We start from the raw sequence: 57448 nt of genomic DNA, 5'->3' as shown, positions 1-57448 counted from the left end.
GGAGTCGGCGCGGTTTCCACCCGTTCGCCGGAGGAGTAGTCGACCACGCAGTTCGGCAGCAGCTCGATCAGCCCGGTGACCGGGCGGTGACCGTCCGCGCTCTTCGGGCCGTAGACCGGAAGATGCAGGGGGAGAACGTTTTCCGATGCGCCGCCGCTGAGGATGGTGCGGCAGGTCTCGGTCATCTCCTCGAAGTCGGCCCGCGCGGTGTCCAGGTGCGAGAGCACGATCGCCCGCGGCATCCCGACCGCCGCGCATTCTTCCCACAGCGCGCGGGTCGCACCGCTGACGCCCTCCGCACCCTCCGCCGCCGAGATGACGAACAATGCCGCGTCTGCCGCCCGCAATCCGGCCCGCAACTCACCGACGAAATCCGCGTAGCCGGGCGTATCCAGCAGATTGATCTTCATCCCCGACCAGGCCAGCGGCACCACCGACAATTGCACCGAGCGGTGCTGCCGATGTTCGATCTCGTCGTAATCAGAGAGAGAGGTTCCGTCCTCGACCCGCCCCGCCCGATTCACCGTCCCCGTGGTCAGCGCCATCGCCTCGACCAGTGTCGTCTTCCCCGACCCGCAGTGCCCGACCAGCACCACATTTCGAATCTGCTCCGGCCGCTCGGCCGCAACCACTCTGCCGTTGCCCCCTACGGTTCCACTCGTCTTGTCCACTGTGCGTCTCGCTTCCTCGCGCCCCGACACCTGCGGTCCTTCGAGCTTCCCACCGGCGGTCACCGCGCGTCCACGGATCGGAAGATCCGGTGCCACGGACTGTCCGGTCCGTATCCGGCCCGACGCAGGGGCGGTCTCAGTCGAGCGCGACCACGGCCTCCACCTCGACCAAGAACTCCGGTCGGAACAGTCCGGCCACCTGGACGAGGGAGCTGGCGGGGTTGGGCAGGTTGCCGAGGGCAGGGCGGAGGAACTCGTCGCGGACGTCGCGGAGGTCCTGGAGTTGGCTGGTGTCGGTGACGAACCAGGTGAGCTTGACCAGGTTGGTCCAGTCGGTGCCGAGGGCGTGCAGCACGTTCTGCAGGTTGGTGAGTGCCTGCCTGGTCTGTGCGGCCAGGTCGTTCTCGCCGACCAGGGTGCCGTCGGCGTCCACCGCGATCTGGCCGGACACGTAGGCGAGACCGTTGGAGGTGGTCACCGCGTGGGCGTATCCGAAGCCGGGAGCGACGCCGGGGATGTCAGTAACTCGTTCGTTGATCCTCGCCATGGGCACAGCGTAGACGGGCTTTCGGAACGCCGGTGAGGGCCTGAATCTTGCAGTCCTGCTATGACTTACGTGCCTCCGGCGGGCGAGCGGGCTGGTCGCCGCAGGCAGGTCGAGCCGGGGTGACCCCCGGTTGGGGGCTTGACCGGCGGGGGCCTGCCGGGCGAGAGTGCGCGCATGGTTGTCATACAGGACGTGCCGCGCGCGACGCTGCGCAAGGTCACGCTTCGCCTGGTGCCGTTTCTCGGGCTGCTGTACTTCGTCAATTACCTGGATCGGGTCAACATCGGCTTCGCCGGGCCCAGCGGGATGAAGGCCGATCTCGGGCTCACCGAGACGGCCTTCGGGTTCGCGTCCGGGATCTTCTTCCTCGGCTACCTGGTGCTCGAGGTGCCGAGCAATCTGGCGCTGCACAAGTTCGGGGCGCGCCGCTGGATCGCCCGAATCCTGGCCAGCTGGGGCGTGATCGCGACCGCGATGGCGTTCGTGCCCAACGAAACCGTGCTGTACGTCCTGCGATTCGCGCTCGGTGTGGCGGAGGCGGGATTCTTCCCCGGCATCCTGCTGTACCTCACGTACTGGTTCCCGCAGAAGCAGCGGGCTAAGTTCGTCGCGCTGTTCATGGTCGCCGTGCCGATCTCCACTGCGCTCGGCTCCACCATGTCGAGCCTGATCATCCAGTACGGGCACGGCGTGTTCGGGCTCAGCGGCTGGCGGTTCATGTTCCTCGTCGAGGGGGTGCCCGCGCTGCTGCTCGCGGTGGTGACCTGGTTCTTCCTCACCGACAGTCCGGCACAGGCGAAGTGGCTGACGAGTGCCGAACGGCAGTGGCTCGGTACGGAACTCGCCGCTGAGCAAGCCGCCGCGGAGAAGGGCGAGCACTGGACGTTGCGCAAGGCGCTGACCGATACCCGGATCATCGGCCTCGCCCTCGTCTACGGCGGAATCGTGTACGGGCTCTACGCTTTGGGCTTCTTCCTGCCGACCATCATCAACGGATTCCAGCAGCAGTACGGGACGCACTATTCGGTGGTGCAGCGCGGACTGATCAACGCGGTGCCTTACGTCATCGGGGCCTTCGTAATGGTCTGGTGGAGCAGGCACGGCGACCGAACCGGTGAACGTCCCTGGCATGTAGCGCTTCCCGCACTGCTCGGCGGTCTGGCCATCCCGGTGGCCCTCTACCTCGGGAATCCGATCGCCGCCATGGCCGCCGTAACCGTCTGCGCCGTCGGTGTTCTCGCCGCCCTCCCCACCTTCTGGGCCCTCCCCAGCGCCTTCCTCACCGGCGCCGCCGCCGCGGGTGGTATCGCGTTGATCAACTCGATCGGCAACATCAGCGGCTTCGCCGCACCGTATATCACTGGTGGACTGAAGGATTGGACCGGATCGCAACGCGCGGGCCTCTGGGTGGTCGGGTTCGCCATGATCGGCTCGGCCGTCGGTGCGCTGGTGCTGTGGAAACGGACCAGCGTTGGCGCACAGGAAGATCCGGTCTCGCTGAAGAAACCGTAACGATCCAGGGGCACCGGTCGCTCAGGGAACCACTGGACCTTGCGGCGCCGCGGGTGCTTTTCTGCGCGGGCGCTTGTGGATGCCGATCAGCACCCGCTTGTGCAGATGTTCCTCGATCAATTGGACCAGTTGCTGGCCGTCGATGAGTTCCATCCGGCCGTGTTCGCGGGCCTTGCGCTCGCATCCGGTGGTGAACCACGAGGTGGTGATGAGGATGCCCCAGCCCGCCTTCTTCTCCTCCATCGCACCGGCGAGCTCGCGGACGTGGCTGACGCCGATGACGTTTCGATATTGCTTGGCCTGCACGATGGCAAGGCCGCCGATGAGTGGCGTGCGTTTGGCAATGACGGCGTCGACACCGTCGTCGTTGGATTGCTGGGTTGTCCAGCCCTCGGCCCCCTGCGCCTGGAATATCTGGCGTACCAGATGCTCGAACTGGGTCGGTGTCATGTCCATCAGGTCGGGCCGGGAGTCGAGGGTGGCCGCCGCGTCGAACTCCTTGACGAATCGGTAACGGTTCCAGTCGAAGTCGAGTGTCGAGGCGATGGGCTCGACCTCGTAGGGATGGCCCGAGATGAGTGTGTCGAAGCTGCGCAAACACACCTGTGGTGCAACGTTCATCAGGTTGGTGTCCGGTGGTAGCTGGGCACGTTCGACGGAGGTACTGACTATGGTCGGGTCGTCCATTTCTCCGGTGGCCGGATTGTGTCGGCGGACATAACCGTCGAAATGGACCGAGTGCAGGACGGGGTCGGCGACGAGAAGATCGCGGACGCACAGCAGCGTCGTCTGGGCGATGACTTCGCGGTACAGATCATCGAGCTGCGCCTTGGTTCGCGGCACCGCCCGTTGCTCGTCTTTGCTTGCGATGTACTTGAATTCGCGATCGGACGGGATCACATCGTGCCCCGGCAGTTCGAATCGCACCGCGAGCAGTTCGCGGCGCGGATCGAAGGCGAATTCCATTGCCCGCGGAAACGTGTCAGGAAGGGGAGTCCTGGCCAGTACCCGGCCGGCGAGCCACTCCACCTCCTGTGGGTTGCGGGCTTCGAGACCGGCGACGCGGGCGTCTACGATCGCGTTCCGCTCCGCCGCCCGCTGTTCGATCCGAGCGATTTCCTCGGCATGTGCCGCGGTCAGTCGCGCGACCTGTTCCTGGCGATACTGTTCCTGGCGTGCGTGCTCCACGATCGCCGCGTCGAAGCGCGCCCGCTCTTCCTCGACACGGGCCAGATACTTGTCCGCACCGCCGAACATTCGCGACAGGCGACCGGGCTCGGGTGGTGCTGTCCACTGCGGGGCAGGACGCGGATGTGCGTACTGCCCGAGATCTAGTGGTGGAAGTGCGGGCGTGGTGCGGTCGGCGTCCAGATCGATCCACGGTGAGTAGTGCACTCCCTCGACCAAGATGCTCGTGATCTGTTCGATCCACTGAGCCAGATTCCGGTTGAGCGCTTCGACACCCGCCTTGCGGGTCTGCGTGTATTCGAGTCGGAGCTGCTTCTCGTAGGCCGCCTGCGCCCGCTCGGCCTGCTTGCGGTCGCGTTCTACCGCACGTTCGCGGCGCAGTGCCTCCTGCGCGGCCAGCCGCCGCTGCCGTTGAATCTCGTAGAAAAAACCCTTCGAACCCACAGCCGCCCCCTCACGCCTGCCCCAAGTTCTTGATCGTGTTCGTCAACGGTAAATCGATTTCCGCTGCCGGCGCGCAGTCTTCGCACAAATGCTGGGTCCTCGCATATCCACCGGAAGGTAGGGGGTATGCGAGGACTCGGCGGGGTCAGGTGCAGGCGGGGGAGGATTCGCCGGCGAGTAGGAGGCTTTCGCAGACCCAGCTGGTGTCGAGACGCCAGGTGTTGTCGCGGGCGGTGAAGGGGATCACCATGCGGCGTTTGCCGTCGGCGGCGGCGACTGTCGTGGTCGCGAAGAGGGTGGTGCCGTCGAGGTCGGTGAGCTTGTCGACCTGGAAGGTCATGGGGTATTCGGCGTAGACCTTTGCCAGTTTGGTGATCAGTTCGGGATCTTTGTCGTCGGCGGCGATACGCAACGTTTTCCGGGTGGCGGGGAGCTGTGTATCGAAAGCCTGCTGTAGTTCGGTGGCGAGGCTCGCGGAGTCGGGGAGGGCCAGGGGTGGAACCGGCGGCGCCGGCTGGTCACCGGGCAGCGAGTTGGGGAACAGCTGCTCGACGATGGCTGCCCAGATGTCGGATGCGGAGATCCGCAGCAGGGTTGGCGGGATCGTGTACTGGTTGACCGCCACCGCGACGGTGGCCCCGCTGTCCGGTAGGTAGGCGACGTGGGTGGTGTAGCCGAGTACCCCACCGGTGTGACCGAGCCAGGGGCCGAAGCGTTGTAACCCGAGGCCGTAGTTGAGGGGGCCACCGCCCGCGGTTCCACTGGTGAATTGCTTTCTGGCCTGAAGTGTTTCGGGCTTCAGCAGGTCGCCGCTGGCGAGTAGAGGCGCGTATTCGGCGAGGTCGGAGATGGTCGACACCATCGAGCCCGCGGCGCCGAAGATCGCCGGGGCGTTGCGGGCGGTGACGTTCGTGGCGGTCTCGTCGAAGTAGCTGTAGCCCTGGCTGGCCGGCGTCGGCATGGTGGCGTCGGCGGGATAGGTGGTTTCGTGCAGGCCGTGGGCTTGCGCGACGTCGGAGAGGACCTCGTGGACCGGCTTGCCGAGCACCTTCTCCAGCACCAGGCCGAGCAGGAAGTACTCGGAGTTGGAGTATTCGGTGGTGGTGCGTGGCGGTTTCGCGTGCTCCGGATGCGCGGCGAGCTTGCGCAGCCGATCGCCGTCGTGCCATTCGCCCGGTGTCTTCGTCACCAACTGAGCGGCGAAATCGGTGTCGCCCACCAGATCCCAGACTCCGCCGCGCATGCCGAGCAGGTCGCGCAGGGTGATGGTGTCGCCGTTGGGTACACCGGGGACGTATTTGCTCAGCGTGTCGTCGAGGGAAAGCTTGCCTTCGTCAGCGGCTCGAAGGATCGCGGTGGCGGTGAATGTCTTGGTGACGCTGCCGATTCGGACGTGATCGTCGACGGTCATCGGGCGTCCGGTGGCCAGGTCGGCGACGCCGTATGCCTTGACGTACACGCCATGACCAGGAGCGTTCACGGCGACCAGCGCACCGGGGATCAAGCCGGCGTCGATGGTCTTGCGGACGGCTTCATCGATCTTGCTCTGCTCGTCCGCCGGAAGAATTGCCATGGGGCAGCTGTCCCGGGGCCCGCACTCTTTATCGGTCGTGCAGCCGACCAGCACGGTGGTGACCACGGCCACGGCGAGCGCGCCGGCACCGACCCGCATGAGCCGAGCGAAGATATTACGGCCGAGCATATTTCGATCCCCCTGCGTTCTGCGAGTCTGCACATCTGTATATCGGCCGAGCTACCGGTCGCGTTTACCGACGAACCGTGGACACGGTAGGTCCACCAGCCGCCACACCGGACCATCCGAAGGCGGCCGGTGTGCGCACCGTGGTCGGCCGCCGAAGCGAGTCGGCATGGGACGCGGCATCCTGAGGACGTGGCGCCCTCGGCGAGATGTGCCATGCTTTGACGGTGTCGCGCACCGGACCATCCGAGGGCGGCTTGCCGTGTGCGCCGTGGTCTGGTGCTGAAGCGAGTTTGCATGGATGCGGCTTTTGAGACGGGGTGCCCTGCTGCGACATGTGCCATCGCCTGATGGTGTTGCACACCGGACTGCCCGAGCGCGCCATGGCCAGCTGCTGAAATGAGTCGGCATGAGCGAGGCGTTCTGAGCCGTGGTGACCCCGCTCCGAGATGCGCCATGGCCCTGATGGTGTATCGCACACCGGACCGTTCGAGGCGACCCGGTGCGCGAACTGTGGTCAGCCGCCGAGGCGAGCCTGGACTGACATGGCTTTCTGGGGCGCAGCGCCTCTTGGCGAGATGCGCCATTGTCAGCGATCTCGGGGCGGTGGTGGCGATGGCCTGATGAGTAGCGCACCGGAACCGTTCGAGGGCGGCCCGGTGCGCGCGAACTATGGTCAGCCGCCGAAGCGAGCCAGGACGGACGAGGCTTCCTGGGACGCCGCGCCACCCTCGGCGAGATGCGCCATGGCGGGCGCGATCTCGCGACCGTGGTGCGCCATCGCCTGGCTGTAGAGGCGACCCGCGCGGTAGGACGAGCGGACCAGCGGCCCGGCCATCACGCCCGCGAAGCCGATCTCCTCGGCCATCTTCGAGTGGTCGACGAATTCCTGCGGCTTCACCCAGCGGTCCACCGGGTGGTGGCGGGGGGAGGGGCGCAGGTACTGGGTGATGGTGAGGATGTCGCAGCCTGCCTCGTGCAGGTCGCGCATCGCCTGGGTGACCTCTTCGGGGGTCTCGCCCATGCCGAGGATCAGGTTGGACTTGGTGACCAGCCCGGCCGCTCGCGCGGCGGTGAGGACCGACAGTGAGCGCTCGTAGCGGAAGGCGGGGCGGATGCGCTTGAAGATGCGCGGCACCGTTTCCAGGTTGTGCGCCAACACCTCCGGGCGCGCGGAGAACACCTCGGCCAGCTGGTCGGGCACGGCGTTGAAGTCGGGGATGAGCAGCTCGACGCCGGTGCTCGGGTTGAGTTGCTTGATGGCGCGCACAGTTTCGGCGTAGAGCCAGGCGCCGCCGTCTTCCAGGTCGTCGCGGGCGACGCCGGTGATGGTCGAGTAACGCAGACCCATTGCCTGCACGCTCTCGGCGACCCGGCGCGGCTCGTCCCGATCGAGTGCGGCCGGTTTGCCGGTGTCGATCTGGCAGAAGTCGCAGCGACGGGTGCACTGCTCGCCGCCGATCAGGAAGGTGGCCTCACGGTCTTCCCAGCATTCGAAGATGTTGGGACAACCCGCCTCCTCGCACACCGTGTGCAGGCCCTCGCGTTTGACCAGACCCTTGAGCTCGGAATACTCCGGGCCCATCTTGGCCTTGGTACGAATCCATTGAGGTTTGCGCTCGATCGGGGTCTCCGCGTTGCGCGCCTCGATGCGTAGCAGTTTGCGTCCTGCCGGTGCTGAAGCTGAGGTCACTAGATCGACATTACGCCTACCCGATCAGGCGTTCGCGGCCCCTCCTACCGGTGTGACGCGCGCAATATCGTGAGCGGTTACCGGCAGTTCGCCATTGAGCGCCCTGGCGATGGCCTCGGCGACGAGCGGCTTGGCCTCGGCCACCGTGAACTCGCGGCCCAACTCGCGCGACAGCGTGGTGACACCGGCATCGCGGATGCCGCAGGGGATGATCGCCTGGAAGCCGTCCATGGCGGAGTTGCAGTTGAGCGAGATGCCGTGCAGGGCAACGCCGCGCTGTACCCGCACGCCGATCGCGGCGATCTTGCGCTCGGCGAACACGTCGGTCGCGGGCAGCCAGACACCGGAGCGGCCGTCGATCCGGCCGCAGTTCAAGCCGAGGTCGGTGCAGACGGTGATGAGGGCTTCCTCGAGTCGACGCACGTAATGCACGACGTCGACCGGCTCGGCGAGCCGCACGATCGGGTAGCCCACCAGCTGGCCAGGGCCGTGCCAGGTGATCTTGCCGCCGCGATCCACCTCGACCACCGGGCTGCCGTCGATCGGCAGATCCTCGGCCTCGGTCCGGCGGCCCGCGGTGTAGACCGCTGGGTGCTCGAGCAGCAGCAGGCGATCGGATCCGATGCCGTCGGCCCGCTCCGCGGCGATGGTCCGCTGCAGCTCCCAGGCGTTGTGGTAGTCGATGAGTCCGAGATCCTCGACCACGATCGGGGTCGTATCGAATCGGGCGGACGCCGTGGTGCGCGTGTCGTTCACGTGCTCGACGGTACGCCGGACGGGCACTTCTATTCCAGCTGCGCTCTGTGGGGAGTGCCACATGTTAGCGGGGCGCGGCGGTCGAGCAAGCACGTTGCGGCACGCCTCTTGATTTCCGGCACCGAAAGTCGCATGCGATTCCCGGTGCGGGAAATGAGGAAGGGTGCGTGTGTTGGGTCAGTGCGCGTGGACCGGGAGGGTGAGCTGCATGAGGGTGAGGTTCATCCAGCGGCCGAACTTGTGGCCTACCTCGGGGAACTCACCGATGATGCGGAAGCCGAAGCGTTCGTGCAGTTGGATCGAGCCGGTGTTGCCGGATTCGATGCCTGCGATGACGGCGTGCACGTGACCCGACTGCCGTGCCCGGTCGAGCAGCTCGGTGAGCAGGGCGGTCGCGATGCCGCGGCGCTGGAACCGCTCGTCGACGTACACCGAATTCTCCACGGTGAAGCGGTAACCCGCCTTGGGCCGCCACGGACCGTAGCTGGCGTATCCGGCGACCACGCCGTCGATCTCGGCGACGAGGATCGGCAGGCTCGCCGCGGTACGCGCCTCGAACCAGGCGAGGCGCTCGTCGAGGCCGACCTGCTCGAGATCCCAGATCGCGGTCGAGGTGGCGATATTCGCGTTGTGGATCTCCAGGATCGCGGACAGGTCGTCGCGGTGCGCGTCCCGGATGAGGGTGGGGCGGGTGTCGAGCTGGTCGGTCATCGATCGTCTCCGGGTCGTCCCACGGTCGCGGCCAGTGCGGCGCCGATGGTGGGGTGCTGGAACTCGTAGCCCGCCTCCTCGAGGGCCGTGGGTATTGCGCGCGGTCCGTGCAGGATCGCCTCCTGCGCGAACTCGCCGATGAGTGCCCGCAGCGCGAACGCGGGAACCACCAGCGGGGTGGGCCGATGCACGGAACGTCCGAGCGCACGGCTGAATTCGGCGTTGGTGACCGGCGCCGGGCCGACGACGTTGAGCGGTCCGGTGAGGGAGTCGGTGCCGAGGGTGAAGACGATCGCGCCGATCTCGTCGGCCAGCGAGATCCACGGCGTGTACTGCCGTCCGCTGCCGAGACGTCCGCCGAGGCCGAGCGAATACAGCGGGTGCAGCATGCTGAGCAGACCGCCGTGCCGGGACAGGACGACGGCGCTGCGCAACAGCACGGTTCGCACGCCCGCGTCGGCGGCCGGCCGGGTCGCGGCCTCCCAGTCGCGACACAGCGTGCCGAGGAAACCCGAACCGGCGGGCGCGGTTTCGTCGACCACCCGGTCGCCGGTGTCGCCGCCGTAGAAGTGCACGCCGCTGGCGTTCAGCAGCGTCGGCACGCTCGCCTTGACGACCGCGGCGGCCAGCACGTCGGTCGGGGTGATCCGGCTGTCGCGCAATTCCTGCTTGAAGCTGCCGTTCCAGCGACGACGCCCGATGCTCGCGCCGCACAGGTTGACCACCGCGTCCGCGCCGCGCAACGCCCGCTCGTCCAGTTCGGCACGGACCGGATCCCAGGTGAACTCGTCCGGCCCCGCCGCCCGCCTGCGAACCAGGCGGGCGACCTCGTGCCCGTCGCGGCGCAGAGCCGCGACGAGCGCTGTCCCGATCAGCCCGGACGAACCGGCGATCACGACCTTCATGCGAGCACGACGGTTAGAGCCCGAGGTCGGCCTCGAACGCGGCCTCCTCGAGCCGGTGCCGGATCGTGGTGAGGAAGCGACCCGCGTCCGCGCCGTCGATCAGGCGGTGGTCGTAGGTGAGCGGCAGGTAGCACATCGAACGCACGCCGATGGACTCGCTGCCGGTGTCGTCCTTCACCACCACCGGACGCTTGACGATCGCACCCGTACCGAGCATGCCCGCCTGCGGCGGCAGCAGGATCGGGGTGTCGAACAGGGCGCCCTGGCTGCCGATGTTGGTGATGGTGAACGTGCCGCCGGCCAACTCGTCCGGCTTGAGGCCACCGTTGCGGGCGCGGTTGGCGATGTCGGCGATGGCACGAGCCAGGCCGGCCAGCGACAGGTCGCTCGCGTTGTGGATCACCGGGGAGAGCAGGCCCTGCTCGGTGTCCACGGCGATGCCGAGGTGCACCGCGGCGTGGTAGGTGACTTCCTTGGTCGAATCGTCGTAGCTGGCATTGACGTTCGGGTGCACACCGAGCGCCTCGACGACGGCCTTGGCGAAGAACGGCAGGAACGTCAGGTTGACGCCCTCGCGCTCCTTGAACGCCGCCTTGGCCTGGGCGCGCAGCGCCGCGATCTTGCTCACGTCGGCCTCGTGCACCTGGGTCAGCTGTGCGGTGGTGCGCAGCGATTCCAGGGTCTTGGTCGCGGTGATCTGACGGATGCGGTTCGCCTTCTGCACGGTGCCGCGCAGATGGGCCAGCTTCGCGCTCGCGGCCGCGGGGGCGGCGGGAGCCTTGGCCGCGGGTGCGGCGGCCGGTGCGGCGGCGGCCGGAGCCGGCGCCTTCTTGGCCTCCGCGGCGGCGAGCACATCCTGCTTGCGGATGCGTCCGCCGACACCGGAACCGGTGAGCGCGGACAGGTCGACGCCGTTCTCGTCGGCCAGCTTGCGGACCAGCGGGGTGACGTACGGGGTCGCGCCATTGCCGCTGGAATCCGGCTCGGGAGCCTTGGCGGCTGCGGGCGCCGGAGCCTTGGCGGCCGGTGCGGGGGCTGCGGGCTTGGGCTCCGGCTTCGGTGCGGGAGCCGCTTCCTGCTTGGGCTCGGGCTTGGGTTCCGGCTTCGGCTCGGGCTTCGGCGCGGGCGCCGACTCGGCCTTGGCGGGGGAACCGCTGCCGATCACGCCGAGCTGTCCACCCACAGCGACGACATCGTCTTCCTGCGCGGTGATTTCGAGCAGTTTGCCCGCCACCGGCGAAGGGATTTCGGTGTCGACCTTGTCGGTGGAGACCTCGAGCAACGGCTCGTCAACGGCCACGTCGTCGCCGACGGCCTTGAGCCACCGGGTGACGGTGCCCTCGGTGACCGACTCGCCCAGTTCGGGCATCCTGACCGAGGTGCCCTCGCCCGACGACGCGGGCGCGGCTTCGGCGGCGGGTGCTTCCTGAGCGGCAGGCTCGGGCTCGGCGGCCGGGGCTTCCTCGGCGGGAGCTTCCTGCGCGGGCGCGGCAGCGGCTTCGGGGGCGGGAGCCGAGCTCGGCTCGGGCGCCTCGCCGGCATCGCTGATCACGCCGAGCTCACCACCGACCTCGACCACATCATCTTCTTGGGCGACGATCTTCGACAGCACGCCCGCCTGCGGGGACGGGATCTCCGTGTCGACCTTGTCGGTGGAGACCTCGAGCAGCGGCTCGTCGACCTCGACCGTGTCTCCTTCCTGCTTCAGCCACCGGGTGACCGTTCCCTCGGTGACGCTCTCACCAAGAGCTGGCATCTGGACGGAGAAGGCCATGTCCTCTGACTCCTCTGACTGCTCGACGGGTTTCTACAACAGTTGATCTCTCGGCGGACCCCCGTCGCGGGTTGCGGCGCGAGTCCGAAAGCCACCGATCATTGTGCGTGGCACCGGAGATCTGTGTGGTTCTTGTACCGCGATCCATCCTTGCACTCGACTGCACGGCGCGTAGCACAAGGGCAGTGAACTTCGCGGAGCTGGCAAGATAGAGGGACCGGTGCGCACGATGCGCCGGGGTTGGAAAGGAGGTGCGCGTCGTTGGGTTTGCTGGATCGTTTCCGAGGCGGCGCGACCCGGGGTGGTAGCGCGATACGTGCGGGTTCCGGGGGTAGCGAGGACGCCCGCTATCTGGCCGAGTGGGTGCGCACCCACGTCGGCGTCGAGGGCTATGTGGAGCCGAAAACAACCGTGACCGATGTCACTGTCGTGTTGATCGCCGCCGACGGTGCATGGACGCGCCGGATCGTCGGTGAGCGCGGAGCGCAGCGGCTTGCCAAGGATTTGCGGATCCCCGTTTATGACGTCGCCAAGACCGGATATCCGCAACGGATGCGGGACTACGACGCTCGCAAACGCATCGAACGTCAGCGCGCGTTCGAGGCGGATCTCCGCGATTTATAGCCCATGGCTACCGTCGAGCGACCTGCTTTCGTGTCGCAGATGTCCTGATTCTTCGCGCGCAGAATCGCATGCGAATCGGCGCGCGGGGAGGCCGAGAAGTGCGCGGGTTCGGGGCCGAGCGGTCGTCCTGCGCGATTCCGTGCGCGGACTGTTCCCCGCCCGCCGATGTGGTTGATCGAGGGGGAACTGGTGCAGGTCGGCTCTCGGCCGTTACCGACACCAGTTCCCCGTGATCGTTCGTCCAGGTCCGGCGGGCCCCGAGGAGGCGTCCATCCCGGGACGGCGCGCCGGGGTCACTCCGCGGCGATGTCCTCGATGACGGCGATCAGGGTGCGGACCGGGACGCCGGTGCCGCCCTTGCCGATGTAGCCGAACGGGCCGCCGGTGTTGTAGGCCGGGCCTGCGACGTCGAGGTGGGCCCACTGCACGCCCTCGGGGACGAACTCCTTCAGGAACAGTCCGGCCGAGAGCATGCCGCCCCACCGGTGCGGTGCGACGTTGGCCAGGTCGGCGATCTTCGAGTTCAGATCGGCGCGCAGTTCGGCAGGCAGCGGCATGGCCCAGCCGTTCTCGCCGATCTCGCGGGAGATCGCGGCGACCCGGTCGCGGAACGCCTCGGTGCCCATCACGCCGGGCGTGCGGGTGCCGAGCGCGACCATTTGCGCGCCGGTGAGGGTGGCCACGTCGATCAGGTAGTCGGGCTCGTCCTCGCCGGCCCGCACGATCGCGTCGGCCAGGATGAGCCGGCCCTCGGCGTCGGTGTTGAGCACCTCGACGGTGGTGCCGCCGTACTGGGTGAGCACGTCGCCGGGGCGCTGCGCGGTGGACGACGGCATGTTCTCCGCCATCGGCACAGTCGCGGTGACCGTCACCGGCAGGCTCAGCCGCGCGGCGAGCAGCACGGTGGCCACGACCGCGGCGGCACCGGCCATGTCCGAGGTCATGTTCTCCATGTTCTGTGCGGGCTTGATGGAGATACCACCGGTGTCGAAGGTGATGCCCTTGCCGACCAGCGCGACCTTCTTCGGGCCGCCCGCGTAGCTGATCCGGACCAGCCGCGGCGGCCGCGACGAACCCTTGCCGACTCCGAGCACGCCGCCGTAACCGCCTGCCTCCAAAGCCTTTTCGTCGAGCACCTCGACCTCGAGCCCAGCGGCCTCCGCCAATTCCTGCGCGCGGGAGGCGAACTCGGCGGGGTAGAGGTGGCTGGGCGGGGTGTTGGTGAAATCCCTTGCCGTGGCGACGGCTTCGGCGATCAGCTGGGCCCGGAAGAGTTCCTCCTCGCCGAATTCCGGCTCGGGCACCAGCAATTCGACCTTGGCCACCGGGCGCTCGTCCGGCTTGGGCGCGGACTTGTCCGACTTGAAGGGCGTAAAGGTGTACGCGCCCAAGTAGAAACCTTCGGCGGCGGCACCGAGATCGACGCCGGACAGCGTGGTCACCACGAGCTCGGTACCGGACAGCGCACGGGCCGCGACACCGGCCGAACGACGGACCTGCTCGGCATCGATCTTCTCGGCGGCGCCGAGGCCGACCGCGAGCACGCTGGTCACGCCGTCCAGGCCGGCCGGGGCGGGCACCCTGGTCAGTTCCTCGGACTTGCCCTTCGCGCCGACCGCGCCGAGCTGATCGAGCAGTTCGGCACGGACCTCCGCGGTGAGCACGTCGCCGAACAGGTCCTCGGGCACGATGGCGGGGCCGTTCTCGGACGACGTCAATCCGAGCACGAGCACGTCGGTGTCCGTGCTGATGGTCTGCGTGCGGGCGAGTTCCGGTCCTAGTGGACGATCTGCAACAGCGGTCATGGGCTCAGGCTACTGGGCAGTCCGATCGCGATTCCGTCGAGGAGCAGTGCGAGTCCGGCGTCGAGGATTCGGTCCAAGTCCAGGTCGGGGCCCGGCGGTCCGTCCGAGAACAGCCGATGCAGGACTGGGCGCGAGGCCGGGTCGAGCAGCTCGGGGAGGTCGGCGGGCAGCTCCGGGACGCCGGTGCCGCGCAGGCGGTCGGCGCGTTCCGAATTCGTCAGCAGCGCCAGGCCCTGCACCAAACCGGAGAACGACAGATAGATCGCGAGCATCGACTCGCGAGTCAGGCCGCGGTGGTCGAGCGCGGCGAAGGAACGCTCGAGGATGTCGGCGAGCGCGGGGCCGAGCGGCGGGCGGGTGCGCGCGAGGATCGGCAGCATCCACGGATGGCGCTGGTACAGCTGCCACTCCTCGTGTGCCTCGTAGCTCAGCTTGGCCCGCCAGTCGGTGAGTTCGGTTGCGGGCGGCCGGATTTCGGCGAGTACCAGTTCGGCCATGCCTTCCAGCAGTGTCTCGCGATCGGGGAAATGGCGGTACAGGCCCGCGGTGGCCGCGCCGAGTTCGCTGGCCAGGCGGCGCATGGAAAGTCCGTCGAGGCCGTCGCGATCGGCCAGGTCGACGGCGGCGCGCAGGATGCCGATCGTGGTCAGCCTGGCCGGACGCGCGGTGCGTGGCGCCGGGGTCACTTCGTCGCGGCGGGATCGATAGGCGCGAGCCTGGCAGGCGCGTGAGCAGTACCGGCGTTTGCGGCCGCGCGACGGTTGGGCGAGCGCGCCGCCGCAGATTCCGCACGCCATATCGCCTCCATTTCGACACACGAACAGGTGTGACGAAATGGTAGCCGCACTGCCTTGACCTGCCTACATTGGCGAGAGCACACAGCGTTCACAACGAAAGGGTCAGCGATGGAGATCACGGTTCGGCAGGCGGGCGAGCAAGATCGCGACGCGGTAATCGCGGCGTTCAGCCTCGCCTGCCCCGACGAGGCGGTGACGGCCTGGGTGCTCGAGGGACATCCCTTCGAACAGTTCGGTCCGCACTACGTACCCGAAATGATCGACCGTGCGCTGCGTGACGACGAGATCTGGCTCGCTGGCACGGACGCGGACATCTGGGCGGTGTCGATCTGGCAGCACGTGGATTCGGTGGACCGTTTCGCGAGCGACCTGCTCGCGGCGCGCACGGCAGCCGACGGCGCGCCCGACGTGCGCCCGCTACAGCGAATGGCCGTGGTCACCGACCTGCTCGCGCACTCACATCCCCGCGAACTCCCACACCGATACCTCCAGGTGATCGTCACGGTGCCGCAGCATCGCGGCAAGGGAGCAGGCGCCGCGATCCTGGCAAACCAGACGAAGGCCGCCTCCTCCGCAGGCGTCCCGGCCTACCTGGAAGCAAGCACCGACCGCTCCGCCCGCCTGTACAGCCGCATGGGCTTCACCCAAACCAGCACCACATACGACCTCCCGGACGGCGGACCGACGTTGCGTCCGATGTGGTTCCGCGGCTAACCGGATCGTGCGTGCGTCGAGCGGGCATGGCGGCGGGAAAACGCGAGAGCCGCCGCCGTCATGTCCCGTTCGGTGCTGGCTGGGTCTGGACAGGGCGCGGCTTCCTCGAATCTGTGAAGACCTTCGAGCGGGACATGGTGGCGGAGAAGTGCGAGTGGCGCCGCCGCCATGTCCCGTTCGATGAAGTCTGGCTTCGGGGTCGGATGGGGTGTGAGGAGGGGATCGTCTGGAGGGTCAGACGGTGGGCTGGAGGGAGCGGGCCCGGAGTCGGGAGTCGGCGGATAAGCTCGCCGGGTGACCGACTCGAACCTGCTGCAAGGCCCTATCCATGGTGTACACGTCGAGCTGGGGGCGACTTTCGCGCCGTTCGGCGGGTGGGAAATGCCCGTCTCGTACGAGGGGACGGTGGCCGAACATCAGTCGGTCCGCACCACGGTCGGCCTGTTCGATGTGAGCCATCTCGGCAAGGCGACGGTGCGTGGTGCGGGCGCGGCGGCCTTCGTGAATTCGGCGCTCACCAACGACCTCGGCCGGATCCGGCCGGGCAAGGCGCAGTACACGCTGTGCTGCGCGCCCGACGGTGGCGTGATCGATGACCTGATCGCCTACTACGTGAGCGATGACGAGATCTTCCTGGTGCCCAATGCCGCCAACACCGCGTCGGTGGTCGCGGAGCTGCAGAAGGTGGCGCCCGAGGGCATCACGGTGACCGACGAACACCGGGAGTACGGCGTATTCGCCGTGCAGGGCCCCCGCTCGACCGAGGTGCTCGCCGCGCTCGGCCTGCCGACCGAGATGGAATACATGGCCTACGCCGACGCCGAATGGGACGGCCGCCCGGTGCGCGTCTGCCGCACCGGCTACACCGGTGAGCACGGCTACGAACTGCTGCCCCGCTGGGCCGACGCCGAGCCGCTGTTCCGCGCCCTCGTCGCGCAGGTGCGTGCCGCCGACGGTCAGGCCGCCGGCCTCGGCGCCCGCGACACTCTGCGCACCGAGATGGGCTACCCGCTGCACGGCCACGAACTGTCCCTGGAGATCTCTCCGGTCCAGGCCCGTACCGGCTGGGCCGTCGGCTGGAAGAAGCCGGAGTTCTGGGGCAAAGCCGCACTGGAGCAGGAGAAGTCGGCCGGCCCGCGCCGAATCCTGTTGGGCCTCAAGGCACTCGACCGCGGCGTCCTGCGTCAGGGCCAGAACGTCCTGCGTGACGGCGAGCCGATCGGCGAAACCACCTCCGGCACCTTCTCGCCCACCCTCAAGATCGGCATCGCCCTCGCCCTCCTCGACACCGAAGCGGGCATCGAGCCCGGCACCGAGGTCGAGGTAGACGTCCGAGGCCGCCGCCTCCGCTGCGAGGTCATCCGCCCGCCGTTCGTGGAGACGAACACGAAGTAGATACACCGCCGCCCGCACGAGACGACTCATCGCGCGGCGTGTGCCTCGTCGGCACTGATCGAGGCCCTCTGCGACCACCGCGCTAGCGGTATCGCAGGGGGCCTCCGCCGTGCGAACCGCGCCGGCACTACAGCAGCTTCTGTCAGCGCGCACGTCCTTGCACAAGACACAGTCTGTCGCGCGGCGAGTCAGTGCGCGGGATCGCAGAACGTGCGCGGCGAGCCGGATTGGTGGCCCTATCGCACGAGACGAGGTGTCGGGCGGCAGGTGGTGTTGCGCGATAAGCGATACGCGCACTCCTTCGCGCCGGTTTTCTGCGCGCGGTACCCAGATTGCGCGCGAGCGGTCGATTGGCAGTCGCCAGCAATGCGGCGTGGCGCGATACGGCGTGTCGGGTGGCAGTCGCGGCGTGGCGCGTTGCTGAGTGCGCAGAGTGCATACCACCCGGTGCGATTTCCTGGGGCGAATTGGGGCGCGGGGTGCACATTGGTGCGCGAGGGGTTGGGGTGACGGAAAGTTCTGCGGTGTGCGGGCCGATCGGCCGCAAAGCTGGAAAGTGGCTTGGTTAGGATCGACGGCATGACCGTTGCTGCACAGTTTGCCCGTGTCCCGCATCCCGCGCCCGCCCCGGCGCAGCGGGTACAAGAGGTACTGGCGGCGCCCGGGTTCGGGCGGTTCTTCACCGATCACATGGTTTCGATCGACTACACCGACGGCGAGTGGACCAACGCGCGCGTCGAACCGTACGGCCCGCTGGCCCTCGACCCCGCGACCATGGTCTTCCACTATGGGCAGGCCATCTTCGAGGGACTGAAGGCGTACCGGCACAGCGACGGCAGCGTCGCGTGTTTCCGCATCGACGCGAACGCCGCCCGGTTCCGCAGGTCCGCCCGCCGGATGGCGATGGCCGAACTGCCGGAGGAACTGTTCATCGAATCCGTGCGCCAGCTGCTCGAGGTGGATCGCGAGTGGGTGCCCGCCGCGGGCGGTGAGGACTCGCTGTACCTGCGCCCCTTCATGTTCGCCACCGAGGCCGGGCTCGGCGTGAAGCCCGCCGCCGGCTACAAGTACCTGCTGATGGCTTCCCCGGCCGGTGCCTACTTCCCGCGCGGCGTGAAGCCGGTGCGGGTGTGGTTGTCGACCGAGTACGTGCGCGCCGCGCCCGGCGGCACCGGCGAGGCCAAGGTCGCGGGCAATTACGCCGCGTCGCTGCTCGCGCAGGCGGAGGCGACCGAAAAGGGCTGCGATCAGGTGGTCTGGTTGGACGCGTGCGAGCGCCGCTACGTCGAGGAGATGGGCACCAACAACCTGTTCTTCGTCTTCGGCTCCGGCTCGGAGGCGCGTCTGGTCACCCCGGAGCTGTCCGGTTCGCTGCTGCCCGGCATCACCCGCGACTCGCTGCTCACCCTCGCCGCCGACTCCGGATACCCGGTCGAAGAGCGCAAGGTGTCGGTCGAGGAATGGCGCAAGGGTGCCGAATCAGGTGAAATCACCGAGGTTTTCGCGTGCGGTACCGCCGCGGTGATCACCCCCGTCGGCTGGGTCCGCTCCGCCGAGGGCGAGTTCACCATCGGCGGCGGCGAGCCCGGCGAGGTCACCATGGCACTGCGCGACACCCTCACCGGCATCCAGCGCGGCACCTTCGCCGACATCCACGGGTGGATGCGCGGCATGTGATCAATCGAGTGGCAGCACACCATGGCGGGGTCTCTCGCGATGTGCCGCCGTGGTGTGCCACTCGATCTCAGCTGGGCATGAAAACGTGCCACTCGTCGAGGGTTTTCGGGCGCAGCACGTAGTTTTTGTCCCGGACAGTGGAGAGCGGGGCGTAGGGCTCCTCCGAATACCAGTGGCCGGGGTAGACGACCGGATCGCCGGACAATTCGGCTAAATAGCGCAGGCTGCGGAACATTTCGTCGGAGTCGCCGCCGGGGAAGTCGGTGCGGCCACAGCCGTCGACGAACAGGGTGTCGCCTGCGATGAGGCGGTCGTCGAACAGGAAGCATTGGCTGCCGGGCGTGTGCCCCGGGGTGTGCAGCAATTCGATGTCGAAGGCGCCGACGCTGACCTTGTCGCCGTGTTCGTGGCCGGTGAGTTCGCTCGGCGCGATGCCGGTGACGTTGGCCACCCAGGAGAGCTCCTGCGCGTTGATATGCACTGGGACGCTTATCTTTTCGAGCAATTCCCGCACCCCGCCCAGGGTGAACCCGAGCATCGTTCCGCCCACATGGTCCGGATGGTGATGGGTCGCGAGCACCCCGGTCAGCCGTAGTCCGTCGCCCTCGGCGATATCGACCAGATCGCCTGCCGCGTACGCCGGATCGACCACCAAGCACTCGCCGGTTTCCTGATCGCCGATCAGATACGCGAAATTCCGCATCTGCGTCGCAATCGGATCGCCGACGGCGTAATCCCTCCCCGACAACAGCTGGCGAAAATACAGGCGCTCAGAAGACATACCGCACACCTTATTGCCCGACCCAGACGATCCGCGCGCCGCCGCCGCAAATAGTTTGCTGCGCCGAACCCGTACCTTCCCGTGAACCTGGACATCTGCCCACTCGGGGCCTGATCAAGATCAACGGGTGGATGTGTTGCCCGGGCTGTCTCCGTCGTTGGGGGCGTTGATCAAAGCCCCAGATTCGCGGTCCGATCGAACCTCATCGCGGCAGGGGTGTGCTCGGCGTAGGCCGGCAAGGTGCTCTTAGCGGTAGCAGGACAGGGTGGCGGCCGTGAGGGAGACGGTGAGTTCTATGGCGGCGCCGAGGGTGTCGCCGGAGAGGCCGTCGAATCGGCGGACGCAGTGGCGGATCAGGATGATCGATGCGGCCAGGGCTATGAGGATGGCGAGGGGGCCTTGCCAGTGGTTGGCGGTGGCGAAGATGGCGGCGGCGAAGGCGGCGACGGACCAGGCCGCGGCAGTGAGTGGGCGCTGGGTGCCTGCGACGAGGGCGCCGAAGTTGGCGTCCGGTGCGGCGCCGATTCCGGTGCGGCAGGCGAGAACTACCGCGACGCGGCCGACGGTGATCGCGAGGGCGACGGCGAACCAGCGGTCCGCCTCGGCCAAAGCGGCGAACGAAAGTGCTTGGACGCCAATGGCGAACACGATGGCGGCGACACCGAAGGGGCCCGCGCCGCCACTCTTCATGATCTGTCTGGCACGCTCGGGCGGACCGTAACTGCCGAGTCCGTCCATCGTGTCGGCGAGCCCGTCCAGATGCATACCCCGCGTGATCAACGCCAACGCCCCGACCACCAGCAGCCCGGCGAGCATCGAACTCACCCCCGCCCAGACCAGCACCCACAGCAGCCCGGCCGCCCCCGCACCGAGCAGCCCACCGACCAACGGCGCCAACGCAATTGCCCGCCTGGCCGCCGTCCGGTCAACACTCTCCGGCCCACGCACCGGAAGGACGGTCAGCCAGGACACCGCCAGCCGCAGCCCATTCATATGGGGCGTGTGGCGGGTTTTTCGACCAGCGGCCGGTCGCTCATTTCCGCAAGTCCGGCGTGGCCGGGGGAGTGTCCGCGGTGGGTTCCGGGTTGTCCGCGGGGACAGTGAGTTCCGTGTTTTCGGCGGTGCTCACGCCCGCTTCGGCGAAGGTGGACATCTCCGCGAGGGTGGCGACCGCGGCGCGCAGGATCGGCAGGGCGGTGAGGGCGCCGGACGCTTCACCGAGGCGCATGTTCAGATCGAGCAATGGCTCCAGGCGCAAGCGCTGCAGGGCCAGGTTGTGGGCGGGTTCGGTGGAGCGATGGCCCGCCAGCCACCAGGCGGAGGCGCCCGCAGCCAGGTCCTCGGCGACCAGCGCGGCGGCCGTGACGACCACACCGTCGAGAATGACCGGCGTCCGGCGTGCAGCGGCCTGGGCGAGGAACGCGGCCATTGCGGCGAAATCGGCGCCCGCGGCGACGCGCAACAATTCGACCGGGTCCTTGACGATCGGACGAGCCCGGCGCATGGTGTCGCGGATCGCGGCGACCTTGCGTGCCCAGCCCGCGTCGTCGACGCCGGTGCCGCGGCCAACGGCGGCAACGGGTTCGGTGTCGGTGAGCGTCGCGATGAGGGCCGTGGCGGGGGTGGTGTTGCCGATGCCCATGTCGCCCGCGATGAGCACGTCGGCGCCCGCGTCGATCTCCTCGTCGGCGATCGCCTTACCCGCGGCGAGGGCGGCCGCGACCTCCTCGGCGGTGAGCGCGTCCTCGCGGTCGATCGACCCGCTGGAGCGGCGCACCTTGTGCTTGGCGACGAGCGAATCGGTCTCGCCGTCGACGGAAATATCCGCGACCCGGACGGTGGCGCCCGCGACCACGGCGAGCGCGTTCACCGCCGCACCGCCACCGAGGAAGTTCGCCACCATCTGCGCGGTGACCTCGCTCGGGTACGCCGAAACCCCGTGTCGCGCAACGCCATGATCCCCGGCGAACACCACCACCCTGGCCCGCTCGAACTGCTTCGGCGGGCACACCCCCTGGCAGGCCGCCACCCAGTTGCCGAGCTCCTCCAACCGCCCGAGCGACCCACCGGGTTTGGTCAACTGTGCCTGCCGCTGCTCGGCCGCCGCCCGAACCTGTGCGTCAGGTGGCGTCACCGGTCCAAATCCGTGTGTCACTATCGAGCCTTTCCGGTCAGGACGGTCCATACCCTCATACGCCGCTCAATCTTGCCCGCCACAACCATCACCCCGCACATCACCCGCTCCAACTCGCCGGTGTCATCGCCCACATACGCTGTGGACTGTCTGAAGCGCAGCGCGGGTTTTGAGCACCACCCTGATGCCTCCAGTCACCGGGCACGTCGCCTGACAGCCCGATGGGTCGATCCGCCCGCTCGTCCGCCCGAGCGCCTGACCGTCCGTCCGAGCGCCCGAGCACCGCCCGGCAGCCCGGCAGCCCGGCGAATGGGTCGACCGCCCGACCGACAGAGCCCGACCGCAGCCCGCCCGAACGGCGGCCCGACAGTCCGACGACAATTCGACCGACCGGCTGCTCGACGACCGGCTGCACGACGACCGGCTGCTTGTCCGACCGGCTGACCGCCCGGCAGCCGTCTGTCCGCCCGGCAGCCCGAGCGCCGACTGACAGCCCGACAGCCCGACGGCGGCCCGCCTGATGGAGGTCGCCCGCCCGTGCGCCCGTGCGAGCGCCCGGCAGCCAGACAGCCCGACCGATGGGTCGACAGCCCGACCAACAGAGCCCGAGCGCAGCCCGCTGGAACGGCGGCCCGCCTGATGGAGGTCGCCCGTGCCCGTCCACCCGACCGAGCGAGCGCCCGGCAGCCCGTGCGCACCGCCCGACAGCCCGACCGACGGGTCGACCGACGGGTCGACCGACGACCGGCCAGAGCCAGAGCGCCCGACCGACAGTCCGCCCGCTGCCCGCCCGAACGGCTGCCCGACAATGCCCGACAGCCCGACGGGTCGACGGGTCGACGGGTCGACGGGTCGACAACTGTTCTGTTCCTGTGTGGAGGGCCGAGCTGCTGCGCGAAGTAATGACTACTTGGTCTCGGGGGGACTGGTACAGCGAGTAGTTGTCCGTGCCGATTCACTTGAGGCGCAGGGGGAGTCCGGCTACGACGAGGAATGCTTCGTCGCAGGCTCGAGCGAGGCGTTGGTTCAGGGTGCCGATCTCGTCGCGGAAGAGGCGGCCGGAGCGGGTGGCGGGGATGATGCCCATGCCGACCTCGGGGCTCACGATGATCAGGCGGTGCGGGTAGGCGGCGACGGCGGCGACCAAGGCGTCGGCGTCGGGAGCGACGGTGCCGCGCGGGGATTCCCAAGCGTCGTGGGCGTCGATGCGCGCGGTGAGCCAGGTGCCGATGTCATCGATCAGCGTGGCGCCCTCCGGTCCCGGAGCGCCGAGAACGGCTGCTGGATCGGCACTTTCGAGCACAGTCCAGTCGGCGGGTCTGCGTTCGCGATGCGTGGCGATGCGTTCGGCGAAGTCGAGGTCGGCGGGGTCGGGAATCGAAGTCGCGAGATAGCGGACCGGCCCGTGCGCCTCCGCGGCCAACTCTTCGGCATAGCCCGATTTACCGGACCGAGCGCCGCCGAGGACAAGGGTCCGGCGCGGCTCGACCGACGAGACACTGTGCGACACGTCAGCACGGTATCAACCACCCTCGACGTTCCCGCGTCGGCGCTGGCGGGAGTGTCACCAGGCTGCCGCGTCCCGGGTTCGGCGCGCCTCGGCGTCGCGAGACAGCACACGATTGCGGCGGTCTTACGCGCAGGACCTTCGCAGAAGCCCACCGGCGCCGCCAGGCCGCCGCACTCCGAATCCGGGTGATCACCAACGCCGTTCAAGATCATGGGGAACTGATGTAGGCAACGCCCGAGAGCGCAACTACACCAGTTCCCCATGATCTTGAACGATGTCTGGACGACAACAGCCGCACCCCTTCCCGGAGTGCGGATCCCGCCAGCGGGTGCGGTCAGGCGGGGGTTTCGACCATTTCCGCGCCGAAGCGGCGGCGGTATTCCGTGGGCGCGATGCCGACGAGGCGTTGGAAGTGGTGCCGCAGCAGCGCTCCGGAGCCGAACCCCGCGCGGGCGGCGATCTGTTCGAGGCCGAGGTCGGTTTCCTCGAGCAGCTGCTTGGTGAGCAGCACGCGCTGGTTGGTCAGCCATTTCACCGGGGTGGTTCCGGTTTCGGCGGCGAAGCGGCGGGCGAAGGTGCGAGTGGACATGGTCGAGCGCGCGGCCAGGTCTTCGATGGTGTGCGGGAGGTCGAGGTTGTCGTTCATCCACTCCAGAGTCGGGATGAGGCTGTCGGAGGTGCAGGTGGCGACCGGCCGCTCGATGAACTGACGCTGCCCGCCGTCGCGCTGGGGCGGCACGACCATGCGACGCGCGATCGCGTTGGCCACCGCGCTGCCGAGTTCGCGGCGCACCAGGTGCAGGCAGGCGTCGATGCCCGCGGCGGTGCCCGCGCTGGTGATCAGGTTGCCCGCGTCGACGAAGAGCACGTCGGGATCGACGGTCGCCTCGGGATACATCGCGGCGAGCTCGTCCACATAGCTCCAGTGGGTGGTGCATTTGCGTCCGTCGAGCAGGCCGGCCGCACCGGCGAGGAACGCGCCCGAGCAGACGGTCAGCACGATCGCTCCCGCCGCCGAGGCGTCGCGGACGGCGTCGATGATGCGCGGATCGAACCCGTTTTGCGACGAGGCGGCCGGAATGGCGACCAGATCCGCCTTGGCGAGCTCGTCGAGGCCGTACTCCGGGGTCACCGTGATGCCGGGCGTCCTGGAGTGCAGTGGCTTGCCCGGTGTGGCACTGCACACCTTGAAGTCGAACGCGGGCAGCCCGTCGGCGGTCCGGTCGAGGCCGAAAACCTCACAGACCACGCCGAATTCGAACATGGCCATGTGGTCGGACAGGACGACGGCAACCTTCGACAGCATGCATCCAGTGTACTGGCTGAATCTTTACGAACAGTGGCAGTCCAGCCACTTTCGGCGGTAACTCACCGGGCGCAAAATTACTGCCATGATTACTTTTCTGATCGCAATGGCAGTCATCGTCGCTTTCGCCGCCTTCGTGGCGCACTACTCCGGCCCCGCGGGCTCGTCCAACATCATCGATCGCGACGTCCAGCGTCTGCAGGCCGACCTGTCGGCGATGCACGGCCGAACCACCAACATCTGATCCCGATGTCCCCGCAACCGGCAGCGGCCCGGCTCGTGTCCACGAGCCGGGCCGCAATCATGTTCGGGAGATGCCGAGCCGAGCGAGGTATCGACCGTGCCGAACGCAGGTCCGGCAACAGGCTGAGTTGGTCGAGCGGCTGTCAATGGCCGTTAACGCAGGTGTCGACCGGTCGGCCCCACCTCGACCCGCGACAAACGAACTAGATCGCCTCGCCCGGACTGACCCGAGGCTTCGGCGCCCGCATCTTCCGGATCTGCGACGCCCGCACGAACGCATACCACCCGAGCTTGTAACCGGTGTCCTCAGTGTCCGGGAAACGCTCCCTGACCCGCCCGTTCACGATCCGCCCGAGCAGGAAACCCTCGGCGATCATGAAGAACATCATCACCAGCATCGCCAGCGTGACGATCGTCTGCAGCGCGGGCGCCACGAACATCGACAGGATCAGCACGAGCGCCATCGGCATGAACAGGCCGACCAGGTTGCGCCGGCCGTCCACGATGTCGCGGACGAACGCACGCACCGGCCCCTGATCGCGCGGCAACAGGTACTTGTCCTCGCCGGCGAGCATGCGCGTGCGCCGATCCTGGACGGCCGCCTTGCGCTCGGCGGAGGCTTGTTTGCGCTCCTCCTTGCTGCCGCGAGTGGCCTTGCGCCGGGCGCGGGCCTCCTTCGCGGTGAGCGGTGCCGGCGCGATCGGACCGCGTCGCTTGCCTTGGGCGTCACGGCGTTTCGGAGTGGGACGGCCCTTGCCCGCGGTGGCGGTGACCGCCGTGCGAGTGGTGCCCGCGGCCGAGCCGCCGTCCACGACCGCCGTCTGATCGGCGGCCGCGTCGGTGGTGCTGGACTCGCCGCGACGGAACAATTTCACATCGACCAGGCTATTCGATGGAATACGCGGCGGGAAATGCGGTCCGATTCGCGCAGGTGTGCCGGGTCACGTAGGTTGCGTGTTTCTGCGGGCGCGGTGGTGGCAAGATGGGGAATAGCAGCCCGCCGAGTGGTGTTGACCGACACGACCCGTGCGCTGTTCACGGGTCGACGACAGGTTCCTCGAGGAGAGTTCATGACTGTGCAGAACGAGACCGCCACCGAAACTCACGGTGCCGTGCTGACCGACGCTGCCGCCAGCAAGGCGAAGGCGCTGCTGGACCAGGAGGGTCGCGACGACCTGGCGCTGCGGATCGCCGTGCAGCCCGGCGGGTGTGCGGGCCTGCGGTACCAGCTCTTCTTCGACGATCGCTCGCTCGACGGCGACATCGTTGTCGAGTTCAGCGGCGTCAAGCTGGCCGTCGACCGGATGAGCGCCCCGTACATCCAGGGCGCCTCCATCGACTTCGTCGACACCATCGAAAAGCAGGGCTTCACCATCGACAACCCGAACGCCACCGGCTCCTGCGCCTGCGGCGATTCGTTCAACTGACCGAACCCGTCCGACTCGTCGTAAGCGGGTTCACCGCGTAACAGCCCGGCCCCACGTGAGAAGTTCGCACGTGGGGTTTGCGCATTCTCGGTCAGCGTGGAAGCGTCGGATTTCGTAAGGATTCGGACGGTTCGGGGTGCTACGAGAGGGGCGCTGCGGCCCAACGATCGCGCGCCGCCGGGCATCTCGCCGACCGTGTCCCCCGATCGAGGGGGCCGAGCCCTCGGGCAACATTGGTACGGTAATGCTGGGACTTCGTTCCCGGTCTGCACCGCCTGCCGCCTACCGTTGAAGGGCCAGCCTCGTGTCCATCGCCGTTTCCGCGTCCATCGCCACCGACCACCTCATGCGTTTTCCCGGACGGTTCCGTGACGCACTGCTGGCCGATCAGCTCGATCACGTGTCGCTCAGCTTCCTCGTCGACGATCTGCAGATCCGCCGCGGTGGCGTCGCAGGCAATATCGCCTACGCCATGGGCCTTTTGAATCGCACGCCGCTGCTCGTCGGTGCCGTGGGCGCCGATTTCGCCGAGTACCGCCAGTGGCTGGAATCGCACGGCGTCGACTGCTCCGGCGTGCTGATCTCCGAGCGCGCGCACACCGCGCGTTTCGTCTGCACCACCGACGACGACATGGCCCAGATCGCCTCGTTCTACCCGGGCGCGATGAGCGAGGCCCGCGACATCGCCATCGGTGACCTCGCCAAGGCGCACACGCTGGACCTGGTGCTGGTCGGCGCCAACGACCCCGACGCGATGCTGGTGCACACCGCTCAGTGCCGCGAGCTCGGTATCCCGTTCGCCGCCGACCCGTCCCAGCAGCTGGCCCGCCTCGACGGCGAGCAGGCCGTGCAGCTGATCGACGGCGCCGCATACCTTTTCACCAACAAGTACGAGTGGGCGCTGCTGCTGCAGAAGACCGGTCTCAGCGAGGCCGAGATTGCCCAGCGCGTCGGCATCCGGGTGACCACGCTCGGCGCCGACGGTGTGCACATCGTCGACCGCGACGGCACCGAACTCAGCGTCGGCGTCGTCCCGGAGACCACCAAGGTCGAGCCCACCGGCGTCGGCGACGCGTTCCGCGCCGGTTTCCTCACCGGCCACACCGCGGGCCTCAGCCTGGAGCGTTCGGCTCAGCTGGGTTCGCTCATCGCCGTCCTGGTCCTGGAAACCATGGGCACCCAGGAGTGGACCCTCAACAAGGAGACTGCCCTCGAGCGCCTCGCCGGTGCCTACGGCGCCGAAGCCGCCGCGGAAATCAAGCCGCTGCTCTGATCCGCTCCACCCGAGCATTCGGCTACCGCCGCGCATGAGTTGTGCCGCGGCGCGTAAGTTGTGCTGCCGCGCGTGAGTTCGCCAGCGATTTCGTGCGCGGCGTGAGAATGTCTGCGCGCGAGCAGTTCGCGGTCGCGCGAGCGTGGTTCGCCGCCGATGGGGGAGCTCGCGCCGCCCGATGTCGCCAGACGCAAAGTGCCCCTCCACCTTTCGGTGAGGGGCACTTTGTCCGGATTTACAGCGAGACGGGGTAGACCGGCTCCTGGATCTCCGGCTTGATGCGGTCCTCGACGAAAATGCCGTGCCACACCATGAAGACCAGCAGGGTCCACAACCGGCGGCTGTGGTCCGAGGTGCCCGCGCGGTGGGCGACGAGCATGTCGCTGATCGCGGCCTTGTTCAGCAGGTGGTCGGTCTGCGATTCGAGAATCTGCTGCTGGGCCCAGTCGTAGAGTTCGGTGCCGCGCAGCCAGTGCCGCAGTGGGACCGGGAAGCCGAGCTTGGCGCGGTGCAGCACGTGCGCCGGCACGATGCCCTCGAGGGCCTGGCGCAGTGCGTATTTCGTGGTTTCCTTGGTGATCTTCTGCTCGAACGGCAGCCCTTCGGCGACCTTGAACACCTCGGAATCCAGGAACGGCACCCGCAATTCGAGCGAGTTGGCCATGGTGATCTTGTCGGCCTTGACCAGGATGTCGCCGCGCAGCCAGGTGAACAGGTCCAGGTGCTGCATGCGCGCCACCGGGTCCCAGCCGCGCGACTGCGCGTAGATCGGCGCGGTCACGTCCTGATGGGTCCACTCGGGCCGGAATTCGCGTAGCACGGAACGTAATTGGGCGTCGCTGAAGCTGCGCGCGTTGCCGTAGTAACGCTCCTCCAGGCTGAGCGAGCCGCGATGCAGCAGGCTCTTGCCGCGGGTGCCGTCGGGAATGCGATCGGAGAGCTTGCCCGCCAGCTTGCGCAGCCCGCCGGGCAGGTACTCGAAGGGCTTGAGCGACAACGGTTCCCGGTAGATCGTGTAGCCACCGAACAACTCGTCGGCGCCCTCGCCGGACAGCACCACCTTGACGTGCTTGCGCGCTTCCTTCGCCACGAAGTACAGCGGCACCAGCGCCGGGTCGGCCACGGGATCGTCGAGGTACCAGACGATTTCGGGGATCGCGGCGGCGAACTCGGCGGGGGAGACGGTCTTGATGATGTGCCTGGCGCCGATCGCCGCGGCGGTCTCGGCGGCGACGTCGGCCTCGGAGTAGCCCTCGCGTTCGAAGCAGCTGGTGAAGGTGATCAGCTTCGGGTTGTGCCGCATGGCCAGCGCGGCTACCGCGGTGGAGTCGATGCCGCCGGACAGGAACGAGCCGACGGTGACGTCCGCGCGCATGTGCTTGGCGACCGAGTCCTCCATCGCCTCGGCGATCTCGCGGTAGCGAGCGGGCGCCGAACCGGGCGCGAAGGGACGGACCTTGAATTGCGGATGGAAGTAGCGAGTGGTCTTCGGCGCCTCGCCCGGACGGACCGTCGCGTAGGTGCCTGATTCCAGCCGCCTGATGTCCTTGTGTAGCGTCTCCGCCTCCGGCACGTACTGCAGCACCGTGTAGTGCTCCAGCGCCCGCGGATCGAGATCATCGCTCAACCCGAGCGGGGACAGCAGCGCCAGCAAGCTCTTCTTCTCGCTGCCGAACGCGGTGCCGCCGGGACCGGTGGCCAGGAACAGCGGCTTGATGCCGAACGGATCCCGCGCCAGGAACAGCTCGTTGGTCTCGGTGTCCCAGATCGCGAACGCGAACATGCCGCGCAGCTTGTGCACGGCTTCCGGACCCCAGTAGTGGAACGCGGCGACGATGGCCTCGCCGTCGCCCTCGGTGAAGAAGATCGAGTTGTCGGCGAATTCGGCGCCGTGCGCCTCGGCCAGTTCCTTGCGCAGCTCGAGGTAGTTGTAGATCTCGCCGTTGAAGGTCAGCGCGTAGCGCTCCCGGTTCTCCGGCGGACCCCAGCGCAGCGGCTGATGCGAGTGCTCCAGGTCGATGAGTGCGAGGCGGTTGAACCCGAAGATCAGGTGATCGTCGTGCCAGGTGCCACGGTCGTCGGGACCACGGTGCCGCAGGCAGTGCAGCGCGTCGTACACCTGCTCCACCACGCCAGGCGCTGCCTCGTCAGATGTCAGAAACCCGAGCAGTCCACACACGGCGTCGGCAACCTCGTTTCTCCGGTCGGGACACGGCCGGAAATCGGCGTGTCCGAAAGTCTTGCGGGGGCGGTGCGCAGCGTCTGCCGCGAGCGGTTGTTCCGGTGGTGCCGGGGCCTGATCTCGCGGTGAGCACAGCGGCCGAAATGTTGTGTCCGAGTATGCCGCACACGCGCGTCGCGCGCGTACTGCGCACCCTGTCCAGGGCTTTTGCGGACGGATGCGCGGGTGCGCGGGACGCGCGGAGTGTCGAATGCGACCCGACGACAATGCGGGCGCCCGTTTGGTCTACGCTGCGTAGTACTCAGGCCATTCTCAGGCGGCGTACGCGCTCGACCGGAGACCGGCCTGATCATGTGCTTAGAACGTATCGCCAGGGCGGTCGCAGCCCAGGCGGTGCAAATGTCGGAATGTGTGGCGACCAGGAAGGCGTGAGCGTGGCGCACAAGGCGAGCGAAGAGATCGGGGCACGTCCCGCCCGGGGACGGATCCTTCGGCGGGCCGGGCTGGCGGTGTCCCTCGGGATCACCGCGGTGCTCGTCTCGGGCTGCTCGATCGACAATGTTTGGCTGCGGTTCGGCTGGCCCTCGGGCATCACGCCGCAGGCCACCCGGATGCGGGAGCTGTGGACCTGGTCGGTTCTGGCCGCGCTGGTGATGGGCGTGCTGGTGTGGGGTCTGACCTTCTGGACCGTCGCCTTCCACCGCAAGAAGGCCGACTCCCCGGAGTTCCCCCGGCAGACCGGTTACAACGTGCCGCTGGAGCTGACCTACACGGCGGTGCCGTTCGTCATCATCGCGGTGCTGTTCTACTTCACCGTCGTCGTGCAGAACTACGTGCACGAGAAGGTCGACAATCCCGACGTCACCGTCGACGTGACCGCCTTCCAGTGGAACTGGAAGTTCGGCTACCGCAACGTGGACTTCAAGGACGGCGCCAAGTACGACGGCATCGACACCACTCGTGAGGCCGCGAACCAGGAGCAGCTCGAGGGGTACAAGGAAAAGACCAAGGATGGTCACCCGCAGCCGGGCCCGATGCACAACGGCCTGCCCGCGCACGACATCCTGTCCTACCTGCACTACGACAAGGTCGAGACCTACGGTTCCAGCACCGAGGTGCCGGTCCTGGTGTTGCCGACCAACAAGGTGATCGAGTTCCAGCTCGCCGCCGCCGACGTGGTGCACGCCTTCTGGGTGCCGGAGTTCCTGTTCAAGCGTGACGTGATGCCGAACCCGAAGGAAAACCACTCGGACAACATCTTCCAGATCACCAAGATCGAAAAGGAAGGTGCGTTCGTCGGCCGCTGCGCGGAAATGTGCGGCACCTTCCACTCGATGATGAACTTCGAGGTGCGCGCGGTTTCGCCGGACAAGTTCACGAAGTACCTGGACGCGCGCAAGGCGGGCAAGACCAACGCCGAAGCATTGCAGTCCATCGGTGAATCGCCGGTCGCCACGTCGACCCGGCCGTTCAATACCGATCGCACGACCAAGACCGCGGCCGAGGCAAAGTAAGGGACTGATCTGATATGAAGATCGAAGCGCGGATTTTCGAACTGCTGACGGTGTTCTTCGTCATCGTCGCGATTGTCTACGGCTACTTCACCGGCGTATCCCGCACCGGCGTGGAATGGGCCGGTACCACCGCTACGGTGCTGACCGCCGGCCTGTCCCTGATCATCGGCACCTACTTCCGCTTCGTCGCACGTCGCCTCGACCTGCGTCCGGAAGACTACGAAGATGCCGAGATCGTCGACGGCGCAGGCGACCTGGGCTTCTTCTCGCCCGGCAGCTTCTGGCCCATCAGCCTCGCCGGCGCCGGCGCCATCACCGCCCTCGGCCTGGCCTTCTTCCAGTTCTGGCTGATCGGCCTCGGCGTAGTCTGCATCCTCATCGCCGCCGCAGGCCTCGTCTTCGAGTACTACCTGGGCCCCGAGAAGCACTGACCCAATACCCGAAAGCCCCCTCCGCCATCCGCCGGAGGGGGCTTTCGTCGTTTCGAGCAGCACTTGACGTAGGTTGCGTGCTCTTGACGCGGGTTGTAGCAGACATCAAGTGTGTGCAACGTGGGTCAAGTCGGATGGTGGATGCCGACGGGGGGTCTCCCGTGCGCGTGTAGCGGCGGCCGTGGACCGACACCGAGTCCTGAGACGGGCGGAGTGCGGGGGAGTCGGTGCGGGGCGCGGAAGGTGCGGCGATCGGGTGCCGAGGGTGTACACAGCGCGGGCGGTAGCGCGGAGGCTGCTTCGCGGGGCGCCTGCGCGGATGCGGGTGGCATTGCGGTGCACGGGATTTCGGCGGCTAGGCGCCGAGGGCGTGCACGTGCGGGCGATGGCACGGCGGTTGTGCCAGCGAGGCGTACTGTGCGCGGGGTTCGGATCGCGTTGGGGCGGGCGGGGTTCGGCGGGTTAGATGCCGAAGGCGTGCATGAGGCGGGCGGTGGAGCGGGGGGCTACGCCGGCCAGGGCGTACAGGGTGCGGGTGAAGCGGGGCTCGAGGCGGGGGGATCTGGCGTAGATGGCGGTTTCGATGCGATGGGCGGTTTGGTCGGCTTCTAGCGCGTGTTCCTCGGTGTGCTGAGAGTCGAGGTCGGCGCGGAAGGCGGGGTAGTGGACGGCGGTTACCTGGATGCCGTGGGGGGCGAGTTCGGCGTCGGCGCATTGGCCGAAGGTGGTCCAGGCGGCTTGGGCGCTGGCGTAGGAGGCGAAATTCGGTGCGGCGCCGGTGTGTGCGTTCCATGGGCCGACGTTGATGACGTGGCCCGAGCCGGAGCGCAGCATCGCGGGTAGTAGGCCCAGGGTGAGGCGGAGTGGGCCGAAGTAGTTGCTGGCCATCATTTGCTGGTAGTCGCGGAAACGGTTCAGCGACTGGGTCACCGGCTTGCGCGTCGGCCGACCGGCGGTGTTGATCAGCACGTCGACTGTGCCGAATTCGCCGAGCACCCAGCTGACCAGCTGATCGACGTCACCGAGCGCCGAGATGTCGCAACGATTCCAGTCCGCGATGCCGCCGTCCGAGCGGATTTCCTCGCAGGCGCCGATGAGCTCATCGCTGCCGCGCGCCACCAACAGCAGTTGGGCACCTTGGGCGGCAAGCACATTCGCGGTCGCCCGGCCGATGTCGGAGCTGGCATCGGTGATCAGCACGCGCTGTCCGATCAAGCCTCGATCCGGCGGACGGTGACGCTTACGATCTACGAATCCAACCGGGACAGCACGAAATTCGGGCATCGGCACAGCAACCTTCACAAGCGGACGGGCTGAACACACGCACGGCACCGCACTGACAGTGCCCAACCCACATGCCGCCGCTACTTTCTGGCGACCTGCACGGCCGGTCACAGTATAGAGTTTGCCGCCCGTTTGATGGAGCCGTTCGCCAAATGCCCTGGCGCCCTGTCGCACGCCCCATCACGCCGAGCAGGCTACCAAGCCCGCCTCGCCGCCGTGTCCCACTTCGGCTACCCAAACATTGATCGCCGAGCAGGACATCAGGGCGGCGAGTCCTGCGATTTGTCTTGCAGGAGTTCAGCGGCGCGTCCTGCGATTTGCCGCCGCCACGTCCCGTTCGATGTTCGGCTTGCCCGGGATTCGTTGTCGAGCGGGACATGGTGGCGGTCTGTCTTGCGATTTCGCGCCGCCGTGTCCCGTCCGACGCTGGGGCGGTTGGTTTGCCCGCTCGGCCAGCCGGACTCGCTGGTGGCCATGCGAGATTCATTGTCGTACGGGGCTTCACCGAGCCATGTCATGCGCGGCGGCGGTCGCGTGTGGCGTTTGATCTGGTGGAGTTGCCGCTCGGCTGGGGCTTGCTGGCTTCGCCGCTCGGGCGCGCAGGTGTCGTTGTCTTGCAGGAAGTCAGCGCGCTCCGCCCTGCGATGTGGTGCAGCGGTGTTCGCACGGCGCACGGCCTGGCACCGGTTCGCCGGTCGGCCGGTGCGGGCTGGATCAGTTGTGCCGGGCGGAATCGGCCGGTGGCGCTCGAGCCCGCCGGCGAGCTGTGCAATTACCGCCCGCATGGCCGTCGCGGTGCGCGGCGATGCGGGCGGTATCGGTTTTTCGGATGCTCGAGAGGCTGGGTCAGTCCTTCTGGTCCGACTCTGCCTTCTTCTTCTCGGCCAACTGCTTGCTCGCATCGTTGTCGCACGTCTGCTCGCCGGCCGGTTCCAGTGGCAGCCCCGCTTTGCACAGGATGTCGTACTCTTTCATAAGTTTCACGTAGTCGAATTTCACGAGTTTGATATTTTCCTCGAAGCCGGGCCTGAACTTCAGATGCTTCAGGAGTTCCTTTCGCACGGCCGCATAGTCATCCTTCGCCTCTGCGTTGTCGCATATCAAACGGCGGAAGGCATTGCTGTAGTTGCCGCCGGTATCGCTTTCCATTGCCTTCCTGGCGGCTTCGCCGTACGCCGGCTTCGGATTGTAGACCCCGTCTTTGTTCTTGCTTCCGGTAGTCTTGACCCTGATTGTTGTGCGAGCTTCCAGCTCGGCATCGGCGCCACCTTCGAGCGGGCTCTGATCGCGGGCATCGGAAAACTCGTCCAGCACGGAACTGGGCAGATCCCCTTTGCTGCAAATCGCTTTGTCCAGCGTCGGGCCGTATTGTTCTTTCATGATTTTGGTCAGCTGCGTGCTATCCAGGTTTGCAGGCGGTTCGAAGGGGGCCGCATACGCGACGGCGCTCGAAGTGATGGTCCCCGTAAGAAATACGGCGGCCGCTGCCGCACGCGTGCGATTCGAAAGTTTCAAGTTTCCTCCACGGATGATCAGGATTCGTGCCGGAACAAACGAGATCATGCCCACGGTGGTGAGTCCGCGGGAACTGCATGCCGAGTGCTTCGACCTTCAGTGCCTTCCGGAGCGTCCGATCAGGGTGCGGTAACTCGCTTCGAAATCGGGCCAGTAATCCGCTGCTCCTTCGACGTGCCGTAGCCAGGTCTGCGCAGTCAGCCGAGCGAGTACGTGGTTCGAGTCCCCGAGACTTTAGCGCATCAGCGATTGGCGGACAAAACTTCGACCGGCGTCTCCAGTCGGTGTCGCGTGGCTGGGTGGACGTTGTTTCGGCAGGCGAGGAACCTGTCGAAAGAAGGGGAAGATCGCATCCATCCATGAGGTCGACGGCGACGAATATCTTCTTCCAGCAATGCGCAGCGGGGGCCCGAAATGCATTTCTTTCACTACCGGACGGAAGCGTGATTCGTTGCGTAATGCCTGTTGAATCGCGCAGCGTCCCGCTGACTCATCCGAGTGGCCTGCCGCCTCGACGCGCTGGCCGACATACAGGCCAGTGCGAGTATCCAGGTCGCCGAGGACGGTTGACGCGTCGGCGTCGGCGTCCGCCGGACGCGCAACAGCGCGCGACTGGCGACGGGTGGGTATCCGTATCCCCGTCGCGATACCGTGACCGCGAGGTAGTACCCAACGGTGATGTGTCACCCGTGACCGCGCTTACTGCCCGTATCGCCTTCTGGTCGCGATACCGTGGCCGTACCGGTTCCCTCGGCCGACCGACGCCAACGGGGGCGCCGCACCGGTTGCAAGCGATTGCACCGGCGCGACGCCGCTTACTCCTCCGACTCGTAGCGCAGCGCGTTCTCCGAGCGGCAGATCTCATCGATCCCGGAGACTATGTCGCGCAACAGTTCTGAGGGGAGGGCGGCGGGGCGGAGGCGGCTGGTGAAGGTGATCAGGCCGTGGTCTTCGGGGGAGAGGCCGCGGGCGGCGGACTCGGAGCGCAGGTAGCGGGAGCGCACGCCGTAGGTCATCGCGGAGATGACGGTGAAGCAGCCGGTGCGCTCGCGGTGACCGGCGAACAGGTCGTGCAGGCGGTAGAACACCGACGTGTAGCTCGACAGCGGCGCGAAAATGCCGACCCGGTAGGCCGGTCCGCGTTCGGACGAGCTGAGGGCGGTGTCGGCGAGATACTCGGCGTCGCGCAGGGTTTGCACCTTCGGCGCGAACAGCACCGCGCCGGCCGCGGCATTACGCAGCGGCATGCCCGCGGGCCCGCTGGCGGCGGAGGCGATGACGCCCAGCGACTTCCGCGCACGCGAGCCCACTTCGCGCCGCGCCCGCACCGAGCGGGTCGGCGCGGTGGGATGCAGCGTCGACCACTGCCCGAACCGCACGGTGCCCAGCTGCACGTGTCCGACGCCGCCCGGCCGCGCGACCTTCAACGGCGCGGTATCGACCCAGCGACCCACCTGTAGTGCCGCGTTGCCGGGCCGCATGATCTCGGCGTAGGCGTGTTCGACAAAGGAGTCGAAGTCGAGGAACCGGTCCGCGTTGGTAGTGAGCCAGGTGCGGTCCTTGTCGATGTCGATCACGTCGAGGGTGAGCGCGGTGATGATGCCCGCGCGCCCGCCCGCGCCGAGGATGCGATGGAACCGCTCGGCGTGGTGGGTGCGCCCGCAGGTGCCGATGCGGCCGTCGTTGTCCACGTACTCCAGATCGACGACCTGGTCGATGAACATGCCGTACTTGTGCGACGCCGCGCTCACCCCGCCCACGGACGCGAATCCGCCCGCGGTGATGTCGCGATGGTCGCCGACGATCGGCAGCCCGAGCCCGTGCGCGCCGAGCCGCCGGTCGATGTCGGACAGCTTGGCGCCCGCCTGCACCCGCACCGTCCGCCGCCCCAGATTGATGTCGAGCACCTGATTCATCCGGCGCAGCGACACCACCGTGGGCTGGGCGGGCAGTGTCAGTCCATCGTCGAGTTGCTCGCCGCCGCGCACGGTGAGCGGTTCCGCGCGGCCGCGTGAATCCCGAACCGTGCGAACGACATCCGCCGTATCGCGGGGTAGGTATTCCTCGGCGGAGACAAACTGCGGCGTGCTCATGGCACGAAAGCTACTACAGCGCGGCCCGCGCCGCCTCCCCGATCTCGTGTGCTACCGGACGGTCGGTTCGAGTCGCTGGCTGAACAGCACGGATCCGCTCGCATCGCACAGATTGACTGTCAGTTCCCTTGACTTGCCGTCGATCTGTACCTCGCCGAAATGCTGGAAGGCGTCGAGCGGCGAAGCGTTCTGCACAGTGGGCGCGTGCACGAACACCGCCTCGGGTCCGAACGTCCCGTCCAGCGGGTTCGGTCCGAACGCACCGGCGTTGAGCGGGCCGGAGACGAACTCCCAGAACTCGTTGAAGTCGGTGAACGCCGCGCGCTCGGGCGCGTAATGGTGCGCCGCGGTGTAGTGCACGTCGGCGGTCAGCCAGACCACATCGGTCACCTTGTTCGCTTTGATCGACGAGAGCACCTGGGCGATCTCGGTTTCCCGGCCGGACGGCGCGCCGGGGTCGCCGTTGGCCGGGCCCTCGAATGCGGTGGTGTTCGGCTGTTCACCGTCCTTGACAACCAAGCCGAGCGGCAAGTCGTTGGCGACGATCTTCCACGTGGCTTTGGAGTCGCGCAGGCCCTCGATCAACCACTTCGTTTGTGCCGGACCGAAAATGCGGCCCTCGGGGCCGTTGTCGGCGTCGTTGGTGTCCTTGTAGGTCCGCATGTCCAGCACGAAGATGTCGAGCAGCGGGCCGTAGGAGATCTTGCGGTAGAGGCGACCGTCCACCGCCTCCTTGGGCTCCACCGGCATCCACTCGTGGAACGCCTGCCAGGCGCGGGTGGCCAGGACGTCCATGCTGCGCTCGGCGTAGCCCTTGGACTCCGGAACGAGGCCGCCGGGGTACCAGTTGTTGACCGTCTCGTGGTCGTCCCACTGCACCACCTGAGCGACCGAGGTGTTGAAGCGGAGGTAGTTCTGGTCGGTCAGGTTGTAGGCGTAGGCGCCGCGGTACTGCTGGAGGGTCTGCGCGGGAGCGCTTTTCGCCTCGGACACGGTGTTGCGCCAGATTCGCCCGTCCGGGAGTGTCACCGATTCCTTGACGGGGTTGTCCGCGTAGATGGAGTCGCCCGAGTGCAGGAACAGGTGCGGGTCGCGGGCGGCCATGGTGGAGAAGATCTTCATGCCACCGAGGTCGGGGTTGATGCCGTAACCCTGGCCGACGACGTCGCCGGACCACTGCAGCCGGATATCGGACGCGCCGGTGGGCACGGTGCGGAACACGCCGGTGATCGGTTCGGAGCGACCGCCGTCGTCACTCTCCAGCGTGACCCGGTAGTGCACCTGCTCGCCCGCGGGCAGGCCGTTGACGCGCACCCGGCCGGTGCCATCGGAATCCGGGGTGAGCAACGGTCCGGTGAATCGCCTGACGTTGGTGAATGATTCGGTGGACGCCGTCTCCACGATCAGCGTCGCCGGCCGGTCGGCCCGGGCCCAGATCAGCGCGCCGTCGCTGCGCGGGTCACCCACCGCGACACCGTGCGTCAACACCGGCCGCTGTTTGACCAGGGCCGGTCCGTCCGACGAGCACGCGGCCAGCGCGGGGGCAGCCACCAGGCCGAGTGCGGAGGTGCGCAGTAGGGTGCGGCGGGAGAAGGTCGAACCAGTCATGGGATCACCCTGGACCAGCTATCTCAACGCAATGTGAACGGGTCCGGTCTGGTGGGGTAACGGGGTGGTCGGCGCCGAGTCGCGTGGCTCACGTCGTCAGTGGAACACGAGTGGCACATCACGGAGCGGGCCGCTCGACGTGTGTCGCGCCCATGTGCCCAGCCGAATATCAGCGGACCGCTGACCGATCCCACTGGTTGAGTGCTGGATACCGTCACAGATTTATCCTGACTCAATGGATGCTGTCGATCGCGGGCTGATTCATGCGTTGCATATCGACGGGCGGGTTGCCTTTCGTGACATTGCCACGGTGCTGGGGGTTTCGGAGAACACCGTTGCTCGGCGCTATCGCAAGTTGCGTGGGGAGGGCACGGTGCGGGTGGTCGGCATGGTCAATGGTGGGCGGCTCGGGTATGTGTCCTGGACGGTTCGGGTGCGGTGCACGCCTGACGCGGCGATGTCGGTGGCGAAGGCGTTGGCGGATCGTGCGGATACGTCGTTTGTGTATCTGCTGTCCGGTGGTACCGAGGTTTCGTGCACTGTGCAGGCGGCGACCAGTCAGGAGCAGGATGCGTTGCTGCTGAACAAATTGCCGCGTACCAGTCGGGTGGTGTCGGTTTCGGCGCATCTGGTGTTGCGCGGGTTCGCGCTGCCGTCCGGGTGGGGAGGCGTGGCAGCGCTTTCGCCGGAGCAGGCGGCGGGTCTTGCACCACCCCCGGTCGAATCATCGACCGCCCCGGTCGAATTGGACGACGGGGATCGGGCATTGCTGCATGCGCTCAATCGGGATGGTCGCGCGTCCTATGCGGAGTTGTCGACGGTGACCGGGTGGTCGGAGTCGACGGTGCGGCGTCGCCTCGCGATGCTGCGTCGCACGGGTGTGTTGCAGTTCCACCTCGACATGCCGCCTGCCGCGATCGGGTTTCGAACCGAGGCGCGGCTGTGGATCAACGCCCAGCCCGCTGACGTCGTGGATGTCGCCGAAGCTCTGGCGCGCAGGTCCGAGGTCGCTTTCGCCGCCCTGACCACCGGCTCGACCAACCTACTGGTGGCGGTCAACTGCCGCGACACCACCGATCTGAGCTTGTTCCTGACCGAACGAATCGCCCCGCTGCACGGCGTCAACTCGATGGAAACCGCGCCCATCATCAGAACCATCAAGCGGGCGGGAGCGCTGCTGCTCTGACGGTGGAAGTTGTTGTGGGGCAATGGACTGCCCGCGGGTGGCGGCGTTGAGCGGCCTGACGTGGCAGTGGGTCGCCGGCGAACCCGCCGCCGGACCGAGATGCCGAGCGGGTCCTGGCAGCCGAATCGCGAGATGGTGTTCGGTGGGGACGGTTCCCCGATACCGCGAACGCCGCCAGTCAGCTGTTGGGCTGGCTAGCGGCGTTCTGGTGTCTGGAAGGGCTCAGCTGGCGGCGGTGTGCGGGATGCGGGTTGCTTCGCGGGCGCTGCCGTTGGGGATGTTCTTCTTCAGGCTGGCCGCGTAGACGTCTACGTATTCTTGGCCGCCGAGTTGCATGAGTTCGTACATGACCTCGTCGGTGACGGCGCGTTCGACGAAACGGTTGCCGCCCATGCCTTCGTAGCGGGAGAAGTCGATGGGGGTGCCGAACTTGACGGTGACCTTGCGGCGGCGCCAGCGGAACGGTCCGGGCGGGCTCACGTCGTCGGTGCCGATGACGGCGACCGGGATGACGGGGACGCCGGTTTCCAGCGCGAGGCGGGCGAGGCCGGTCTTGCCCTTGTACAGGCGGCCGTCGGGTGAGCGGGTGCCCTCGGGGTAGAGGCCGACGAGGCGGCCCTGGTCGAGCAGCTTGCGCGCGGCGTTGAGGGCGTCCTCGGCCGCGTCGGCGCCGGTGCGGTCGATCGGGAACTGACCGGAGGTGGTGAAGAACCACTTCTGGAAGGCGCCCTTGATGCCCGGGGTGTTGAAGTATTCGGCCTTGGCCAGATAGTTGATGCGCCGCGGGCTCAGCAGCGGCGCGAACAGCCAGTCCGCGAAGGAGAGGTGGTTACCCGCCATGATCGCCGGACCGTCCGCCGGAATGTTCTCCACACCCTCGACCGTGGGTCGGTTGTAGAGATGCATGAACGGTCCCAGCAGCACGTACTTCAGCAGCCAGTAGAACATGACGTCCTTCCCCCGGGACCGGGATAGAGGCGGGCACCTGCGTCAGTTGCCGACTTTACCGCTGGAGCCAGATCACATCCAACCGCAGCGGCGAATCTCACCACACTCTGCCATGAGCAAGGTGACACGCCGTAATCGGCGACCGGAAGCAGATTCCTCGGCGACCGGAATTGGGTCATCGGCGACCGAAGCAAGCGTTCATGGATCGAATACCACTGCCGCAGGTGATGAAACGTCATCCGCCCGGATAGTGTCGGCCAGGCGTCGCCGAGCAATCCCACGTGTCCGGGGGTCGCCCGCCGCCTTGTAGCGACCCGCCTTGTCAGAATCCGCTCATCCCGCGAGTCCTGGGCTGGGCACTGCCGCACGCCTTCTCGGTAGACGCACCCTGGGCCACGGTGCAGCCGCCGCGTGGGTTCGCGCGATCAGTCCACCTCAGGGCGCGCATTGGGTGCGTAGGTCGAAGGAACGCATGCGGATCCACAACAGACCCACGAACGAGGCGGAGTGTTCAAGATCAGGGGGAACCTGTGCTGGCATCGCCCAAGAGGCCAACTGCAACAGTTCCCCATGATCTTGGTCCACACCGAACGTCTCCGCTGTGGCCGAGTCGGTCAGGGCTGCTTCATGATCAACGGCGGACGCTGAGCCGGTCAGGGGCCGTTGACGGGGTCAGCGGCTGCGGGCTACTCGGGAGGACTTGCGTTCGGTTTCGATCAGCGCGGCGCGGGCCAGGTCGGCGGCGCCGATCATGCCTGCGGCTTCGCCGAGTTGGGTGGTGCGGATGCGGGCGAGGGGGCGGTGGCCCGCACCGGTTACCGAGCGGGCGTATTCCTCCCGGGCTTCGTCGAGGAACAGGGGAGCGGAGCTGCTGACGCCGCCCGCGATGACGACGAGGTCGGGGTCGAAGATATCGCTGACGAACGCCAGGCCGAGGCCGAGCCAGCGGGCGAAATCCTCCATCACCCGGACCGCGAGCGGGTCGCCGTCCTGGGCGGCGTTGGCGACACGGCGGCCGGTGAGTGAGCCGGGGTCGCGATAGACGTCCTTGGCGAGGACCGAGCGGACCGGATCGGTGGCCAGCATTTCGATCGCGATGTCGGCGAGTGCCGTTCCGCTGCAATACCTTTCCCAGCAGCCGCGTTTACCGCACGGGCAGGCACGGCCTTGCGGGACGACCTGCAGATGGCCGAGTTCCGGTGCGACGCCGTGGGTTCCGCGATACAGCTGGCCATCGATGAGCAGCGCGGCGCCGATGCCGGTGCCGATCGCGACGAGCACCACATTGTGGCCGCCCGCCGCCGCGCCGAACCGATACTCGGCCCACATGGCGGCATTCGCGTCGTGCTCGAGGATGACGGGCAGCTCCAGCCGTTCGGTGAGCCGCTGCGCGACGGGGGTGTCCTGCCAGGGCAGATGTGGGGCGAAGCGGACGGTGGAACGGTCGCCGTTGATGAAACCGGCGACGGCCAAGCCCACCGCGCCGATCGGATGCCGTTGGCACAGTTCGCGAACGGACCGGGCGAGGGCATCCTCGAGCGCCTTGGCCGAATGCGGGGTCGGCGCCTGGACGGTATCGAGGACCTCGCCGCTGGTGTCGATCACCGATGCGCGAATGTTGGTGCCGCCGACGTCGATTCCGACGGTCAGCGGTCGCGCACCTGCTATGCGGTGCGTCATGCCTTGATCGTCACGGGGATGCTGACATAGCGGGACCGCTTGGTCGACCGCGATGTGTGTTGTCCGGCAGCGGATTCCGCTCGGGGCGAGGTGCCGGTTGAATAGTCCTGTGGCACACCATGATTGTGCTGTGGGCCGCCGGTCGGATCGGATTCCGGCATGACCGGATCGACCGGAACTCCGGCGAGGGCCTCGCGCAGCACCGTCACGATGGCGGTGCCGTGATCGGCCACGGTCTGCAGCACCTCGTGGTGTTGCCCACGCATCAGTGCGGCAGCCGCGCAAACGGGACACCAGCTGCAACTCGACCATTCGACCTGTCCATCGGCGGCCTGGCGCAATACCGGCTCCACCCGCTCCAGCACGGATTCGGCAAGCAGCTTCAATTCCGCGACGAACTCGGCCATGCCATCCGGAACACCTTCGCCTACAGCACCTTTCGGCTGCCCACCAGCGTCCTCGGCACCACGCGCAGCTCGATCACCGCTCATGTCCGCATCTTCGGCGCGCCAATCGGTAGCGCCGGCATCCTGATCACCGTGCGTGCGCTCACTTGCGGTGTCCTGCTCTGGATTACCCGCGTGGTCACCGCTGCCGGTGCTCCGCCTGAAGAAACCACGGGTTCGATCGCCGCTCGTGTTCGCCGCACCGGCACTCCGGCTCGCGGTGTCGGCCTCCGAGTCGTCGGGTCCGTCCGCGTTTCGGCGCCAGCCAGGCCCACTTCGATCGCTGCCCATAGCAGTCCGACCTGCGTGCGTGTCCGGTCGGCCCGAGCCGTGCGCGGCTCGATCGCTGCTCAGGTCCGGCCCGTCGGCACCCTGGTCGGTGTGCGGGTCCGTTCCGTCCGCGCTTCGGCCGGAGCCACGCGCTGCTCGATCACCGGAGTCTGCTGCGCGCCAACCAGCAGAGTCGGCGACCCGATCACCCTGTGCGCCACGGCTTGCAGCGTCCCAGTCCAGTCCCTGAGCATCCTGCCCGGGCCCACCGACGTCCCGGCCCTCGGCCGATTGCCCCTTACCACCGCGCCCGAAGAACCCGCTCACCTCGCGCCCCTCGGCAGCCCGCCGGAAGAACCCGGAAGTCCGTTCACCGCTCATCGCCGCTACCTTCGGGCCATAACTGTGGATCCGGCCGGAATCGCACCACGAGATGTCCGCCGTCGAGTTCCGCACCGTCGACCGTGCACCGCCGCAATACCGGCGCAAGACGAACTCGCCGCCGGACACCGTCCGCTCCCACGATCAAATCGTCCTCCACTCGGCCAAGTCGCAGCGTTGCCGCATCGACAACGGGCAGGGGCATCCGCAGTGTGTATATCGCGCGCAGACCGGTGCCTGATTCACATCGAACCACCGGTTCGCCGGAACTCGCGTCAACCTCCGCCGGACTGTCGCTCAGCATAGGTCCTGTGCCGTCGGTGTTCCTGTCCGAGTCCACCGCGTACGACAGGGCCGCGAGCGAGGTGAGTCCGATCGGCTCCGGTCCGGTGTGCTGGGCGATCAGCAGCGGAATACCCGGCATCGAGCGTGCTAATTCGGCGATGGCGGCGAGCTGTTCGCCACGCCGATTCAGATACCAGTGCACCGCGGGATGCTCGGTGTCGAGCGGAGAGGTGGGCGGCAGCACCTTGTTGACCACCACCGCGTCCAGCCGCAGCCCGAGCAGCGTGGCGGCGGACCGGACCCGCTCGGATTCGGCGAGGGTGACCCGTTCGGCGACGGTGATGAGCCGCGCGCCGGTGCGCTGATGGTCGGCGAGCAGATCGCGGACCTCGGTGACCGCCTTGACGATCCGTTCGACGGTCGCCGCGAGGATCGCCTGCCGCAGGTCGGTGCCGACGGTGCTCATCGCCCTGGCGTGCGGCGGCCAGATCCGCTCGAGGTAGCCGAGCAGGGTGTCCGGTGCGGTGATGATGCGCAGCATGTCGGCCGACGGCGGGCAGTCGACGACGATCACGTCCCAGTCGTCCTCGTTGGCGAACTGGGTGATCTCGACGAGCATCAGCAGTTCCTGCACGCCGGGCAGGCCGGTCAGCTCGGCCGGATCCAGCGCGGCGAGGTCGATGCCGTGCTGGTGACCGGAGCCCGGCGACAGCACCCGGACCACGTCGCGGAACCGATCCTCCAGCAGCGCAAGGGAATCCACCTCGATCACGTCGAGGCCGGGCAGCACGTTCGCGATGCCGGTGACGGTGCCCGGATCGTGTGGAAAACGAAATCCGAGCGCGTCGCCGAGCGAATGCGCCTGGTCGAGCGAGGCCACCAGCACGCGGCTACCCGCCCTGGCATAGGACATGGCGGTGGCGCATGCCAGCGTCGTCTTGCCTACCCCGCCTTTGCCGATGAACAGTTCGACCCGGGTCGTGTGCGTCGTCAGCCTTCGACCCGTTTCTTCAGTTCTTTCAGCGCGGTATCGGTGATCACCTTCTCGGCCTTGCGTTTGAACATGCCGATCATCGGGATGTTCAGGTCGACCGTGAGCGTGTAGACGACCTCGGTGTTGCCGTCGGGTTGATCGATGAGTTCGTAGGTGCCGTTCTGCGCCTTCTGCAGCTCACCGCTGACCAGCGTCCAGCTGACCGCCTTGTTGTCCGGGCGCCAGGTATAGGAGAGGACATAGCTGTCCTTCACCACGCCCGCGTCCAGCACGAACCGCGCGGTGCGCGCCCGGCCGTCCGGTCCTTTTTCCTGTACTTCGACCGATTTCGCCGCCGAGACCCACTCCGGGTAGGACTCCAGATCGGCGATGACGGACATCACCTGCTGCGACGGGGCCTCGATGATGATCGACCTCTGGGTCCTGTCGGCCATGGCGGACAGCGGTTCCTTTCAGCGACGGTCGTGGGGGATGGGAGCCGGCGAATACTGGCGGAGCGTCAGGAGGCGTGCGCGGGTGCGACACCGGCCGGGCGGCCTGCCTCCAGCCGGGACTTCAATTCGAACGCCATGTTGCGGCCCGCGACGCGGCGGGCACGGTTGGCGGCGGCCATCCGATGCTGCGGGATCGCGGGTTGCGGTTCGGCGTGCAGGAAGTAGTGCACGATCACGCCGTCGAGCGCGGGCTGCAACCAGACTTCCATGGTTCCGTCCAGCGCGCCGCTGACGGTCCAGCGGATTCCCTTGTCGCCCCGGTCTTCCCGGACAACGAGGGTCAGGTCCGGCCACCAGCGGCGCCAGTTGTTCGGTGCCGATAGGACATCGGCGACGGCGATCCCTGGCGCGGCGACGAAGGTTTGGTCGGCGACCTGGATAGTGCTCACAGCGCTGAGCCTAATGGATGGCCTGGCACAACGACGCTTCGCTGACGCCTGCCGCTTCACCGCAGTAGCTGGCGGAGCCGGGCGCCGTGGGTGTCCCAGCGCCAGCGTTCCTCGACGAAGGCCCGGCCCGCTGCGCCCATCCTGGCGGCCGCGTCGGGGTCGGAAAGGATGTCTACCAGGGCGTCCGTGATCTGCTGGACACTGCGACCGTCCACTACGCGCCCGGTTTCGCCCTCGATGACCGTTTCCGGAGCACCGCCGGAACGGCCCGCGACGACCGGCACGCCCGAGGCGGAGGCTTCGAGGTAGACGATGCCGAGCCCTTCCACGTCGAGGCCCGCGCCACGGGTGCGGCACGGCATGGCGAAGACGTCGGCGAGGGTGTGGTGGGCGGCGAGTTCCCCGGAGGGGACGCGGCCGGTGAAGATGACGTCATCGGAGACGCCCGCGGCGATGGCGAGTTGACGCAGCTTTTCCTCATAGGGACCGCCGCCCGCGATCACCAGCACGGCACTGGGGACGCGGTCACGGATCTCGCGCATCGCGACGATCAACGCGTCCTGACCCTTGCGAGGGACCAGGCGGGACAGGCAGAGGATGGTCGGGCGGTCGCCGAGTCCGTAGCGGTCGCGCAGTTCCGCACGTGCGGCCGGGTCCGGGCGGAACGCATCGGTGTCCACGCCAGGCGGCAGATACTCCAGCGCGGCGTTGCGTCCGAACGCCGACGCGAAACGGCCGCGCGTGTACTTGCTGACATAGGTGACCACGTCGGTGTGCTCACCGATCTGGCGCAGCGCCTGCCTGGCGCCGGGCAGCATGGACCAGCCGACCTCGTGCCCGTGCGTGCTGGCCAGGATGCGCTCGGCCCCCGCGCGCCGCAGCACCGGCGACATCAGCGCGAGCGGTGCGGCCGCGCCGAACCACACGGTGTCGCATTTCTCGCTGCGCAGCAGCCGCGCGGCCCGGCGCATCACCAGCGGGGTCGGCAGCATCAGCGTGGTGGGGTGGCGGACCACCTGAAACTTCTGTTTGGCATCGAATTTCAGGTGGCTGTCGCCGCGCCAGCGCGGCGCGTACACGACGAGATCATCCGGCGGGAGCTGACCGGCCAAGGCATGCAGATAGGACTGAATACCACCCGGCCGCGGCGGGAAATCATTGGTCACCAGCAGAGTTCGGGCCATGGTGACAACCTACTGTGTTGGTTTTGCGCGGGCTTCGCGCGGCGGCTCAGATCGCTTGCGTGGACAGCCAGTCGCGCCAGTCGGCGACGAAATCGGCGCGAGTTGTGCCGAGCACATTCTGCAGAATCTGGTCTTCGGTGTCCGGGGTTTGGCGGGCCGCGGCGATCTGGCGGTAGAGCTCGACCAGTCGGGGTTGGTCGTATGTGTCGGCGATGTAGGCGCAGACGGACCAGGCTTGTTCGTAGGTTCCTGCGGCATTGCGGCCGGTGAAGTCGGGATCGGCCGGGAGGTCGCCGGGGAGGTCGCGGAGTCGGGCCTGCGCGGTGAGGGTGGGGGCGATGTCGGCGAAGCGGTGGCCCTGGCCGCGGTGGGCGACGTAGTCGGCGAAACCCTCGAGCATCCACAGCGGTGCGCCGTCGCGGGTCTCGGCGCGGGTGGCGATGTGGGTGAGTTCGTGGCGGAGCAGGGTGCGCAGGCCGTCGGGGTCGAGGCGGCGGCCCGCATCGGGGCTGAACACGATGCGCTGGCCGGTCGGCTGGGTGCCCGGTGCGAACGGGTCGGCCACCGAGGCGGCGGCGACCTCGGCGGACATGGTGCCCGCGTGCACGAGTCCGGCGAATTCGGCGGGGGAGGAGGCGACGACGACCGTGCTGGCTTGCGCCCAGTCCTTGCCCCACACGTCGGTGACCGCGGTGGTCGCGGCGGCGAGTTCCCGCTCCAGGACGTCGATTTCGACGCGCTGCGCGGGATGGCCGACTACCAGCGATTGCTGCCCGTCGCCGGTCGCCACCTGGTGGGCGAGTATCGGACCGAATGGTTCGATACTGCGTCGCACCTCGGCCAAGCGCGGATCGCCGGCGGGGGCCTGTCCGACAGCATCGGTGGTCGCCTGTGCCGCATGCGGTTTCGGTAGCGCCGAATTCGGCAGCATGATCAGGGCACCGCAGAAACCGGTGAACGCGATCACCATCGCCACGGTCAAGCAGAACTCGAACCGCCGCCGCGCCGACCACCACGCGCGCAGACCGCGCAGGTCACTCATCGCTGTGCCTTCGCGCTCAGCGCAGATAAGTCGGGGTCGGACAGGTCATGCCCATTCATGGTTGGTCAGTATCGCCGAGCGGAGTTGTAGGGCGTCGAGCCCATGGGGGCGACGGCGACCGGGACACCGAACGTGGAGGCGTGCAACATGAGTCCGTTGCCCGCGTAGATGCCTACGTGGGAGATGTCGGAGTAGAAGAACACGACGTCGCCGGGCTGCAGTTCATCCTTGGCGACCGGCGTGCCGTAGGTCGCCTGCGCGGAGCTGGTGCGCGGGACGTTCTTGCCGACCTGTTTGAACGCCCACTGGACGAGTCCGGAGCAGTCGAACTGGTTCGGGCCGGTCGCGCCCCATACGTACGGGTCGCCGATGCGGGTGAGGCCCGCGGCCAATGCGCTGGTGCCGCTGCCGGGTACCAGGCCCTGCAGCAGGCTGTCGCGGTCGAAGCCGGGCGGGAAGGGTGAACCGGCGAGGGCGGACTTGTCCTTGGTGGACAGCGAGCCCCACGCCTGCACCACCTGGGCGATGGCGCCGCCGAGGTCGCTGCGTTTGCGTTCCAGGTCGGCGCGCACCGTGTCGGCCTTGTCGGCGGCCGCGCGGGCCTCGTCGGCGGCTCGGCGCGCGACGGTTTCCGCTGCGTTGGCGGAGTCGGTCGCCACCTTGTACTGGTCCAGCTGTGCGGAGGTCTGCGCGGCGAGCACGTCCAGCGTCGACATCTGGTCGAGCAGTTGCTGCGGGGAATCGCTGACCAGCACGGCGAACAGTCGGTTGGTGCGCGCGCCCTGATAGGCGGCGATCGCGGTCCGGTCGATGATCGGCTGGTACTTGCGCACCTCGTCGCGGGCTCGGTTCACCACGTCGGTGCTCGCGGCCAGCTTGGCGTCCGCGTCGCGCTGGATCACCTGTTTGGCGTCGAGGTCGTTCTGCGCGTCGAGCGCCTGCTGATTGAGTTGCTCGGACTGTCGCGAGAGGTCGATCATTCGCTGCACGGCCTCGCTGGCCGTGGACGGGAGTGCGACCGGATCAGCTCCGGCCGGACTGCCACCGTAGAGGGCGGTGGTGGCCAGGACGCCGACCGCCAGGGCCCCTCCCACCAGACGTCGCGTGCCATGTCTCCGGTGTGTTGCCACAGCCTGCCGTGCCCCGCTCTCTCGTGAAACGATCTCTCTGGAACCGACGATCTGAACCGACGAGCCCCTGTCTACGAAAAACGAGGTTTGCGCTGTGCGCGCCTCGGGTAATTCGAGAAGGTCTCGATTAGGTTACGGAACGGCCTGGGTCTGTGTCCAGTAGAGAACGAAATGATCACAGGAACCGTCCGGCGGTCGGGCCGCGACGTACGGCCCGACCAGCGGTTTCTCAGAAGCGACGGGCTCCGGCGACCGGCATCGAAGAGATCGGGGCCACCTGCACGGGCGTGCCGGCGGTGGACGCGTGCACGACATTGCCGTCACCGGCGTACAGGCCGGAGTGGCCGCCGCCGTAGAACGACACCAGGTCGCCCGGCTGCAGGTCGTCCATCGAGACCGGGCTGCCCGCGGACAGCTGGGCGCCGCTGGTGCGCGGCAGCTCCAAGCCGGCCTGCTCGTAGGACCACTTGACCAGGCCGGAGCAGTCGAACGCGTTCGGGCCCGCGGCGCCGTACACGTACGGTGCGCCGAGCTTGCTCATGGCGGCGTCGAGGGCCTCCTCGCCGATCGTCCGCTTCGGGGCGACGAACGGCAGCGGCGCCTGGCCCGGCAGTTCGATGCCCGGGATGCCCTGCGGGATCTGGATCTCGTTCGGCACCTCGAAGGTTCCCACGCCGGGGATGTTCACCGGCTGGGCCGATGCGGGGGCGGCCGGAAGCAGGAACGCGCCGATGGTGGCAGCGCCGACGGCCCCGGCGGCGACGGCACGCTGCGCCGAACGCTTGACGGATTTGGTCGTCATGATGCGGTACTCCCAATCTGCCCCACGACGCCGCACCCTGACTGGTGCCGCGGACTTCGTGTCGTTCGCACCGAGTTGGTGCGTCGGACTCCGTGAGGTCTCGAAAAGGTTACGAACACATCACGGGGGTTTGTAAAGTCCGCCTCCTGCGAAATGCGTGCGCGGGTGTGAATTCACGCTTAAACAGTGTGAGATATATCCCAACAATCACGAATAGATAACGACGCGTTCTCGGCGGCGAGCTTCCCGGTCGCTATCTCGGTCAGCGATGCCATGCTTCCCGGGCGGGTCGGCGGGAACCTTTTGGACATTCCCCCAGGTCGCTCCGTTCATCTCGGGGACATCTGCGGGTCCGATACCGACCGATCGGCCCTTCGGCTGTGATCGGTCACAGCGAGCGTCAAGCGGCCCGCCTCCGTCGCTCGACACGCCCGACCGATTGATACGGTTTATGTAACAATGTGACCTGCATCACTTTTTGGCTTTCTAGATCATTTCATGGGTAGTCGAGCTTAAATACGCACGGCGTAATTCAGACATTTCCTGGCGTTTTCGTGTGCGCTCAACTCTGCCCGCGTGCGCCCGTCCTTGTCGGACCCACCCCCTACGCTCCAGCCCGTGTCCGACCCCGCGCCGCGCAAGGCCGCCGCTCAGCAGCTGGTCTTCGATGACCTCGACACGCCTCTCTTCGACACCACTTTCGTGGTCGTCGACCTGGAGACCACCGGGACCAGTCCCGGTGGTGACGCGATCACCGAGATAGGCGCGGTGAAGGTGCGCGGCGGTGAGGTGCTCGGCGAGTTCGCCACGCTGGTCAACCCCGGACGGGCGGTGCCGCCCGCGATCGTGCAGGTCACCGGGATTACCACCGCCATGGTCTACGCGGCGCCCACCATCGCGTCGGTGCTGCCCGGTTTCCTCGAGTTCGCATCGGGCGCGGTGCTGGTCGCGCACAACGCGCGGTTCGACATGGCGTTTCTGAAGGCCGCCGCGGCGGCGAACGACATGGCGTGGCCCGTGGCGACCGTGCTGTGCACCGTGAAGCTGGCCCGCCGGGTGCTCGGCCGGGACGAGGCGCCGTCGGTTCGGTTGAGCGCGCTGGCCCAGCTGCTCGGCGCGAGCACACAGCCGACGCACCGGGCCCTGGACGACGCGCGAGCGACCGTCGACGTGCTGCACGCGCTGATCGCCCGGGTCGGCAATCAAGGCGTGCACAGCCTCACCGAGCTGGTCGACTACCTGCCCGACGTCACCCCGCGCCAGCGCGCCAAGCGCGTCCTCGCCGCCGACATGCCCGCGAGCCCCGGCGTGTACCTGTTCCGCGGGCCGACCGACGAGGTCCTCTATATCGGTACGGCAGTGAATCTGCGCCGGCGAGTACGCAACTACTTCACCGGCTCGGAGACCCGCGGGCGGATGAAGGAGATGGTCGCCCTGGCCACCCGGGTCGACCATGTGGTCTGCGCACACGCGCTGGAGGCCGGTGTCCGCGAGCTGCGCCTGCTCGTCGCGCACACCCCGCCGTACAACCGCCGCTCGAAGTTCCCGAAGCGGGCCTGGTGGATCACGCTCACCGACGAGCCCTTTCCCAGATTCTCCATCGTGCGCACCCCGAACCGGGATGCGCTGGGGCCCTTCAACTCTCGCGCCGACGCAACCGAGCTGGCGGTGATCATCGCCGAATACACCGGCCTGCGCACCTGCAGTACCCGCCTGCCTCGGCACGGCTTGCACGAGTGTCCGCCCGCGATCGTCGGCGGGTGCCCGGCAGCCGCCTCCGGCACTCCTATTAATACAGAGGAATACGCGCCCGCCGCCGCGCTCGTCCGCGCACTGTTCGCCGGTTACTCCGACACTCCACTGCGCACCATGCTCGACCGCATCGAAACCCATTCCCGCGCCGAACATTTCGAGGCAGCAGCCCGCCTCCGCGACCGCACCGCCGCCGTCGTCCGCGCCCTGCACCGCACCCAGCGCCTCGCCGCCATCGCCCGCATCGCGGAATTGATCGCCGCCCACCCCGACGGCGCTGGCGGCTGGGAGTTCGCCGTCATCCGCTACGGACGCCTCGCGGGTGCGGGAAACGCCGCACGAGGCGTGCCACCCATGGCCGTCGTCGAACAGATCGTCGCGGCCGCCGAAACCGTGATCCCCGAGGGCGGCGTATCCGCTGAGGTCCAGATCGTGGCGGACATTCCCGCCGCAACGCCCCGATCGTCCGCGCGGGCACCAGAGCAGGGGGCCGCCCGTTTCACTGCAACATCGGAGGCAATCCGCTCCATTGCGCCGGATCACGATGGGCGGCTCGAAGATTCGGCAGGTCGTTATGCGGCACACCGTGATGCAGTGAGCGGCGCTGCGGCGGGTGGCGATGTGGTGAGTGGTGCTGTGGTGGGCGGTACTGCGGTGGGCGGTACTGCGGTGGGTGGTGCTGTGGTGGGTGGCGATGCGGTGGGCGGTACTGCGGTGGGTGGCGATGCGGCAGGCGATCGTGCGGCGGGTGTAGGTCAAGCGCGAGGCACGGTGGCTGGTGGCGATGCGGGAGTCCGCGACGAGGCCAGCGGCGATGCGGCAGGCGATCGCGTGGCGGGTGGCGATGCGGCAGGCGATCGTGCGGTGGGTGTCCGTATGGCGCGTGATTACGCAGCGGGTGGTGGTGTGGCTGACGGCGATGCAGTTGGTGGCACCGGAGCCAGTGGTATGGCTGGTGGCGCTGCAGTAGGCGGTCAAGCGGCAGTTGATCGCTCGGCGGGTGTTGGTGAAGCGCGAGGCGTGGTGGCTGGTGGCGATGCGGGAGTCCGCGACGAGGCCAGCGGCGATGCGGCGGGTGATCGCGTGGCGGGTGGCGATGCGGCGGGCAGCGATGTGACAGGCGCCAGTCCGGTAGGCGGTGGTGCGGCTGAGGCGCCGTCAGTGTTCGGTGTCGCGGCACCGGAATGGGTGCCGATCAATGTGCCGCCGTTGCGCGGGGCCTCGCCGGAGGAGGCGGCGCTTGTTGTGCGGTGGTTGGCGCGGGCGGGGGTGCGGATCGTGCGGACGAGTGAGGGGTATCGGGAGCCGCTGTATGGGGCCGGGCGGTGGTTGGGGTGGGCGGAGGTGGCGGATGCGGCGGCGCACGCCCAACCCGATGGGGAGGCGTATGTCGAACGCTTAGGCTGAGCGCATGATTACCGCGATCGTGATGATTGACGCCGACAATGGCCGCATTCCCGAGACCGCGCAGGCCGTTGCGGACACCGACGGTGTTGCCGAGGTGTACTCCTGCGCGGGTGACGTGGATCTGATCGCGATCGTGCGGGTGCGCGACCACGAGCAGATCGCCGAGGTGGTGACCAACCGGATCGACAAGGTCGCCGGCGTCGCGCGGACCACCACGCACATCGCGTTCAAGTCCTATGCCAGTGCGGATACCGAGGCCGGGTTCTCGCTGGGGGAGTGAGCGGGATCAGCTCCGCAACATCGAACTGCCGGTGTAGGTGCCGCTGCCGCGAGCAGCGAGGATGCCGGAAGCGGCACCGACGCAGTGGTCGTTCATATATATGGTCACCGTGCGGTCGCTGTTGTTCTTGAATTTGCGTGGCGCGTTGGGCCCGAGGTCGATGCACCCGGACTGCCCGCCGTAATCGGTTCCGTCGACGAGCAATTCACCCTCCGCCGCACCGGCCAGCGGGGCGACGTACACGGCTATCACCGAAAGCACCCCGAGTGCGATCCGAACGCTGTGCTTCATGCTGCGCTCCTTCGTTGATCGGAGCCGGGGTTCTCGCGGGGAGAGGGATCAGCTGACGATCATCGACTTCCCGGTGAACGGGCCGCTGTCGTGCGGCGAGAGGACCCCGGTGGAGACGCCCTGACAGGTGGCGTCGGCATAGATCGTCACCACACTGTCGGAGTCGTTCTGAAAATCACGGATCGCGTCATCGCCGAGCAGAACGCACCCGTTTCGACCGGTGTAGTTCACGCCGTTCACGAACAGCCCGCACCCATCGGCCACGGCGCTCGGAGCGCCCGCGCAGACAGCTACCGCCGTAAGACCCCCGACTACTGCACGAACGCTGCGTCGCATGCTGTGCTCCTCGCCGCTCGAGCCGTCCGGCCCAAACCCGCACCGAGTCGGCTGTGTAATAGAGGCGCCAATCTAGCTACCGCTCTGACCACATCTTATGCACATCAGCTATCGCAATGCCGCATGTTCCGCGCTGAACCAACGAACCGGCACTCGGCGATCCCGAACCCACAAGCCTGCCGCACGAGCACCGCCCGGTGAACACACCCGCTACACCTTCAGCGCGTTCGCCGGGCACGGCCGATCACCCGCAACCGAACGCCAGCAGCGCCGCGCACGTTCCACCTCGCTGCGCCCGAAATCGCTGGCAATTGCGCGCGCCGAACGAATGCGCGCGCGCCGAACGAATGCGTGCGCAGCGAACGAATACGTGCGCAGCGAACGAATGCGTGCGCGGGACGCCGCCTCCTCAGCGGGTAGCCAGCCGCCGCTGCGCCCGCGGCATGGTGGCGGTTGTCACTGCTCGCGTTTCGTCGTGCTGCGCCTGATATTGCTGACGATTGTGTGCGCGGCGACCGAAAGTGTGCGCGGCGGCAATGTGGACCACCCCTGCGGGGCGTACGTGGAGCGTGCGGGTCAGCGGTCGCCGAGGGTGACGGTCAGCTTTGTCCAGCGTTCGAGGAGCGCGGCCGCCTTGCCCGAATCGATGGCGGCGGCGGCTCGCTCGATTCCTCCTGTCAGGGCGTCGTGTATGTCGGCCGCGTAATCGACTGTGCCCTGGGACAAGTCGTAGGCGACGATGGCGGCTGCTGAGTTCACCAGGACCGCGTCTCGTACCGCGCCGGTTGTTCCGGCGAAGACACTTCGGGCCACGCCCGCGTTGACCTCGGCGTCGCCGCCGCGCAGCGCCTCCAGGTCGACGCGGGGGATGCCGAGGCGGGTCGGGTCGATCGTGGTCTCGCGCATTCGGCCGCCGGATACCACCCAGGCGGCGGTGGTGTCGGAGGTGGTGATCTCGTCGAGGCCGTCGTTGCCCCGCACCACCAGCGCGCTTCCGCCGCGTGCAGCGAACACGCCTGCGATCACCGGGAGCAGGTCGGTGAACGCGCAGCCGACCAGTCCGGCGCGCGGTTGCGCCGGATTCGTCAGCGGCCCGAGCACATTGAAGACGGTGGGGATGCCGATTTCCTTGCGTGCCGCGCCCGCGAATCGCAGCGCGGGATGGAATACCGGCGCGAAACAGAAGCCGATCCCGACCTCGCGCACGCAGCGCGCCACCGCCTCCGGCCCGAGCGCGAGTCGCACGCCGAGCGATTCGAGCACGTCGGCGCCGCCGCTCTTGGACGAGGCCGCGCGGTTGCCGTGCTTGACCACCGGAACCCCGGCCGCGGCGACCACGATCGAGGACATGGTGGAGATGTTCACCGAACCGGATCGGTCACCGCCGGTGCCGACGATGTCCACCGCGTCGCCGTCGATGTGCACCAACCTGGCGTGTTCGAGCATGCCGGTGGCGAGGCCGGTCAGCTCGGCCGCGGTCGGCCCCTTGATCTTGATGGCGACGCCGAACGCCGCGATCTGGGCGGAGGTGGCGTTGTCCGACATGATCTCGTCCATCGCCCATGCCGTGTCGTCCGCGGCCAGGTCGCCACCGTCTGCGAGGGTTCCGAGCACCTGGGGCCAGCTGCGCACGCTCATGACTCCACCTCGCCGGCGCTCGGTTCCGTCACGCGCGCGGCGCGCTGTGTCACGATTCGCTCGCTGCGCTCGCTCATGAACTTACTTTCTCCCGTCACACTGGTTTCACACCAGTTTGTCGCGCAGTAGCCTACTGCCCGCTGTCGGGGCTGAGCTCGTCGTTAAAACGCGCACGGCCCAGTTCGCGAGAACTTACGGCTGCGGCCCGGCGCCGGGCCCGGATTCTTCGGTCGCGGGACGCGGTTGCAGCGCATCCCAGCCGTCCGCAGTGCCCTCGTGCCGCTGCGCCAGCCCCGCCATCCGCGAACGCTCCTGCGAACAGTGCAGCGCGTCGAGCACCTGCACCCGCTGCAGGATCACCGTTTCCAGCGCATCGGTCCCCGGCCCACCAACCTGCGGCGCGGGCGCGTACCCGTCCTGCGCCGCGATCGCACACACCGCCGCGACCTGACCCGGCGGAATCCGCAGACGATGCCGCAACACCACCTCCGCCTCCGGCGCCAGCTCACCGGCCCGCGCCAGCGCCGCCGAACAGGCCTCGGCGTCATCGAAACTCGCCGCGACCACCACCAGATCGGCCCTGCTCGGATCCAACGGCACCGGCCCGCCGCGCCCGAACAATCGACCCAACCACCGCGCTGCCACATCGCCTCCATCTCAGCTTTTACTTACGCACGCCTGTCATGCTGTGGTCCAGCTACCCGAGGGCACGCGGACCCGGCACGTAAACACGTCCCGACCGACGCCGCCATGTCGCGGGCGGCCCGACCTCAACACGCCGAGCCCTGGTCGAGAGGCCGTCTGTCCGTGGGTTTTCCGACACGGAGACACAAGTTTCGCACCCGGGTACTTGTGTCGTACTACGACGAGTCATACTTACCCCCGTGACGACCGCAGTAGGGACCCCCGGATCGGCCATTACCCAGCGTGTGCACTCGCTGAATCGGCCCAACATGGTCAGCGTCGGTACCATCATCTGGCTGTCCAGCGAGTTGATGTTCTTCGCCGGCCTCTTCGCGATGTATTTCGTCGCGCGCGCACAGGCGCACGGCGTCTGGCCGCCGGAACCGACCGAGTTGAACCTCAAGCTCGCCGTGCCGGTCACCGCCGTGCTGGTCGCGTCTTCGTTCACCTGCCAGATGGGCGTGTTCGCCGCGGAGCGTGGCGACGTGTTCGGCCTGCGCCGCTGGTACGTCATCACCCTGATCATGGGTGCGATGTTCGTCGCCGGTCAGGGCACCGAGTACCACGCACTGGTCAAGGAAGGCACCTCGATCTCGAGCAGCGCCTACGGCTCGGTGTTCTACATCACCACCGGTTTCCACGGTTTGCACGTCATCGGCGGTCTGATCGCGTTCGTGTTCCTGCTGATCCGCACCAAGGTCAGTAAGTTCACCCCCGCGCAGGCCACCGCCGCGATCGTCGTCTCGTACTACTGGCACTTCGTCGACATCGTGTGGATCGGGTTGTTCGCCACGATCTACTTCGTCCGCTGAGTCGGGCATACCCCCAGTCTTTTGCACACGTCGGTTCCGTCTACTCCAAAGGGACACAGATGAGTTCATCTCCCCCGTCAGCGCCAGAGCCCGCCAGCAACGGGAACGGCGAGGCCAGCAAGACACGCAGGCAGCGCCGCGTTCGCCGTCGCATCGCGGGCGGGCTCGCGCTGTTGGTGGGCCTCGTCGGAGCAGGCTTCCTGGCAGCGGCTTTGACGCCGGACCCGCAGCGGGCGACCGCGAACGAGGATTCCTCGGCGCTGATCCGCGAGGGCAACCAGCTCTACGACACGTCCTGCATCACCTGCCACGGTGCGAACCTGCAGGGTGTCGAGGACCGCGGCCCGAGCCTCATCGGTGTCGGTGAGGCCGCCGTCTACTTCCAGGTGTCCTCCGGCCGCATGCCGATGGCCCGCAACGAGGCCCAGGCGCAGCGCAAGCCACCGAAGTTCGACGAGCACCAGACCGACGCGCTGATGGCGTACGTGGCGGCCAACGGTGGCGGCCCGACCGTGGTGCGCGACGCGAACGGCGAGATCGCGCAGGAGTCGCTGCGCGGCGACGACATCGCCCGCGGTTCGGAACTGTTCCGGATGAACTGCGCGTCCTGCCACAACTTCACCGGCCGCGGCGGCGCGCTGTCCTCCGGTAAGTTCGCGCCCCCGCTGGAGCCCGCCTCCGAGCAGCAGATCTACGACGCGATGATGACCGGCCCGCAGAACATGCCGAAGTTCTCCGACCGGCAGCTGTCGCCGGAAGAGAAGCGCGACATCGTCGCCTACGTCATGAACGCGAAAGAGGAGA

Annotated in this window: 51 protein-coding genes (2 of these 51 only partly in view); 15 read left to right on the top strand and 36 right to left on the bottom strand. The window is 67.7% G+C overall.

The genetic code is table 11. The features are described from left to right. Together ABZ942_RS14900 and ABZ942_RS14895 are read right to left on the bottom strand one after the other, a co-directional pair. Window positions 1-632, bottom strand: partial view of an elongation factor G-like protein EF-G2 gene (locus ABZ942_RS14900; protein ID WP_357383171.1) — the beginning only. It extends 1534 nt beyond the left edge of the window; 632 of the gene's 2166 nt are visible here — the first part of the coding sequence; it begins with the start codon at window positions 630-632; its stop codon lies beyond the left edge, outside the window. A gap of 175 nt (window positions 633-807) precedes the next feature. After that, window positions 808-1218, bottom strand: a complete 411-nt coding sequence (locus tag ABZ942_RS14895) for a RidA family protein (protein WP_357382084.1) — start codon at window positions 1216-1218, stop codon at window positions 808-810. A 174-nt stretch (window positions 1219-1392) separates the two neighbouring features. On the opposite strand from ABZ942_RS14895, the gene ABZ942_RS14890 reads away from it, so the two are divergent. Beyond that, window positions 1393-2730, top strand: a complete 1338-nt coding sequence (locus tag ABZ942_RS14890; protein ID WP_357382082.1) for an MFS transporter — start codon at window positions 1393-1395, stop codon at window positions 2728-2730. 21 nt (window positions 2731-2751) lie between these two features. Here the strand turns inward: ABZ942_RS14890 and ABZ942_RS14885 are convergent, their stop codons facing one another. From ABZ942_RS14885 to sucB, 7 genes are all read right to left on the bottom strand, one after another. Further along, window positions 2752-4362 (bottom strand): restriction endonuclease, encoded by a 1611-nt coding sequence (locus ABZ942_RS14885; RefSeq protein ID WP_357382080.1) that lies wholly within the window; start codon window positions 4360-4362, stop codon window positions 2752-2754. Window positions 4363-4507: 145 nt separating this feature from the next. Beyond that, window positions 4508-6064 carry a serine hydrolase domain-containing protein gene (locus ABZ942_RS14880; protein ID WP_357382078.1) on the bottom strand — a complete coding sequence of 519 codons (1557 nt, stop codon included), beginning with the start codon at window positions 6062-6064 and terminating at the stop codon, window positions 4508-4510. A 673-nt stretch (window positions 6065-6737) separates the two neighbouring features. Beyond that, window positions 6738-7754 carry a lipoyl synthase gene (gene lipA / locus ABZ942_RS14875; RefSeq protein WP_357382076.1) on the bottom strand — a complete coding sequence of 339 codons (1017 nt, stop codon included), beginning with the start codon at window positions 7752-7754 and terminating at the stop codon, window positions 6738-6740. 24 nt (window positions 7755-7778) lie between these two features. Continuing rightward, entirely contained in the window at window positions 7779-8510 is a 732-nt protein-coding gene (gene lipB, locus ABZ942_RS14870) for a lipoyl(octanoyl) transferase LipB (RefSeq protein ID WP_357382074.1), read from the bottom strand. A gap of 177 nt (window positions 8511-8687) precedes the next feature. Beyond that, window positions 8688-9221 (bottom strand): N-acetyltransferase family protein, encoded by a 534-nt coding sequence (locus tag ABZ942_RS14865; RefSeq protein ID WP_357382072.1) that lies wholly within the window; start codon window positions 9219-9221, stop codon window positions 8688-8690. After that, a complete protein-coding gene (locus ABZ942_RS14860) occupies window positions 9218-10126 on the bottom strand; it encodes a TIGR01777 family oxidoreductase (RefSeq protein WP_357382070.1) in 909 nt (302 codons plus the stop codon). The genes ABZ942_RS14865 and ABZ942_RS14860 overlap by 4 nt, the downstream gene beginning before the upstream one ends. Window positions 10127-10139: 13 nt before the next feature. Continuing rightward, a complete protein-coding gene (sucB, locus tag ABZ942_RS14855) occupies window positions 10140-11900 on the bottom strand; it encodes a 2-oxoglutarate dehydrogenase, E2 component, dihydrolipoamide succinyltransferase (protein ID WP_357382068.1) in 1761 nt (586 codons plus the stop codon). 261 nt (window positions 11901-12161) lie between these two features. Between sucB and ABZ942_RS14850 the strand changes: the two genes are divergently transcribed. After that, window positions 12162-12524, top strand: a complete 363-nt coding sequence (locus tag ABZ942_RS14850; RefSeq protein WP_357382066.1) for an oxidoreductase — start codon at window positions 12162-12164, stop codon at window positions 12522-12524. Between the two features lie 293 nt (window positions 12525-12817). On the opposite strand, the gene ABZ942_RS14845 is transcribed toward ABZ942_RS14850, so the two are convergent. Both ABZ942_RS14845 and ABZ942_RS14840 read right to left on the bottom strand, forming a co-directional pair. Then, on the bottom strand, window positions 12818-14329 hold the full coding sequence (locus ABZ942_RS14845) for a leucyl aminopeptidase (RefSeq protein WP_357382064.1): 1512 nt from the start codon (window positions 14327-14329) through the stop codon (window positions 12818-12820). After that, window positions 14326-15126 (bottom strand): TetR/AcrR family transcriptional regulator, encoded by an 801-nt coding sequence (locus tag ABZ942_RS14840; RefSeq protein WP_357382062.1) that lies wholly within the window; start codon window positions 15124-15126, stop codon window positions 14326-14328. The genes ABZ942_RS14845 and ABZ942_RS14840 overlap by 4 nt, the downstream gene beginning before the upstream one ends. Before the next feature lie 108 nt (window positions 15127-15234). Between ABZ942_RS14840 and ABZ942_RS14835 the strand changes: the two genes are divergently transcribed. The 3 genes from ABZ942_RS14835 (at window position 15235) to ABZ942_RS14825 (ending at window position 18912) form a co-directional block, all read left to right on the top strand. Further along, window positions 15235-15840 (top strand): GNAT family N-acetyltransferase, encoded by a 606-nt coding sequence (locus ABZ942_RS14835; RefSeq protein WP_357382060.1) that lies wholly within the window; start codon window positions 15235-15237, stop codon window positions 15838-15840. Window positions 15841-16134: 294 nt separating this feature from the next. Beyond that, window positions 16135-17235, top strand: coding sequence for a glycine cleavage system aminomethyltransferase GcvT (gene gcvT, locus ABZ942_RS14830; RefSeq protein ID WP_357382058.1), 1101 nt, complete (start codon window positions 16135-16137; stop codon window positions 17233-17235). Window positions 17236-17814: 579 nt separating this feature from the next. Beyond that, window positions 17815-18912 carry a branched-chain amino acid aminotransferase gene (locus tag ABZ942_RS14825; RefSeq protein WP_357382056.1) on the top strand — a complete coding sequence of 366 codons (1098 nt, stop codon included), beginning with the start codon at window positions 17815-17817 and terminating at the stop codon, window positions 18910-18912. Window positions 18913-18979: 67 nt separating this feature from the next. Here ABZ942_RS14825 and ABZ942_RS14820 read toward each other — a convergent pair whose 3' ends face one another. From ABZ942_RS14820 to ABZ942_RS14800, 5 genes are all read right to left on the bottom strand, one after another. Next, window positions 18980-19693 carry an MBL fold metallo-hydrolase gene (locus ABZ942_RS14820; protein WP_357382054.1) on the bottom strand — a complete coding sequence of 238 codons (714 nt, stop codon included), beginning with the start codon at window positions 19691-19693 and terminating at the stop codon, window positions 18980-18982. 246 nt (window positions 19694-19939) lie between these two features. Then, complete coding sequence (locus ABZ942_RS14815) at window positions 19940-20686, bottom strand: adenosylcobinamide-GDP ribazoletransferase (protein ID WP_357382052.1); 747 nt, start codon at window positions 20684-20686, stop codon at window positions 19940-19942. A gap of 40 nt (window positions 20687-20726) precedes the next feature. Next, window positions 20727-21878: a nicotinate-nucleotide--dimethylbenzimidazole phosphoribosyltransferase gene (gene cobT / locus ABZ942_RS14810; protein ID WP_357382050.1), complete on the bottom strand. Its 1152-nt coding sequence runs from the start codon at window positions 21876-21878 to the stop codon at window positions 20727-20729. Window positions 21879-22782: 904 nt separating this feature from the next. Next, a complete protein-coding gene (gene cobU, locus ABZ942_RS14805; RefSeq protein WP_357382048.1) occupies window positions 22783-23337 on the bottom strand; it encodes a bifunctional adenosylcobinamide kinase/adenosylcobinamide-phosphate guanylyltransferase in 555 nt (184 codons plus the stop codon). A gap of 334 nt (window positions 23338-23671) precedes the next feature. Then, window positions 23672-24643 (bottom strand): helix-turn-helix domain-containing protein, encoded by a 972-nt coding sequence (locus ABZ942_RS14800; protein ID WP_357382046.1) that lies wholly within the window; start codon window positions 24641-24643, stop codon window positions 23672-23674. Window positions 24644-24728: 85 nt separating this feature from the next. On the opposite strand from ABZ942_RS14800, the gene ABZ942_RS14795 reads away from it, so the two are divergent. Further along, window positions 24729-24887: a hypothetical protein gene (locus ABZ942_RS14795; protein WP_357382044.1), complete on the top strand. Its 159-nt coding sequence runs from the start codon at window positions 24729-24731 to the stop codon at window positions 24885-24887. A 202-nt stretch (window positions 24888-25089) separates the two neighbouring features. Here ABZ942_RS14795 and ABZ942_RS14790 read toward each other — a convergent pair whose 3' ends face one another. After that, window positions 25090-25698, bottom strand: a complete 609-nt coding sequence (locus ABZ942_RS14790) for a DUF3043 domain-containing protein (protein ID WP_357383169.1) — start codon at window positions 25696-25698, stop codon at window positions 25090-25092. A 258-nt stretch (window positions 25699-25956) separates the two neighbouring features. Between ABZ942_RS14790 and ABZ942_RS14785 the strand changes: the two genes are divergently transcribed. Next, complete coding sequence (locus ABZ942_RS14785) at window positions 25957-26313, top strand: iron-sulfur cluster assembly accessory protein (protein ID WP_069165132.1); 357 nt, start codon at window positions 25957-25959, stop codon at window positions 26311-26313. Between the two features lie 304 nt (window positions 26314-26617). Continuing rightward, window positions 26618-27586, top strand: coding sequence for a carbohydrate kinase family protein (locus ABZ942_RS14780; protein ID WP_357382041.1), 969 nt, complete (start codon window positions 26618-26620; stop codon window positions 27584-27586). A gap of 235 nt (window positions 27587-27821) precedes the next feature. Here ABZ942_RS14780 and asnB read toward each other — a convergent pair whose 3' ends face one another. Then, complete coding sequence (asnB, locus tag ABZ942_RS14775) at window positions 27822-29765, bottom strand: asparagine synthase (glutamine-hydrolyzing) (RefSeq protein WP_357382039.1); 1944 nt, start codon at window positions 29763-29765, stop codon at window positions 27822-27824. A 437-nt stretch (window positions 29766-30202) separates the two neighbouring features. Here asnB and ABZ942_RS14770 point away from each other — a divergent pair, with 437 nt between their 5' ends. After that, window positions 30203-31282 (top strand): cytochrome c oxidase subunit II, encoded by a 1080-nt coding sequence (locus tag ABZ942_RS14770; protein ID WP_357382037.1) that lies wholly within the window; start codon window positions 30203-30205, stop codon window positions 31280-31282. Window positions 31283-31296: 14 nt separating this feature from the next. After that, window positions 31297-31713 (top strand): cytochrome c oxidase subunit 4, encoded by a 417-nt coding sequence (locus ABZ942_RS14765; protein ID WP_357382035.1) that lies wholly within the window; start codon window positions 31297-31299, stop codon window positions 31711-31713. A 462-nt stretch (window positions 31714-32175) separates the two neighbouring features. Here ABZ942_RS14765 and ABZ942_RS14760 read toward each other — a convergent pair whose 3' ends face one another. The 4 genes from ABZ942_RS14760 to ABZ942_RS14745 form a co-directional block, all read right to left on the bottom strand. Beyond that, the gene (locus tag ABZ942_RS14760; RefSeq protein ID WP_357382033.1) at window positions 32176-32928 is read right to left on the bottom strand and encodes an SDR family NAD(P)-dependent oxidoreductase; all 753 of its coding nucleotides are present in this window, start codon (window positions 32926-32928) and stop codon (window positions 32176-32178) included. Between the two features lie 915 nt (window positions 32929-33843). Next, window positions 33844-34566 carry a hypothetical protein gene (locus tag ABZ942_RS14755; protein WP_357382031.1) on the bottom strand — a complete coding sequence of 241 codons (723 nt, stop codon included), beginning with the start codon at window positions 34564-34566 and terminating at the stop codon, window positions 33844-33846. A gap of 761 nt (window positions 34567-35327) precedes the next feature. Beyond that, the gene (locus ABZ942_RS14750) at window positions 35328-36605 is read right to left on the bottom strand and encodes an FAD-binding oxidoreductase (RefSeq protein ID WP_357382029.1); all 1278 of its coding nucleotides are present in this window, start codon (window positions 36603-36605) and stop codon (window positions 35328-35330) included. A gap of 51 nt (window positions 36606-36656) precedes the next feature. After that, window positions 36657-38213: an alkaline phosphatase D family protein gene (locus ABZ942_RS14745; RefSeq protein ID WP_357382027.1), complete on the bottom strand. Its 1557-nt coding sequence runs from the start codon at window positions 38211-38213 to the stop codon at window positions 36657-36659. 235 nt (window positions 38214-38448) lie between these two features. On the opposite strand from ABZ942_RS14745, the gene ABZ942_RS14740 reads away from it, so the two are divergent. Then, the gene (locus ABZ942_RS14740; protein WP_357382026.1) at window positions 38449-39399 is read left to right on the top strand and encodes an Lrp/AsnC family transcriptional regulator; all 951 of its coding nucleotides are present in this window, start codon (window positions 38449-38451) and stop codon (window positions 39397-39399) included. 222 nt (window positions 39400-39621) lie between these two features. On the opposite strand, the gene ABZ942_RS14735 is transcribed toward ABZ942_RS14740, so the two are convergent. The 10 genes from ABZ942_RS14735 to ABZ942_RS14690 form a co-directional block, all read right to left on the bottom strand. After that, window positions 39622-40347, bottom strand: a complete 726-nt coding sequence (locus ABZ942_RS14735; RefSeq protein ID WP_357382024.1) for a lysophospholipid acyltransferase family protein — start codon at window positions 40345-40347, stop codon at window positions 39622-39624. Between the two features lie 672 nt (window positions 40348-41019). After that, the gene (locus ABZ942_RS14730; protein WP_357382022.1) at window positions 41020-42027 is read right to left on the bottom strand and encodes an ROK family glucokinase; all 1008 of its coding nucleotides are present in this window, start codon (window positions 42025-42027) and stop codon (window positions 41020-41022) included. Next, window positions 42024-43124, bottom strand: coding sequence for a hypothetical protein (locus ABZ942_RS14725; protein ID WP_357382020.1), 1101 nt, complete (start codon window positions 43122-43124; stop codon window positions 42024-42026). The genes ABZ942_RS14730 and ABZ942_RS14725 overlap by 4 nt, the downstream gene beginning before the upstream one ends. Then, window positions 43114-44376, bottom strand: a complete 1263-nt coding sequence (locus ABZ942_RS14720; protein ID WP_357383168.1) for an ArsA family ATPase — start codon at window positions 44374-44376, stop codon at window positions 43114-43116. Before ABZ942_RS14720 ends, ABZ942_RS14725 begins: the two co-directional genes overlap by 11 nt. Before the next feature lie 23 nt (window positions 44377-44399). Next, complete coding sequence (locus ABZ942_RS14715; protein ID WP_357382018.1) at window positions 44400-44837, bottom strand: SRPBCC family protein; 438 nt, start codon at window positions 44835-44837, stop codon at window positions 44400-44402. Between the two features lie 65 nt (window positions 44838-44902). After that, on the bottom strand, window positions 44903-45286 hold the full coding sequence (locus tag ABZ942_RS14710; RefSeq protein ID WP_357382016.1) for a polyketide cyclase / dehydrase and lipid transport: 384 nt from the start codon (window positions 45284-45286) through the stop codon (window positions 44903-44905). 56 nt (window positions 45287-45342) lie between these two features. After that, window positions 45343-46470, bottom strand: coding sequence for a glycosyltransferase family 4 protein (locus ABZ942_RS14705; RefSeq protein WP_357382015.1), 1128 nt, complete (start codon window positions 46468-46470; stop codon window positions 45343-45345). Window positions 46471-46516: 46 nt separating this feature from the next. Further along, entirely contained in the window at window positions 46517-47512 is a 996-nt protein-coding gene (locus ABZ942_RS14700) for a hypothetical protein (protein WP_357382013.1), read from the bottom strand. 65 nt (window positions 47513-47577) lie between these two features. Beyond that, on the bottom strand, window positions 47578-48606 hold the full coding sequence (locus ABZ942_RS14695; RefSeq protein ID WP_357382011.1) for an NlpC/P60 family protein: 1029 nt from the start codon (window positions 48604-48606) through the stop codon (window positions 47578-47580). Window positions 48607-48871: 265 nt separating this feature from the next. Next, window positions 48872-49444, bottom strand: a complete 573-nt coding sequence (locus ABZ942_RS14690) for a C40 family peptidase (RefSeq protein WP_357382009.1) — start codon at window positions 49442-49444, stop codon at window positions 48872-48874. 657 nt (window positions 49445-50101) lie between these two features. On the opposite strand from ABZ942_RS14690, the gene ABZ942_RS14685 reads away from it, so the two are divergent. Together ABZ942_RS14685 and ABZ942_RS14680 are read left to right on the top strand one after the other, a co-directional pair. Next, window positions 50102-52603 carry a DEDD exonuclease domain-containing protein gene (locus ABZ942_RS14685; RefSeq protein WP_357383166.1) on the top strand — a complete coding sequence of 834 codons (2502 nt, stop codon included), beginning with the start codon at window positions 50102-50104 and terminating at the stop codon, window positions 52601-52603. A gap of 4 nt (window positions 52604-52607) precedes the next feature. After that, a complete protein-coding gene (locus ABZ942_RS14680; RefSeq protein WP_357382007.1) occupies window positions 52608-52883 on the top strand; it encodes an Lrp/AsnC ligand binding domain-containing protein in 276 nt (91 codons plus the stop codon). Between the two features lie 6 nt (window positions 52884-52889). Here the strand turns inward: ABZ942_RS14680 and ABZ942_RS14675 are convergent, their stop codons facing one another. From ABZ942_RS14675 to ABZ942_RS14660, 4 genes are all read right to left on the bottom strand, one after another. Further along, the gene (locus tag ABZ942_RS14675) at window positions 52890-53174 is read right to left on the bottom strand and encodes a hypothetical protein (RefSeq protein WP_357382005.1); all 285 of its coding nucleotides are present in this window, start codon (window positions 53172-53174) and stop codon (window positions 52890-52892) included. A gap of 48 nt (window positions 53175-53222) precedes the next feature. Then, a complete protein-coding gene (locus tag ABZ942_RS14670; RefSeq protein ID WP_357382003.1) occupies window positions 53223-53510 on the bottom strand; it encodes a hypothetical protein in 288 nt (95 codons plus the stop codon). 576 nt (window positions 53511-54086) lie between these two features. Next, a complete protein-coding gene (gene trpD, locus ABZ942_RS14665; RefSeq protein ID WP_357382001.1) occupies window positions 54087-55148 on the bottom strand; it encodes an anthranilate phosphoribosyltransferase in 1062 nt (353 codons plus the stop codon). 192 nt (window positions 55149-55340) lie between these two features. Then, window positions 55341-55793, bottom strand: a complete 453-nt coding sequence (locus ABZ942_RS14660) for a hypothetical protein (protein ID WP_357381999.1) — start codon at window positions 55791-55793, stop codon at window positions 55341-55343. Window positions 55794-56032: 239 nt separating this feature from the next. On the opposite strand from ABZ942_RS14660, the gene ABZ942_RS14655 reads away from it, so the two are divergent. Both ABZ942_RS14655 and ABZ942_RS14650 read left to right on the top strand, forming a co-directional pair. After that, window positions 56033-56644, top strand: a complete 612-nt coding sequence (locus ABZ942_RS14655; protein WP_357381997.1) for a heme-copper oxidase subunit III — start codon at window positions 56033-56035, stop codon at window positions 56642-56644. A gap of 59 nt (window positions 56645-56703) precedes the next feature. Further along, window positions 56704-57448, top strand: the 5' portion of a protein-coding gene (locus ABZ942_RS14650; RefSeq protein WP_357381995.1) for a cytochrome c. 119 nt of this gene lie beyond the right edge of the window; the window shows 745 of its 864 coding nt (coding positions 1-745); the start codon lies at window positions 56704-56706; its stop codon lies beyond the right edge, outside the window.

Source organism: Nocardia sp. NPDC046473 (genome assembly GCF_040645995.1).
Lineage (GTDB): Bacteria > Actinomycetota > Actinomycetes > Mycobacteriales > Mycobacteriaceae > Nocardia.
Note: the sequence above shows the minus strand (reverse complement) of the source record. Positions and strands in the feature narration are given on the sequence as shown.

What these genes read in the sequence shown, in the direction of transcription:
- cobT (WP_357382050.1), bottom strand. Translation starts at nt 21,878, where the DNA reads ATGGACCGTCCTGACCGGAAAGGCTCGATAGTGACACACGGATTTGGA.
- ABZ942_RS14735 (WP_357382024.1), bottom strand. Translation starts at nt 40,347, where the DNA reads ATGTTCTACTGGCTGCTGAAGTACGTGCTGCTGGGACCGTTCATGCAT.
- ABZ942_RS14690 (WP_357382009.1), bottom strand. Translation starts at nt 49,444, where the DNA reads ATGACGACCAAATCCGTCAAGCGTTCGGCGCAGCGTGCCGTCGCCGCC.
- ABZ942_RS14680 (WP_357382007.1), top strand. Translation starts at nt 52,608, where the DNA reads ATGATTACCGCGATCGTGATGATTGACGCCGACAATGGCCGCATTCCC.
- ABZ942_RS14860 (WP_357382070.1), bottom strand. Translation starts at nt 10,126, where the DNA reads ATGAAGGTCGTGATCGCCGGTTCGTCCGGGCTGATCGGGACAGCGCTC.
- ABZ942_RS14840 (WP_357382062.1), bottom strand. Translation starts at nt 15,126, where the DNA reads ATGGCGTGCGGAATCTGCGGCGGCGCGCTCGCCCAACCGTCGCGCGGC.
- ABZ942_RS14815 (WP_357382052.1), bottom strand. Translation starts at nt 20,686, where the DNA reads ATGAATGGGCTGCGGCTGGCGGTGTCCTGGCTGACCGTCCTTCCGGTG.
- ABZ942_RS14820 (WP_357382054.1), bottom strand. Translation starts at nt 19,693, where the DNA reads ATGTCTTCTGAGCGCCTGTATTTTCGCCAGCTGTTGTCGGGGAGGGAT.
- ABZ942_RS14800 (WP_357382046.1), bottom strand. Translation starts at nt 24,643, where the DNA reads ATGCTGTCGAAGGTTGCCGTCGTCCTGTCCGACCACATGGCCATGTTC.
- ABZ942_RS14765 (WP_357382035.1), top strand. Translation starts at nt 31,297, where the DNA reads ATGAAGATCGAAGCGCGGATTTTCGAACTGCTGACGGTGTTCTTCGTC.
- ABZ942_RS14825 (WP_357382056.1), top strand. Translation starts at nt 17,815, where the DNA reads ATGACCGTTGCTGCACAGTTTGCCCGTGTCCCGCATCCCGCGCCCGCC.
- ABZ942_RS14700 (WP_357382013.1), bottom strand. Translation starts at nt 47,512, where the DNA reads ATGAGTGACCTGCGCGGTCTGCGCGCGTGGTGGTCGGCGCGGCGGCGG.
- ABZ942_RS14750 (WP_357382029.1), bottom strand. Translation starts at nt 36,605, where the DNA reads ATGAGCACGCCGCAGTTTGTCTCCGCCGAGGAATACCTACCCCGCGAT.
- trpD (WP_357382001.1), bottom strand. Translation starts at nt 55,148, where the DNA reads ATGAGCGTGCGCAGCTGGCCCCAGGTGCTCGGAACCCTCGCAGACGGT.
- ABZ942_RS14845 (WP_357382064.1), bottom strand. Translation starts at nt 14,329, where the DNA reads ATGACCGCTGTTGCAGATCGTCCACTAGGACCGGAACTCGCCCGCACG.
- ABZ942_RS14725 (WP_357382020.1), bottom strand. Translation starts at nt 43,124, where the DNA reads ATGAGCGGTGAACGGACTTCCGGGTTCTTCCGGCGGGCTGCCGAGGGG.
- ABZ942_RS14835 (WP_357382060.1), top strand. Translation starts at nt 15,235, where the DNA reads ATGGAGATCACGGTTCGGCAGGCGGGCGAGCAAGATCGCGACGCGGTA.
- ABZ942_RS14865 (WP_357382072.1), bottom strand. Translation starts at nt 9,221, where the DNA reads ATGACCGACCAGCTCGACACCCGCCCCACCCTCATCCGGGACGCGCAC.
- ABZ942_RS14895 (WP_357382084.1), bottom strand. Translation starts at nt 1,218, where the DNA reads ATGGCGAGGATCAACGAACGAGTTACTGACATCCCCGGCGTCGCTCCC.
- ABZ942_RS14705 (WP_357382015.1), bottom strand. Translation starts at nt 46,470, where the DNA reads ATGGCCCGAACTCTGCTGGTGACCAATGATTTCCCGCCGCGGCCGGGT.
- ABZ942_RS14675 (WP_357382005.1), bottom strand. Translation starts at nt 53,174, where the DNA reads ATGAAGCACAGCGTTCGGATCGCACTCGGGGTGCTTTCGGTGATAGCC.
- ABZ942_RS14785 (WP_069165132.1), top strand. Translation starts at nt 25,957, where the DNA reads ATGACTGTGCAGAACGAGACCGCCACCGAAACTCACGGTGCCGTGCTG.
- ABZ942_RS14880 (WP_357382078.1), bottom strand. Translation starts at nt 6,064, where the DNA reads ATGCTCGGCCGTAATATCTTCGCTCGGCTCATGCGGGTCGGTGCCGGC.
- sucB (WP_357382068.1), bottom strand. Translation starts at nt 11,900, where the DNA reads ATGGCCTTCTCCGTCCAGATGCCAGCTCTTGGTGAGAGCGTCACCGAG.
- ABZ942_RS14730 (WP_357382022.1), bottom strand. Translation starts at nt 42,027, where the DNA reads ATGACGCACCGCATAGCAGGTGCGCGACCGCTGACCGTCGGAATCGAC.
- ABZ942_RS14890 (WP_357382082.1), top strand. Translation starts at nt 1,393, where the DNA reads ATGGTTGTCATACAGGACGTGCCGCGCGCGACGCTGCGCAAGGTCACG.
- ABZ942_RS14715 (WP_357382018.1), bottom strand. Translation starts at nt 44,837, where the DNA reads ATGGCCGACAGGACCCAGAGGTCGATCATCATCGAGGCCCCGTCGCAG.
- ABZ942_RS14795 (WP_357382044.1), top strand. Translation starts at nt 24,729, where the DNA reads ATGATTACTTTTCTGATCGCAATGGCAGTCATCGTCGCTTTCGCCGCC.
- ABZ942_RS14745 (WP_357382027.1), bottom strand. Translation starts at nt 38,213, where the DNA reads ATGACTGGTTCGACCTTCTCCCGCCGCACCCTACTGCGCACCTCCGCA.
- ABZ942_RS14740 (WP_357382026.1), top strand. Translation starts at nt 38,449, where the DNA reads ATGGATGCTGTCGATCGCGGGCTGATTCATGCGTTGCATATCGACGGG.
- ABZ942_RS14670 (WP_357382003.1), bottom strand. Translation starts at nt 53,510, where the DNA reads ATGCGACGCAGCGTTCGTGCAGTAGTCGGGGGTCTTACGGCGGTAGCT.